We start from the raw sequence: 57439 nt of genomic DNA, 5'->3' as shown, positions 1-57439 counted from the left end.
GCGTCGTCTCGGTGCAGAGCGACCGGCCGCAGGCCTATGGGCCGCGCGAACTGCTGATATTCCGCACCATCTGCGCTTATGGTGCCATCGCCATGGCCAATGCCGAAGCCTATCAACAACTCGACCGCGCCGTTGGCGAAACGCGGGAGGCCCTGCAGCGCCTGGTGCAACAGGAAAAGATGGCCGCGCTCGGGCAATTGGTGGCCGGCGTCGCGCATGAGGTCAATACGCCGCTGGGTGTCACCCTGTCGGCCGTTTCCCAACTCAACGACAGCATCCGGCAATTGCACGGGCAGGTGGAGAAGGGGGTTCTGACCCGGTCTGTCCTGACCGACGCACTGGAAAACGGGCGGGAACTGGCGGCGCTGGCCCAGCGCAACGTGACCCGGGCCGCAGACATGATCCGCACCTTCAAGGGTGTGGCCGTCGACCATGGCAGCGACGAACGGCGCGTCTTTGAACTGGGCGAATATCTGGCGGAGATCATGTCGCTGATCCGGGCCCGGGTGGCCGGCAATGGCAACAGGATCGAGATCGATGTGGTGCCGATCCAGATGGACACCTATCCGGGTGCCCTGGCCCAGGTCATCACCAATCTGGTCTCCAACATCGCGGATCACGCCTATGCCCCGGATCGGCCGGGCCGTATCATCCTGCGCGGGCGGCTGCTGGATGCCTATACGGTGGAAATCGCGGTGGTCGACCAGGGGAACGGAATCCCGTCCGACATCCTGCCCAGGGTCTTCGACCCCTTCTTCACCACCCGGCGTGCCGCCGGCAGCATGGGTCTGGGCCTGCATGTGGTGTTCAATCAGGTGACCCAGCGTCTCAACGGTTCCATCACCATCGACAGTGTGCCGGGCCAGGGTACGGTGGCCGCTTTGCGCATCCCGCGCGAGGTGCCGGGGCACCTTTCGACCGCCTATCTTCCTATCTCCGTCTGATCCGGGCAGTACCGGCTGTCAGATCAGGGCGTTCAACAGGGCCGTCAGGAACGCGGCGACGGACAGGACCGTCACGGTTTCGATGACGCCGATACTGTCGCTGACGGTGCTGCGAAAGCCGGACAGGATTTCATCGGCGTCATGGGCGGCGGTGTGGATGAAAGCGGACATTCTATTCTCTCTATTTCTCAGGAATTCAGGGGGGGCGGGGATCAGAGCATCAGGTTCAGGCAGGCAGTCATCACGGCCGCGATGCTCAGCACCGCCGTGGCTTCGATCAGGTCGGCGGCCGTCGGAACGGAGGCCAGCAGCATGTCGATCAGGGAGCCTTCGGCTTCGATCTTGTTCGTCAGGTCAGTCATCTTTATCTCCGTCAGGTCGTTGTGTTTTGATGCCTGGATATCAGCAAAGGGCGTGCCAAGTGCCATTTCCAGTGATTCTGGAAAATATTCAGGCTCTTCTATGCCATTTTTGTCCATAAAATGATAAAAATGGCGAAACTCTGATGTTGGTGCGGCGACGTGTGAAGGGGCGCCGTTCATAATCGGACAGTATGGCTGGCCGTGCTGTTCGTCCGTGGACAATCCCGTCGCCGGCGGACCTCCGCTAACGCCCGTCACCCTTGGTCTGCGCGTCATCGCGGCCCAGCCATGCGCCAAAAGCAAAAACCCGCCGGAAGGGGCCGGCGGGCGCGGTTGCTTGATGTATTCGCGATATCGGCGCGTCGGCCCACGGGAAGGGGCGCGCAAAGCCGGTGGCGCATCATGGTCGGATCTGTTTGGGAATTGTGCGTCGTCATGGCGCTGCCGCCTGGGCGGACCTTGGTCCGCTGCCGCTGTCTGGCGGTGCGCGGGGCGATCGGCATCGCTGCGGTCGCCACCCCCAATCCCCCGTCACCGGGCGGCGTGGGGGAGAAGGGGGATCAGATCAGGGCGTTCAGCGTGGTGGCCAGGAAGGCGGCAACCGCCAGGACGGTAGCGGCCTCAACGGCGCTGACACTGTCCTTGATGGTGCTGCGGAACCCGGCCAGGACTTCATCGGCGTCATGGGCGGCATGGATCAGGGCGGACATGGTTTTCTCCTTTTGGGGCGGTCTGAGGGGGATCAGAACAGCATGTTCAGGCTGACGATCACGAAGCCGGCGACAATGGCCAGAATGGACGCTTCAACGACATCGGTGACGGCGGGCAGCGAGGTGCGGAAACCGGACAGGATGTCATGGGCGTCATTGGCGGCGGCATTGAAATAGGCGGACATTGTTTTCTCCATCATTCCAGTGGGTTGGTCGGGTCGGGCTCTGTTCAGAGCATCATGTGCAGGCTGAGCGTCAGCAGAGCGCCGACAGCCAGGGCCGTGGTGGCTTCGATCACGTCAGCAGCCGTGGGCAGGGAAGCGAGGAAGCTGCTCAGCAGGCCTTCGTTGGCTTCGTTGTGGTTCGTCAGATCGGTCATTTTCATCTCCATCAGGGGGTGTCGTCTTGATGACCCTGTATCAGCAAGCGCTGTGCCAAGTGGGTTCCTGGCGCATTCTGGAAAATACAGATGTCTTATTTGGTGGATTGTGACGACAAAGTGGTAATTCAGGCGATAAGTGGTTTGATTGGCGATCAACATGGGGCGGCGATTGTCCGAAATCGGACAGGTATCGGGGCCGGATGTTCGCTGGTGAACGATGTACGCTTCCTGAATGTCGGCATGCGTGATTTGCATCACATGGCGTAACAGCTATGCGTGGACAGCAAAAACCCCCGCCGGACAGGCCGGCGGGGGGCGGGACGATAAAAATGGCTTGATGAAAACCGGGAAGGGTGGTGCCCCTTCCAATCAATGCTTTTCGCTGATCACCTGCTGGCGCAGCACATCAATGGGGGCGAGCGCGCCGCCTTGCTGGAAGTGCCAGAAGGTCCAGCCATTGCAGGCCGGCAGGCCCTGCATGGCGGCCCCCACCTGATGGATGGAGCCCTTGTGTTCGCCCAGATGGTTCTGTGCGACCAGGGTGCCATCGGCGCGGACCTTGGCGATATGGCGGCGGCGATTGTCGAACAGCATGGTGCCGGGCTTCAGGAATCCGCGTTCGATCAGATTGCCGAACGGCACGCGCGGCTGGGTGCGCTTGGAGGTGACCTCCAGCAGCTCCGGCTCCGCCACCTCTTCCACCTGCGCAATGCGTTCATTGGCCAGACGGGCATATTCATGCTCGCGCTCGATCCCGATCCAGCGGCGGCGCAGGCGCTTGGCCACGGCCCCGGTGGTGCCCGTGCCGAAGAACGGGTCCAGCACGGTATCGCCCACCTTGGTGGAGGACATCAGCACCCGGAACAACAGGCTTTCCGGCTTTTGCGTCGGGTGCGCCTTCTGGCCTGTTTCATCGCGCAGCCGTTCACCGCCGGTGCAGAGCGGCAGGGTCCAATCGGACCGCATCTGAAGATCCTCGTTCAGCGACTTCATCGCCTCATAGGCAAAGTAATATTTGCTGTCCTTGGACTTGGATGCCCAGATCAGGGTTTCATGGGCATTGGCGAAACGGCGGCCCTTAAAATTGGGCATCGGGTTCGACTTGCGCCAGATGATGTCGTTCAGCACCCAATAGCCCAGGTCCTGCAGAATGGCGCCGACGCGGAAGATATTGTGATAGGAGCCGATCACCCACAAGGTGCCGTCATCCTTCAACGTATGGCGCGCCGCATCCAGCCAGTCGCGGGTGAAGCGGTCATAGCTTTGGAAATCCTGGAAACGGTCCCAGTCCTCGTCCACCCCGTCGACACGGGTATGGTTGGGGCGCATCAGGTCGCCGTTCAATTGCAGGTTATAGGGCGGGTCGGCGAAGACCACATCGACCGACCGGGCCGGCATGTCACGCATCAGTTGGACACAATCACCGACGAGAATCCGGTTTGTTGCAAGCTTGTCGCTCATGATTTTTTGCCGCCGACTCGGGAAAGGAATTTCGCCGACAATGATTCGGCCCCGAGTCGCCGTCAATAGAAAAATTTTGGAAGAGTCAAAAGAGTCAGAGAGTTAGGGAAAGTTGTTCGGAAACTGGTGCAAAAGAGCGCCGGTGATGCGGTGTGGGACCCAGGCTTTTGATGGCCGCCCGGTGGGTGGCGGTGCCATAGCCCTGATTGCGTTCCCAACCATATCCGGGGTACTGGACCGCCAATTGCCCCATGATCTTGTCCCGCGTGACCTTCGCGACGATGGAGGCGGCGGCGATGGACAGCGACAGCGCATCCCCCTCCACCAGTGTTTCCGTTCGGCAACTCAGCTTTGGCGGGCGGTTCCCGTCGATCAGCGCCAGCGAGGGCATCCGGCCGACCTTTCGGGCCAGTTCATCGACGGCGCGGGCCATGGCGAGGAACGTCGCCTGGAGGATGTTCACCGTGTCGATTTCCTCCACCGACGCGATCCCCACCCCATAGGGGGCGTTGGCGATGATGCGGGCGAACATGGCCTCGCGCTGGGCCTGTTTCACCTGCTTGCTGTCATTGATGCCGTCACACCAGCCGGGGATGACGTCATGGGGCAGCAGAACGGCGCCAGCCACCACCGGCCCCGCCAGGGGACCGCGGCCGGCCTCGTCCACGCCGCACACGTGGAAATCGGGCCCATGGCCCAGGCGAAGTTCATGCGAAAGATCGGGCATGGATGCGTGTTTGGCAAAAGCCGGCCTTTCATGCAAGGCCGGCATGCGGGCAGGTGTCACCGCATTTGCGATGGATCAAAGCCTCATCGGTGCGGCGGGCGCAATGTTCGCCACATCTGCGATCCGACCAAGCCCTTTGCGAGGCCCGTCATGCGTCCCGAACTTGTCGCCAAGTACCGTCACCAGCGCGTGCCCCGCTACACCTCCTATCCCGCCTCGCCACATTTCACCGACGCCGTCACGGCGGATACGTATCGCGACTGGCTGGCGGCGGCCGACCCGCGTTCCGCCTTGTCGCTCTACCTGCATTTGCCCTTCTGCAAATCCATGTGCTGGTACTGTGGATGCCACACCACCGTGGTGCGGCATGAGGATCCGATCTGGGCCTATCTGGCGGCCCTGTCCACCGAACTGCGCACCGTTGCCGGCCTGCTGCCGGAAGGGCCGGTCGTGCGGCATGTACATTTCGGCGGCGGTACCCCGACCCTGCTGCCCGTGGAAGGGTTCCGGGCCATGATGGCCGAGTTGCGCACCCGTTTTTGCATCGCGTCCGACGCGGAGATCGCGATCGAGATCGACCCCCGCACCCTGACCCCGGAGATGGTTGAGGCGCTGGGGGATGTCGGCATCACCCGTGCTTCCCTGGGAGTGCAGAGCTTCGATGCCGAGGTGCAGGCCGCCATCAACCGGATCCAGCCGTTCGAGATGACGCAGAATGCCGTCACCCAGCTTCGTGCCGCCGGCATCCAGGGCATCAATCTCGACCTGATCTATGGTCTGCCGCGTCAGACGGTGGCTTCCTGTGTGGAGACGGTGCGGCAGGCGGTCAGCCTGAAACCCGACCGCCTTTCCATCTTCGGCTACGCGCATATGCCGAATTTCAAGAACCACCAGGCCCGTATCGATACCGAAACATTGCCTGATGCCGATGAACGGGTGGCCCAATTGCGGGCGATGGAGATGGCGGTGCTGGCGTCCGGCTATGTCCGCATCGGCATGGACCATTTCGCCCGGCCCGATGACGACATCGCCATCGCGGCGGAAAAGGGCACGCTGCGGCGGAATTTCCAGGGTTACACCACGGATGCCGCCGACATGTTGCTGGCCTTTGGCGCCTCGGCCATTGGCAAGCTGCCGCAGGGCTATGTCGCCAACATCCTGGCGTTGCCGGCCTATCTGAAGGCCATCGAGGCGGATGGGCTGGCAACGGCACGCGGCTATCGCATGAGCCTGGATGACAAGCTGCGTGCCACGGTGATCGAAGCGCTGATGTGTCGTTTCGATGTCGATCTGGCCAAGGTGGCGGCTGCCTTTGACACCCCGCATGAGGCGATCATGCCCGATGCCCGCGCCATCGCCGATCTGGCCGGCGACGGGGTGGCGCATTTGTCTGGCACACGGCTGATCGTTCCGGATGCGGCACGACCTCTTGTGCGGTCCGTCGCCGCCCTGTTCGACCGCCATCTGGACCCCGAGGGCGGGCGGCATAGCAAGGCGATTTGATGTTGGCATGCTGGACAGCGGTTCGGTGGCACGGCATTGTCGGGCATCAATCGACCGTCATAAAAGTGCAATGAACATGCGATCCATACGCGTCCTGCTGCTGGCGGTATCATCCGTCGCCCTGTCCGCCTGTTCCGTCAATATCGCCGCCCGTGATGACAAGGCCCCGCCACCCGCCATTGCCGTGCCGCCGCCCCCGGCGCCGGTTGCGGCGAAGCCGGGGCCGGAGGATGACCCCCGCCTGCTGGCCACGCTCTACATGCAGCAGGCCGAAGAACTGCGCCGGCTGTCGAAGCAGGCCTATTCCCTTGCCGCCATCCGCCTGCCGGCGGCGTTGAAGCAGCCGGGATCGTCCGCCCTGGAACAGACCGATGGCGGCAAGGGCAAGCCGCCCGCCGCCATTTTCGACGTGGATGAAACGGTTCTGGACAACAGCCCGCATCAGGCCCGCGCCATCCTGTCGGGCACGCGCCATTTCGACCTTGGGCAATGGGATGAATGGGTCGGTGAGCGGGCGGCCACACCCATGCCGGGTGCCGTCGATTTCGTGAAGGAATTGCGCCGTAACAAGGTGCGCGTGGTCTATATCACCAACCGTGAATGCCGCCCGCGCGCCGCGAATCCCGGCGATCCCTGTCCCCAGCATGCTGACACGCTGGCCAACCTGGATGCCGTCGGTCTGGGTCCCGTCGATCCTGCCGATCTGATGCTGAAGGGCCAGAATGGCTGGCCCAGCGACAAGGCCCCGCGCCGGCTGGAGGTCATCAAGACCCACCGCATCGTCATGTCCTTTGGTGACCAGTTCAGCGATATGATGAGCGTGACGCGCAAGGATGACAGCGCCTCCCGCGCCCGCATCGCGGCGGCGCATGAGGATTTGTGGAACACCCGCTGGATCGTCATCCCCAACCCGACCTATGGCCAATGGGTCGATGTGTTGCCCGAACCGATCAGCGGTTCCCTGCGCACGAAATAGTTCCCAGCAGGGGGACGCCGTCGCGGTTGACGGCGTCCCCCTGTTTGGCCGATCCTGCGGTCAGTGCGCGCTGGGGCGCCTCCTGTCCGCGGCAAGGAAGCAAGCTTCCACCCATGTGAGAGTGGTTCGGAAAGTCGATCCGCTTCCTCCCGCCCTTTTCAGCGGACCAGGGCGCGATGGGAAGGAAGAACCATGTCCCGCACACTGAGCCCGGCCACCAATCTTGATCATCTGCGGCGGGAGGCCAAACGCTGGCTGAAGGCCATTCGCGCCGGCGACGCCACCGCCCGCACCCGCCTGATCACCATCACGCCCCAGGCCCCGTCCGATGTTGGCCTGCGCCATGTGCAATTGGCTCTGGCCCGCGAATATGGGCTGCCGGGCTGGGCCGACCTGAAACAGGCGGTGGCCGATCTGGAACTTGCCCGTCAATCTCAGGCTTCGCTGGTGGATACCATCCTGCGTGCCGCGTGGGATGGTGGCGACCGGGCCGCGGCGGCCCGTATCCTGGCGCGGTGGCCCGATGCCGGGGCGGGGGATTTCCTGCTGGACCTGCTGCGCGGGCGAACGGGGGCCGTGGCGCGGCGGCTGACCGCCGACCCGGACAGGGTGAAGCGCAAGGCCGGACCGCTGAATTGGGAGCCGTTGCTCTACCTTGCCTATGCAAGATTGCCGGGCGGGGCGGGCGTGGAAATGGCGCGGCTGCTGCTGGACCACGGGGCCGACCCGGATGCGCGGTTCGACGATGGCTGGGGCAATGCCTTTACCGTGCTGACCGGTGTAATCGGGCAGGGGGAGGGGGACCGTCCCCCGCATCCCGATGCCCATGCCCTGGCCACCCTGCTGGTCGAACGCGGTGCGGACCCGTTCGACGCACAGGCGCTCTACAACATTTCCATCTGCCGGGACGAGACGGATTGGCTGGATTTCATCTGGTGGGCTTGTGCCGCGCGGGGATTGACGCCGGCCTGGACGGAACGGCTGGAAAAGCCCCGGATCGGAGGCCGTTTTCCCTTGCCGGTGATCGATTACCTGCTGGGCAATGCCGTGGCCTATAACCACCTGCGCCGGGCCGAATGGCTGCTTCTCCATGGGGCGGATGCCGGCGGTGTGCATGCCTATTCGGGTCGCCCGCTGAGTGTGGAGGCGTTGGTCTATGGCCATCGCGCCATGGCCGATCTGCTGCGCCGCCATGGCGCGCCCGAACCCGATCTTTCGCCCCTGATGGCGTTTCAGGTGGCGGCGATGGCGCTGGACCGGGATCAGGCCCACACCCTGGCCCTGGCGCATCCCCAGGTCCTTCAGGACCCGGCGCCGTTGCACAACGCGGCGCAACAGGGGCGGGTGGATGTGGTTGAACTGCTGCTGGACCTGGGCATGCCTGTCGATCTGGGCGACACGGGCGAGCAGCGGGCGATCCAGTACGCCGTCATGGGCGGCCGGTTGGAGGTGGTGAAGCTGCTGGTGGCGCGGGGGGCGGATATCGACCGGCCGACGGCCACGGAATATGGCGGTGGCGCCATGGGGTTCGCTGCCCATTTCGCCCGACGCGACATTGCCGCCTTCCTGGCCCCGCTCAGCCGTGAAGTATCCGAGCTTGTCTATCTGGGCATGACGGACAGGCTGGCGGACCTGTTCACCCGAGAACCAGAACTGGTCAACGCTCCGCACCCCAAGTTTGGTGTGCTGCCCCTGTTTGCCCTGCCGGAAGGGGAGGAGGAAGCCGCCGCGATGGCCGAATTGCTTCTGTCCTGGGGTGCCGATCCCGGCGCCGTTGATCAGAATGGTGTCAGCGCCGAACAGGCCGCCCGGGGCCGGGGTCTGATCGACGCCGCCGACCTGATCCGGGAAGCGGCGGAAACGATCAATCCGGCACGAAATCCAGCGCCACGCCGTTGATGCAATAGCGCAGGAAGGTCGGCGGCGGCCCATCCTCGAAAACATGGCCGAGATGGGAGCCGCACTGGCTGCAATGCACCTCCGTGCGGACCATGCCGTGCGACCGGTCGACATGTGTGCCGACCGATCCCGGCACGGGGTCGTTGAAGCTGGGCCAGCCGGTGCCGCTCTCGAACTTCTCACCAGCCTTGAACAGCGCCTGACCACAGCCGGCACAGCAGAAGCTGCCCGGCCGCTTCTCCCGCAGCAATCCGCAGGAACCCGGCCGCTCGGTGCCATGGGCGCGCATCACCCGGTACTGATCGGGCGTCAGGATACGGCGCCATTCCTCGTCGCTGCGGGTGATGGGGAATGTCTCTGTCATCGCAATCTCCGTTTCACACCATTGCCATATGGATCAGCGGATAGGGTTTTCCAGCATGATCGACGGGCGATCGGCCAATCTCCAGGAAACCCAGGGCCGCGTAGAAGGCTATCGCCCCCGGATTCTGGATGTTCACATCGACCATCAGATGTCGGCTCAGGCCCAGCGCATGATGGATCAGGCGTTTTCCCACACCATGGCGGTGCCAGTCGGGATGTACGAACAGCGCCTCGATCTTCGGGCCCGCCAGCCCGATGAAACCCTGGATCGTGCCGTCGGGCGACAGGGCCAGCCATTGCGGCTTGCTGGGCAGATACAGCGTGATCAGCAGATGCTCATAAAGCGCCACATCCGCCGGTGCCACAAATCCATGCGTGGCATCCACCGACGCGCGCCAGACGCGGTGGATGGCCGGAACCTCATCGGATCTGGACAGGCGGATATCGGCAGGGGGCATGGCGGCGGGTCCGTGCGCAAAGAAAAGGGCCGGCCCCTGGACAAGGACCGGCCCCATGGTGACAGAGGAGAGGGGGCGGTTACCAGACCTTGCAGGCCTTTTCCCCGCGAACCATCTTGTCCGTCGGCTGGCAGTTAAAGGCCTTGGCGAATTCCGGCATGTTGGCGACCGTGCCGTTCACACGGTGGCGCGGGGCCGAATGCGGATCGGTCTGGGCGCGCAGCCGCTCATTCTCCGGCTTGGACGACGAACACCAGACGCTGGCCCAGCCATAGAACAGCTTCTGTTCGGCCGTCAGACCGTTGGCATCCTTCTGGGCCAGGGCCGCCTCGCCACCCTTGCGGTTCTTCAGCGCCATCAGCGCCAGACGCAGGCCGCCATTGTCGGCGGTATTCTCGCCCAGCGTCAGCTTGCCATTCTGGTTGGTGTCGCCGGCCACCTGATAGGAACCATACTGGTCTACCAGGCACTGGGCCTTGGCCTCGAACTTGTGGCCGTCCTCTTCCGTCCACCAATCCTTCAGATTGCCGATGGCGTCGAAGGCGCGGCCTTCATCATCGAACCCGTGGGTCATCTCATGGCCGATTACGGCCCCGATGGCGCCATAGTTCAAGCCGTCATCCGCCTTGAAGTCAAAAAACGGCGGCTGAAGGATGCCGGCGGGGAAGTTGATGTTGTTCTGGCTGGGATCGTAATAGGCGTTCACGGTCGGCGGGGTCATGAACCATTCGTTCTTGTCCACCTTCTTGCCGATCTTGGCGAACTGATAGGCGTTCTCGAACCTGGCGGAGCGGAACTGGTTGCCGATCAGGTCGTCCTTCTTGACCTCCAGCGCCGTATAATCGCGCCACTTTTCCGGATAGCCGATCTTCTGCGCCATGGCGGACAGCTTCTCCAGGGCCTTGACCTTGGTTTCCGCGCTCATCCAGTCCAGTTGCTTGATATCCTCGGCATAGGCCGTGCGCAGATCGTCCAGCATGACCAGCATGCGGGCCTTGTGTTCCGGCCCGAAGGCGGTTTCCACAAAATGCTTGCCCAGATCCTCGCCCAGGACGCCGTCGGCCGCCGTGGTGCAGCGCTTCCAGCGCGGGCGGTTCTCGGCGGTGCCCGACAGGGTCTTGCCATAGAAGCTGAAATTCTCGTCCACGAAGCCCTTGGACAGCCAGGGGGCCGTGGCGTGCAAGGCCTGCCAGGACAGGTAGGTCTTGATATCGTCCAGGCCGGTCTCGGCCAGTGCCTTGTCCAGGTTGGTGAAGAAGCCGGGATCATTGACGTTCATGTCGGTGAAGGCGGGCGCCCCCACCTCCTTCACGTAGCCCGCGAAATCCACACCCTTGGTGCTGCCCGTGAAGTCGGTGAAGCTGGTGGGATTGTTCAGCTTGGCCGTGTCGCGGCGGTCCACCTTGCTCATGGTGCCGGTGGCCAGCCGGGTCTCGAACGCCATGACGGACGCTGCCTTCTTGTCCGCCACGTCGGCGCTGTCGCCGGCCAGCACGAAGATGGCCGCCACATGCTTCACATAGGCGTCGCGCAGCTTGGTGGAGCGCTCGTCATCCTTGAAGTAATAGTCGCGGTCGGGCAGGCCCAGGCCGCCCTGGTCGAAGGCGGCGATGGTGTCTTCGGCCTTGGCGAAGCTTTGCTGCGGGCCGAAGCCGAACAGGGCATTGATGCCGGCATTGTGCAGCGTCGCGATCAGGGCGCCCAGGGCGGCCTTGTCCGTGACGGCGGCAATCTGGTCCAGCAGCGGCTTGACCGGGGCCACCCCGGCGGCATCGGCGGCGGCCTCGTCCATGCAGGCGGCATAGAAGGCGCCGATCTTGGCGGTGCCCGCCTCGTTGCCCTTGGCGGCCTTTTCCAGAATGTCGTGCAGCAGGTTCTGATTGCGCTGCTGCAATTCATCAAAGGTGCCCCAGCGTGACCGGTCGGCCGGGATGGGGTTGGCCTTGATCCACGGCCCGCAGGCGTGGAGGAAGAAGTCATCGCAGGGGCTGACCTCTGCATCAAGGACCAGTTTCATCTTCGCGGCTTCCGCCGCGTCCTTTTCCTGCTGCTTGGTCTTCAGCGTAAAATAGCTGCCGGCACCGATGGCCGCCACGGCCACCAGCGATACGGTCAACAACAAGCCTTTGCTTGCCATGTGGGGTCCCCCGTCTGATCGACGATATGTGTTGAGCCGCCGCCTTGCCAGGCGGTCTGTTTATGTCGGGGACCCTAGCACCGCGTCCGGGCCATCGCGAAGGTCGGCATGTAACGGGATTGTTACAGCCGCCAGAACGTCGCCGCCCGGCAACAGCGACAGGTTGGCCTGCAGCAGATCGGCCACAGCACCCCCCGTCCGGCGTGCCGCCGGCAGCGTTTGCAGCAGCGATTGCTGCACCTGCTCTGCCGCCAGTTCCGCCATCTTGACCTGATTGCGCAGCGACTCCGTCATGGCGTCCGGGGCGGGGAAGGGACCGGTTTTCAGCCGCCGCCGTACCGCCCGCAGCGGCCGCACGATCTCGTCCCGCCAGGGTGCGGTGGCCGCCCGCGCCGCGGCCAGTTCGTCGGGCCTCAGATCATGGCCCTGAACCGCCAGCCAGGCGGCCCAGAGCAGCAGATTGACATCGGCACCCTGCCGGTCCTGTGCCGTCAGGCAGGCTTCCGCCACGCCGGGTGCCGCATAGAGGGCAAGGGAGAAAGACCAGAGGTCGGGAACGCTCACCGCATGCTCGCGCAATTATACCGTGATGGCCGGCCGCCCCGGTATCCGGGGCCTTGATTACATCCCGGCGACCGTCATCCCGTCGATGCGCAGGGTCGGCGCGTCGATGCCGTAGCGCAGGCGCAGGTCGCTGGCGGGGGTCAGCCGGCGGTACATGTCCTTCAGGTTACCGGCGATGGTGATCTCGCTGACCGGATAGGCGATCTCGCCATTCTCGATCCAGAAGCCGGCCGCCCCGCGTGAATAATCACCCGTCACGCCGTTGACGCCCTGGCCCATCATCTCCGTCACATACAGGCCCTGCTGGATGTCGGCCATCAGTTCCTTCGGCGACAGGGTCCCGGCCTCCATATAGACATTGGTGGGGCTGGGGGCCGGCGGGCCGCTGGTGCCGCGCGTGGCATGGCCGGTGGGCGACAGGCCCAACTGGCGCGAGGATCGCAGATCCAGAATCCAGGTGGTCAGCACCCCATCCTCGATCAGGTTGCGCCGGTGGTTGGCCAGCCCCTCGGCATCGAACGGCTTCGACCGCATGCCCCGGCGGACATGCGGATCCTCCACAATGCGGATGCCGGTGCCGAACACCTGCTGGCCCAGCCGGTCCTTCAGGAAACTGGTGCCCCGCGCGATGGCGGCACCGGAAATGGCGCCGCACAGGGTGCCGACGAATCCACCCGACAGGCGCGGGTCGAAGATGATGGGAACGGCCTGGCTTTTCACCTTGCGGGGGTTCAGCTTGGCCACCGTCTTGCGGCCCGCCCGCGCGCCGATTTCTGCGGGGCTTTCCAGGTCGCTGGCATAGATGGCGGAATGGTAGTCATAGTCCCGCTCCATCCCGGTGCCTTCACCAGCCAGGACGGAGACGGAAAGCGACCGGCGCGACACGCCATAGCCGCCGGCAAAACCGTTGCTGGCCACCAGCGTCACGGCGCTGCGGCTCCAGCTTGCATCCGCCCCGTCCGAATTGGTGACGCCGGCCACGGCGCGGGCCGCATCCTCAGTCGCCTTGGCGGCGGCGATCAGTTCATCCGCCGTCGGCTCGGTGACATCCAGCAGGTCCAGGTCGATCCAGTCGCGGGCGATCTGGTCCGGATCGGCGATGCCACAGAACGGGTCCTCCGGCACGGCGCGCGCCATGGCCACGGCCCGTTCCGCCAGTTCGGTCAGCATGCGCGGGCTGCGATCGGTGCTGGACACCACGGCCATGCGCTTGCCGACAAAGACGCGCAGGCCCAGGTCACCCGCTTCCGAGCGTTCCAGCCCTTCCGGCTGACCCAGACGCGTGGACAGCGACAGGGACGCCGCATCGACCAGCAGCGCATCGGCCGTATCGGCACCGGCGCGGCGGGCGCGCTGGATCAGATCGTCCAGCAGATTGGCGGCGTCCTGGTCGAAACTGGGCTTGCTCATCACATTTCCCGTATCCACGGCCCTGGCAAGGGCGGTCATCAGACATCTAGCACCCGCCTTCCGGCCCGCAAAGGGCCAATGCACCCGCCGCGACGGTCGGCCCCTGTGCTGTGCGTGCAACAGGGGGAGGGCGTTACCGTGCCGAAACCCTCCAGAGACAATATAAACGTTTGCATGTTAAAGAGTCGCTTATATAGTGCGTTCATGGGTATCGGGGCGATGCCCGGGATCAACACCAAGCCTCAAGCGCGGGTCCGGGCTGACCGGAACCGCTTCGGCAGCGACTGCGCCGCCGGCGATTGAGGCTTACTGAAACAGAAGGAGGCCGTTATGCGTGAAGCGACAAATCTGAAGCAGCGTGCCGCCATGGTCCTGCAAGCCCTGGTCCTGTGCGGTCTGTTCGTGGTGGCGGCACTGTCCGCCGGTGAACAGACGGCCCATGCCGGCGACGCGGCCCTGGCCCATGACCAGGTGACCGTGGCAGCCCCGAAGGGCTGACCCCCGGCGGGGAAGGGTGACGGGTGGGGATGCGGGATGCTAATCTGGCGTCCAGTTCAATCCGTTGCCAGGAACCTTTCCCCGATGCCTTCTTTCGACATCGTCTCCAAGACCGAAATCGCCGAAGTGAACAACGCCGTGCAGGGTGTGGTGCGCGAAGTGCTGACGCGTTTCGATTTCAAAGGCTCCAAGTCCACCCTGGAGGTGAAGGAGAAGGAGAACGAAATCCACATCCATACCGAGGATGCAACCAAGCTGGCGCAGTTGCAGGAAATGCTGAAAGGCTATTTCGTGCGCCGCAAGCTGGACCCCGGTTGCCTGGACTGGGGCAAGGAAGAAAACGCCGCCGGCGGCACCCTGCGCCAGACCATCAAGGTGAAGCAGGGGCTTGATCAGACCCTGGCCAAGCAGATCACCAAGGCCATCAAGGACAGCAAGATGAAGGTCCAGGCCTCCATCCAGGGTGATGAGTTGCGCATCACCGGCAAGAAGATCGATGACCTGCAGGCCGCCATTGCCATGGTGAAGGGGCTGAAGATTGAACAGCCCCTGCAATATGTGAATTTCCGCGACTGATCTGGGCAACCATCCCCCCCAGCCATCGGCTGCTGCCGATGGCTGGGGGGTGGGTTTAGGCACCAGCCTATTTCTTTCCCAGCTTGGCCTTCAGCGCCAGTTTTGCGGCACGGTAGCGCGACGCCCAGCCGGCCTTTTCCTCCTGCGGGGCGCGGCTGATGGCCAGCGCGTCGGGCGACACGTCGCGGGTCACCACCGTGCCCGCCGCCGTATAGGCGCCGTCGCCCACACTTACGGGCGCCACCAGGGTGGAATGGGTGCCGATGAACACATTCTCCCCAATGCGGGTGCGGTGCTTCAACACGCCATCATAATTGCATGTGATGGTGCCAGCCCCGATATTGGACCCGCCGCCGACATCGGCATCACCCAGATAAGTCAGGTGGTTGGCCTTCGCGCCCTTGCCGAACTGCGTGTTTTTCAGCTCCACAAAATTGCCGATATGCGCCCCTTCGCCCACATCCGTGCCGGGGCGCAGGCGGGCATAGGGGCCGATGATGGCAGCCTTGCGCACGATCACGCCTTCCAGATGGCTGAAGGGCTTGATCTCGACCCCATCCTCCACCGTCACGCCCGGCCCGAACACCACATTCTGGCCCACGGTGACATCGCGGCCCAGTACCGTATCGGCCGCGAAATAGACGGTATCGGGGTCCAGCAGGGTGGCGCCATTGGCCATCGCGGCCTGACGCAGGCGGTTCTGGAAGATCTTTTCGATGCCGGCCAGTTCGGCCCGGCTGTTGATCCCGGCCGTATCGTCGGTCGGTCCCTCCACCACGGCGCAGGTCCAGCCCCTGGACCGCGCCACTGCCACGGCATCGGTCAGATAATATTCACCCTTGGCATTGGCATTGCCGATCCCGGCCAGCAGGTCGCCCATGCGCGCCCCGTCAAAGGCCATGAAACCGGCATTGCACAGGGTGACGGCGCGTTCTTCCGGGGTGGCGTCCAGAAATTCCACGATCCTTTCCAGACCACCCCCGGCACCCCGGATCAGGCGGCCATAGGCGCCGGGATCGGCGGGCCGCATGCCCAGCACCACCACGGCCGGGTTCTGTCCATCGTCGCGCGCCGCCACCATGGCCGACAGGGTCGCCGGCGTGATCAACGGCGAATCACCGTACAGCACCAGCACATCGCCCGTGAAACCGGCCAGTTCGCCCAGGGCCGCCTTCACCGCGTCGCCAGTGCCCAATTGCTGTTCCTGCACCACCGTCGGGTGGGGCGCCACGGCGGCAGCGACATTGTCCATGCCGGGGCCGACCACCACCACGATCCGTTCCGGCGACAGGCTTTGTGCGGCCCGGATCACATGGTTGACCATGGGCTGCCCGCCCAGCGGGTGCAGCACCTTGGGCAAGGCGGATTTCATGCGCGTGCCCTTGCCGGCGGCAAGGATGATGCAGGCGAGCGGACGTTGGGGCATGGTGGCGGGCCGGTCGGCTGTTTGTCGATCTGGCCCCCTGTATCATACAGACCCCTGTGAAAGCCAAGCGGAAGCGGCAGACGACATGAGCATCCTTGAACGGTTTCCCGCCCTGATCTTCGATTTCGATGGCACCCTGATCGACAGCGCGCCGGATATTGCCCTGGGCCTGAACCGGCTGTTGGCACAGGAAGGGCGTCGCGAACTGCCGCTGGCCGAGGTGCATGGCATGATCGGCGATGGGGCGGCCCGGCTGGTGGAGCAGGCTTTCGCCGCCACCGGCGATGCGCTGACCCCCGACAGGGTGGGGCCGATGACGGCACGTTACCTGGATATCTATGGCGCCCTGCCGGCCGACCCCGTCTGTCTTTATCCCGGTGTTGTGGATACCCTGGCGGCGTTGAAGGCGTCGGGCCATCGCCTGGGCCTGTGCACCAACAAGCCGGCGGGCATCAGCCACGACCTGCTGCGCGATCTGGGCCTTGCCCCCTTCTTCGACGCGGTCGCGGGCGGGGACACGGTGGCGCAGAAAAAGCCGCACCCCGCCCCCCTTCTGTGGGTGATGGACCGTCTGGGCGTGGATGCGGCGGGGGCGGTGATGGTGGGGGACAATGCCAATGACGTGGCCGCCGCGCGTGGGGCCGGTGTGCCCGTGGTCGCCGTCGCCTATGGTTATCCGCGTATGCCGCTGGAAGCGTTGGGCGCGGATATCATTATCGAAAGCTTCGCGGACCTGCCGGCGGCGTTGTTACGGCTGGGGTGAGATCAACCCGCCTTCACGGCGGCCAGATGCACCTTCACCGCGCCCAGCATGCTGTCCATTTCCAGCCGTACCGGCACGGGTGGGCCACCGGCCACAGCGGGCGCGATGAACAGCGTCACCGGCACATCCTTGCGCTTTGCCCCCTCCCGGTCACGATCGCGGGAACGGTTCTCCTTCCAGCGGCCGGCCAGCGGCTTGTACTGTACGCTGCATGCCGTGGCCGGGCCGGCATAAACCGACAGGGATGATGCCTCCAGCACCGTTTCCCCCTGGGTGGCGAAGACCAGATCGTAACGCTGCCGTCCGTCATAGACGGGGACGGTGATATTGCAATCGCCCTTCTTGGCCACCTGATCCAGCACGGCCACAATGGCCGATACCGGGTCCACGGTGCCCAGGCGCAGATCGGCGGGCACCGGCTCGCGGTCCTGTTCTGGTTCCGGATCGGCCAGGGTCAAGGTGGGCACCCCGTCCGGTGTATAATCCACCGTGGTCAGGCGTGGCTGGTCGCGCCAGCTTCCATGGGCGGTGAACTGGCGCGGGCGGGGCAGGGGGCCGGACAGGTGCCCCTGCGCCCGGACATCTGTCTTCCATTGCGCCACCCTACCCAGGAAGCCGTCCGTCTCCATCTTCAGGCCGGCGCGGTAGCCATCGGGCCCCAGCGCCATGTCGGCATCGGCATCCAGCACATGCATTCCGCCCACATGCACCGCATAGGTCAGGGACAGGCTGTCGGCCTTTTGCGCGATTGCCGGGGACGCGGCGGCGAGAAAGGTAAGTGGCAGGCAGAACAGGGCGCGCATAGGGTTCGGCCTCCCAACAATGATGGCGGCATGCATATCAGCAATGTGGGTGGGAAAGCCGCAGGCGGCAAGGCTTTGCCAATTCCGGTGGGAAAAATTCAGCCACCTGTTGTTTTTTCCCTTTGACAGGTTGCCGCCAACCCCTTAAAAGCCCGCTCCACCGACGACGGATGGGCGCGTAGCTCAGCGGGAGAGCATCGCCTTCACACGGCGGGGGTCGCAGGTTCAATCCCTGCCGCGCCCACCATCCTCCGGTCCCAAAAAGCCGCTGGCGTAAGCCGGCGGTTTTTTTGCTTTCCGGACTTGGGCCTGTGCCAAGGGCCTACGGCGCCCCCGCTTTCTTGGGTTTGCGCATTTCGTCCAGTTTCTGTTCCGTCTGTCGCGACCGCCACAGCCAGGGTGGCTCGACCCGCCCGCCCCACAGGCCGCGGCGGAAGGAAATGGCCCGTGCCTCGATGGAGACATAGTCGAAGCTCAAGGGCCGATAGGCCAGGGCCATGCCGCGTTCCACCATGGCATAGGCCAGGTCGTCGCCATTTTCCGCCCGGCAGATGGCCAGTGTCGGCCCCGCCGCAGGAGACTCGCCGCGCGGCGTGCATTCGATATTCATGTTGTTGATCAACAGCTCAAGGATGCGCGTGGCCAGGGCGAAACAATCATATTCCTGCCCGCGGACATTGACGCAGGTCTGGCCCTTGTCCGGCGCGTCGATGCCGAACAGGCGGAATTCCTGCCCCTTGACGGTGACGAGGTCTCCCTCCTTGGCGGCCCCGATGCCCTTGACGGGGGCCTTGTCGGCGGCGTTCTGGGCCGGGGCCGGCGAACAGAAGGCGAGCAGCCCCACCAACAACAGGCCAGCGCGCCTCACAGCAGGCTCCCCCCCGCAGGGGCCGGGGCGGCCGCTGCGGGATCATAGGGGGCCAGCAGTTCTGGCCCGTCATTCCGCACGGCATTGACCAGCGGGGTGACGGGCCGCAGCCGCAGCGTTCCCGGCACCGGTGCCCGCATCATGCCATGGCGCGCAATCTCCGGCGTGTCGGGTGACAGCCAGCGGTTGACCGCGTCTGCATCCATCAGCATCACGGGTGTGCGCTCATGGATGCGGGCCATCTCGTCATTGGCGGGCGCCGTCAGGATGCAGCAGGTGAACAGGGGCCCGTCCTCCCCCCCGCGCCACACTTCCCACAGGGCGGCGAAACCCATGGGCCGGCCATCGGCGCGGGCCACGAACCAGGGCTGCTTGCGGTCGCCCTTCTGCGGCCATTCATAGAAGCCGTCGGCGGGGATCACGGCCCGGCGCTTTTGCCAGGCGTCGCGGAAGCTGGGCTTGTCGGCGGCGCTCTCGCTGCGGGCATTGATCATGCGGGCGGCCCCGCCGGCATCCTCGGCCCAGGACGGGACAAGGCCCCAGCGCATGGCCGTCACCGACCGCAGTCCGGCACGGTCAAGCCCGATGACGCCGATTTCCGCCGTGGGCGCGATATTGAAGCGCGGGTCCAGCATGCGCGGCGGCAGGTCCGACCGCAAACGCGCGTCGAACGCGTCGGCCATATCCTTCAGATCCTTCTGCACAAACCGCCCGCACATGCCGGCACTCACCCATTCCGTTGCCGGGGCAGCTTACAGCCGGTTGGACCCGCCCGGAAGCGGGGTTAACACGAATGGCCCCTTGTCCGCGCGACAGGAGTTTCCAATATGAACCGTAAAGGAAAGGTCACCGTGAAGTCACAGGGGGGACGCGGAACCTTCCATTACCTTTTCCGTTGGGGCGACAGGGGCATGAACAGGCTGGCCATAGGGCCGGCGGGAGGACGCACATGTCATTTCCAAGCGGAATGCTGATCACGCCGGCCGAACGGGCGGCCTTGCTGGGCCTGGATCGGCCCGAACCCGTGACCACCTCCACTGTCTGGCAGGTGCGGCGCCCGCGCGGCGTGGAACGGCGGGAGGTGACATTGCGGCTGGATGGCGATCTGATCGAGTGGTTCCGCCGTCATGGGGGTGGGGACCGCGCCATGCAGGCCCGCATCAACGCCGCCCTGCGCGCCTATATGGCCGACCATGACGATGGGGAGTGACCGGGAAGGTTGCTCCCGCCGCGCCATCCCCTATGATCGGGCGATCCTTCGGCCAGGAGCGTTCGCCCATGACCAAGTTCGGTATCGGACAACCCGTCCCACGCAGTGAAGATACCCGCCTGCTTCGCGGCGCCGGGCGCTACACGGACGATGTTCGCGTCCCCGGCCAGAAGGTCGGCTATGTCCTGCGCAGCCCGCATGCCTATGCTGCCATCCGGGGCATCGATACCGCCGATGCCGCCACCATGCCGGGTATCCACGCTATCTTTACCGCGCAGGACCTGAAACAGGCGGGCATCAAAGACATTCCCTGCGTCATCCCCCTGCGCGTGCGGGCGGGCACCACCCTGCATATGAAACACCGTCCCGTCCTTGCCGACGGATTCGTGAGCTATGGAGGGGAGCCTGTCGCCTTCATCGTGGCCGACAGCCTGTATGAGGCGATGGACGCCGCCGATGCGGTGATGGTCGATTATGATGCGCTGGATGCTGTTGTCGATACGGCTGCCGCCCTGTCGCACGCGGTCACGGTGCATGATGATGTGCCGGGCAACCTTGTCTATGACTGGGAAAAGGGAAACCAGGCCGCCACTGATGCAGCCTTTGCCAAGGCGGCCCGCATCGTCCGCCTGGACCTGATCAATAACCGCCTGTCCGCCAATCCGCTGGAGGGCCGCGCATGCGTGGCTGAATATGATGCGGCGGCCGATGTCACCCGCCTGACGGTGGGTAGCCAGGGCGTGCATGACATGCGCGACATGCTGGCCGGCATCTTCGGGGAGGATGCGGCCCGGTTCCACGTCCTGACGCATGAGGTGGGCGGCGGATTCGGGATGAAGCTGTTCTGTTATCCCGAATATGTGCTGGCCTGCTTCGCGGCCCGCCGTGTCGGCGCGGCTGTGGCCTGGACCAGCAGCCGGGCGGAGGCGTTCCTGTCCGATGATCATGGCCGCGACAATGTCAGCGTGGCCGAACTGGCGCTGGACCCCGATGGCCGTATCCTGGCCCTGCGTGCCGACATCATTGCCAATATGGGCGCGTATCTGTCGAACTACGCCACCTATATCCAGACTGACGGCCAGACCAAGATGCTGTCGGGCGTCTATGCGATCCCGGCCATCTACGCCCGTGTGCGGGGCGTCTACACCCATACACAACCGGTGGACGCCTATCGCGGGGCGGGACGGCCGGAAGCGGCCTATCTGGTGGAACGGCTGATCGACAAGGCGGCGCGGGAGATCGGGCAGGACCCCGCCGATTTCCGCCGCCTGAACATGATCCCGCCCTCAGCCATGCCCTATCGCACCCCCATGGGCCACATCTATGACAGCGGCGATTTTGCCGGCACCCTGGATGCCGCGCTGGACCGCGCCGACCGGGACGGGTTCCCGGCACGGCGTGCCAGGGCGCTGGCGCAGGGCCGCCTGCTGGGCCTGGGCATCGCCACCTATATCGAGGCCTGTTCCGGTGGTGCGCCGGAGGCGGCTGAACTGCTGGTGAAGCCGGACGGGTCCGTGCTGCTGCTGATCGGCACACAATCCAACGGCCAGGGCCATGAAACCGCCTACAAGCAGGTGATCGCAGAGGTTCTGGGCATTGCGCCCGACGCCATCGTCATGGTGCAGGGCGACAGCCAGCGTGTGAAGAGCGGCGGCGGCACCGGCGGTTCCCGCTCCATCCCCACGGGTGGGGTCGCCGTGCGGGCGGGGGCGGCGGATGTGATCACCCAGGCCCGGCCCGTCGCCGCCAGGCTGCTGGAGGCGGATGAGGATAGCGTGCGGTTTGAGGTGACGGGGGAGGGCGGGGGCTTTGCCGTTGCCGGTTCCAACCGCTTCGTGCCCTTCGCCGATGTCGCCGCTGCGGCCACACCGGACGCGGATGGCCATGTCTTCCGGGGCAAGGGCACGTACAGCCCGCCGTCCAACACCTTCCCCAACGGCACGCATGTGGTTGAAATCTCTGTGGAGATCGATACGGGTGTGCCGCGCATCGAACGCTATACCGTGGTTGATGATTTCGGCACCGTCCTGAACCCGCTGCTGCTGGAAGGCCAGGTGCATGGCGGTATCGCGCAGGGTATGGGCCAGGCGCTCCTGGAACTGATCCGCTTTGACAGGGATTCGGGCCAGTTGCTGACCGGTTCCTTCATGGATTACGCCATGCCGCGCGCCGACCATCTGCCCATGATCGATTTCTCCCTGCGCCCGGTTCCCTGCACCACCAACCCGCTGGGCCTGAAGGGTGCGGGGGAGGCGGGTGCCATCGGTGCCTGTCCCGCCATCATCAATGCCCTGGTCGACGCGCTGGCGGGCCATGGCGTCACCCATGTCGAGATGCCTGCCACGGCACCTGTCCTGTGGCGTCTGATCCATTCCGTGAAGGCCGCGACCGCGGCGTGATGAGAGTTTTGCGAATGTTGTCACTCGAAGAACTGGCCGGCCTGCTGCCCGCCATCCGTGCCGCTGCCGAACAGGCGTCCGCTGCCATCCTGCGCCATTACGAGGCTGGAACGCAGGTGACGGAAAAGGCCGATGGCAGCCCCGTCACCGCCGCCGATGAAGATGCCGACGCCATCATCCTGGCGGCCCTGCGCGACCTCACGCCCACCATCCCCGTGGTGACGGAGGAGGAGGTGGCCGCCGGCCGCATCCCCGACATCTCCGCCGGCACCTTCTGGCTGGTCGATCCGCTGGACGGGACCAAGGAATTCATCAAGCGCAATGGCGAATTCACGGTGAACATCGCCCTGATCCAGGGGGGAGAGCCGGCCCTGGGGGTTGTCATGCTGCCGGTTGGCGGCACGATCTACGCGGCGGCCGGCCCCGGTACCGCCGTGCGCGGGCGGCCCGGTGCCGCCGATGAACCGATCCAGGTCCGCGCCGTCCCGGCGGCCGGCCTGACGGTCCTGACCTCACGCAGCCATGCCGACAATGCGGCGGTGGACGAGTTCCTGACCGGCCGGCGCGTGGCGGCCCGCGTGGCGGCCGGCAGTTCGCTGAAATTCTGCCGTGTGGCGGAAGGGGTGGGGGATGTCTATCCCCGCCTGGGGCCGACCTGTGAATGGGATATTGCGGCGGGCCATGCCGTCCTGATCGGTGCAGGCGGTTGCCTGAGCCTGCTGGACGGTGAGCCCTTCCCCTATGGCAAGGCCCCGACCTTCCTGAACCCGCATTTTGTGGCCTGGGGCGGCGCGTGACAGGGCTGCGACAGCCGTCACATCCCTGATGTCACAACGCGCCTACATATGATCCAACCCCTTCTCACGCAGGAAACGACCCATGTCCCAGTATGATTTCGACCTGTTCACCATCGGCGCCGGTTCCGGCGGGGTGCGGGCATCGCGCATCGCGGCGGGGCATGGGGCGCGGGTGGCCGTGGCGGAAGAACGCTATTTCGGCGGGACCTGCGTCAATGTCGGCTGCGTGCCGAAAAAGCTGCTGGTCTATGGCGCAGAATATGGCCAGGCCTTCGCCGATGCCGCCGGTTTCGGCTGGACCGCCGACAATGTCCGCCATGACTGGAGCGCCCTGATCGCCGCCAAGGATACGGAGATCAACCGGCTGAACGGCATCTATCGCCGCCTGCTGGAAGGAGCGGGCGTCACCATCTTCGAAGCCCGCGCCACCATCGTCGACGCCCATACGGTGGAGGTGGATGGCAAGCGTGTGACGGCGGAGCGCATCCTGATCGCCACCGGCGGCTGGCCGGAACTGCCGTCCGAACCGGGTGCCAAGGAATATGGCATCACCTCGAACGAAGTCTTCTACCTGAAGGAATTTCCGCGCCGTGTCGTGGTGGCGGGCGGCGGCTATATCGCCCTGGAATTTGCCAGCCTGTTCAACGGTCTGGGTGCACAGGTGACCCAGCTTTACCGGGGTGCCCAGATCCTGCGCGGGTTCGACAAGGATGTGCGCGACTTCGTGGCGGATGAGGTGCGCAAGGCCGGCATCGACCTGAAGTTGAACACCATCATCAGCCGCATCGAAAAGGTCGAGGGTGGTCTGCTGGGGCATCTGTCGGACGGCAGCGTGCTGGAATGCGACGCCGTGGTCTATGCCATCGGCCGTAAGCCCATGTCCTATGGCATGGGTCTGGAAAAGGTGGGGGTGGAGACGGACAAGGCCGGCGCCATCAAGGTCAATGACCAGTACCAGACGTCGGTCCCCTCCATCTATGCCCTGGGTGACGTCACCAACCGGGTGAACCTGACGCCGGTGGCGTTGGCCGAGGGGCATGTGCTGGCCGACCGGCTCTATGGAAACCGGCCGCGCGACGTGAATTACGACAATATCCCCACCGCCGTCTTCTCCATCCCGCCCGTCGCCACGGTGGGCATGAGCGAGGAGCAGGCCCGCGCCGCGCTGCCCGGCGGCGTGGACACCTACCGGACCAATTTCAAGCCCATGCGCCACCAGCTTTCGGGACGTGATCAGCGCACCTTCATGAAGCTGGTGGTGGACCGCGTGACGCAGAAGGTGGTGGGCTGCCACATGGTGGGCACCGACACGCCGGAAATGATCCAGGGTATCGCCGTGGCCATGAATGCCGGCGCCACCAAGCAGGTGTTCGACAATACCATCGGCCTTCACCCCACGGCGGCGGAGGAGTTTGTGACGATGCGCACAAAATCCCCCGACCCGGTCTGAGCGTGGCTTTGGCGCGTTCATGGTTCAGATGCGGTGGGGCGGTGCCTGTTGTCCCTTGAACCGCAGGGTCAGGACCATGAGCGCGCCGATGACATAAAGTGCGACTACGGACAGCCAGACGGCGCCGGGCCATTGGGGTCGCGTCATGAGATAAAGGCTGGAAAAGCCGAGGGGGGCCACGATGGAGGCCAGGCTGACCACCGACGCCAGCACGCCTTGCAACTGCCCCTGTTCGGTTTCATCGACAAGCCGGGTGGCCAGGGATTGCAGGGCCGGCATGCCAATCCCGCCGAGGGCGAATACCGGCATGATGGCAAAGACCATCCAGCCAGTTGTGACGAAGGCCATGATCGTCAGCGCTGCGCACACGCTGGCCACACCCGTCAGGATGGCGGCGCGTTCGCCCAGCACTCTTACAGCCGGGCCAGGCAGAAGCGCCTGGGCGAGGGTTTGACAAACGCCAAAGGCACCCAGTGAAAGCCCGATCCACAGACCATTCCAGTGAAAGGCATCTTCACCCCAAAGGGCCCAGCAGACGCCATAGGACTCGCCAGTGGCGCTGAAAATGAAAAACACCGAGATGATCGGTAGCAGGTGTTTCATGGAAAGGACGCGGTACAACGGCCGCAGCGGATTCATATCCGTCAGATGAATCGCGGCCCCCGTCGGCACACGGGATTCCGGCAAGGCCAGCAAGGCCAGCAACAGGTTGAAACCGGTCAGCAGTGCGGCCGCGATGAAGGGCAGCCGCAGCCCATATTCACTCAACGCGCCGCCGAGGACGGGGCCGATGATGAACCCCATGCCGAACATAGCGTTCAGCAGGCCGAAGCGGCGCGCCCGGTCTTCCTCGGGCGTGATATCCGTGATGCAGGCGGTCGCCACCGACACATTGGCACTGGTCGTGCCGGCAATGGCGCGGCCGGCAAGCAGCATCCAGAGATTGGTTGCGGAGGCCAGAAGCAGATAATTGGCCGTGGCCCCCGCCAGTGAGATCAATAGCACCGGCCGCCGTCCAATCCGGTCGCTGACGGCGCCCAGGACCGGAGAGAAGATGAATTGCATGATCGCATACAGGGCGATCATCACGCCGATATAGGGGCTGACATCGGGAACATGAATCACATCCTGCAAGAGATTGGGCAGGATCGGGAAAATCAACCCGATGCCGGCGGCATCCAGGATGATGGCGGTGTAGATGACAATCAAAGACCTGTTCATGCTGCGGTGCTCCGGTCAATGCACGCGCAACGACCCCGCCGGGGCCGATGGCTGGCGATTGAACCTGACGTCAGTCAGGTTTGGTTCTGGGGAGCGCTGGCCCACCCAGGCGTTGATCGTCATGGGTGGCGTATGCTTGACCGCCTGGACGTCAATTCGTCCTGTTTGCGCCGCCTGACGGCGGATCAAGGAAAGCGGTCGCTTTTCGCGACGTCTGCAAAATACGCGGGTCGGCGGCGGGCCGCAAGACACATCATCGTCCGAATTTCCCTCATAACCGTGCCGACTGCGGGGTATGAGGATGTGCCTTCAGTGAACAGCCATTGGTCCGGGTGAGGGCGGTCGTCTGTGTCCTGGCCTGAGACCAGGTCCCGGCTTGTCGCCGAAAGACGGCGAAGGGTAACCCCCAAGCGCAAAAAGCGCCGCCAGGATGCCCCGGCGGCGCTTTTCGTTTGCCTTACGGCCAAGCAGCTTACTTCAGGCCGAAGCTCTGGAAGCGCTTGTTGAACTTGGCGATCTGGCCGCCGGTATCCAGCAGCTTCTGCACGCCCGTCCACGCCGGATGCGACTTCGGATCAATGTCCAGACGCAGCGTATCGCCGGCCTTGCCCATGGTGGTGCGGGTCTTGAAAGAGGTACCGTCGGTCATGACAACGGTGATCTCGTGGTAGTCGGGGTGGATATCAGGCTTCATGGTCGGCAGTCCCTAAATCGAAGCCGCGCTTATATACAAAGCCTGGGGTTAAGGCAACCCCATCCAACCCTGCATGGATGCAAGGCTGGGCTGATCACATTCGGCGCGGCAGCTATGTCAACGGGGCGTTGTTATTGCCCTGACGCGGCCATGCGGTTACCACGGGATGGCGTCGATTTCCACCCGCTTTCTCATTCGCGGAGCAACTTCCTTGGTCTTTCGTGACAGCAGTGCCGAACGTACCACCCCCGAGGGCCGCCAGCGCCGCGATTTGAAGCCTTTACGCATGCTTTGGCCGTTTCTGAAGCCATATCGGCTGCGCATGGCGGGGGCCACGGCGGCCCTTGTTGTGGCGGCGGGCACGGTTTTGGGCCTGGGGCAGGGGTTGAAGGCGCTGGTGGATCATGGATTCGCGGCCGGCAATGCCGATCTGCTGAACCAGGCGCTGCTGGTACTGCTGGTCGTCATCGTGCTTCTGGGTGTTTCCACCTTCGCCCGATTCTACTTCGTCTCCTGGATCGGGGAGCGGGTGGTGGCCGATATCAGGCGCAAGGTCTTCGACCATCTGGTCACCATGTCCCCCGCCTTTTTCGAAACGACCAAGACGGGCGAGATCCTGTCGCGCCTGACCACCGACACCACCCTGCTGCAACAGGTGATCGGCACCAGCGTATCGATCGCGCTGCGCAATGCGCTGATGCTGGTGGGCGGTCTGGTGCTGCTGATGCTGACCAGCCCGAAACTGACGGGTCTGGTGCTGTTGGTTGTGCCGCTGGTGGTGGCCCCCATCGTGGTGTTCGGGCGCAAGGTGCGCAGCCTGTCGCGCGCCAGCCAGGACGCGGTGGCCAATATCGGGACGCGGGTGGATGAGGTGCTTGGCGGTATCCGCACCGTCCAGGCGTTCGGGCGGGAACCGCTGGAGATCACGCGCTTTGCCGACAGTGTGGAGGATACGGTCAAGGTCTCCCTGCGCCGCATCCGGGCGCGGTCCTGGCTGACCATGCTGGTCATCATGCTGGTGTTCGGCGCCATCGGCACCGTGCTGTGGATCGGCGGGCATGATGTCATCGCGGGCCGGATCAGCGGCGGACAGTTGTCGGCCTTCATCTTCTACGCCGTCATGGTGGCGGGTGCCGTGGGGGCGCTGTCGGAGGTGGCCAGCGACCTGGCCAATGCCGCTGGTGCCACGGAGCGCCTGTTCGACCTGCTGTCCAAGGTGCCGGACATCCGGGCGCCGGCCCACCCGCTGCCCCTGCCTTCGCCGACGCGGGGGGAGGTGCGGTTCGACAGCGTGCGTTTCAACTACCCCTCCCGGCCCAAGGACAGCGCACTGGACGGCCTGACCCTGACCATCAATCCCGGCGAGCGTGTGGCCCTGGTCGGCCCGTCCGGGGCCGGCAAGACCACCATCTTCCAACTGTTGCTGCGTTTTTATGATCCGCAGCTTGGGTCCGTGCGTCTGGACGGGGTGGACATCGCCCAGGCCGACCCGGCGGACCTGCGGTCCCGCATCGGCATCGTGCAGCAGGACAGTGTGATCTTCTCGGCCAGTGCCATGGAGAATATCCGCTATGGCCGCCCGGACGCGTCAGACGCGGAGGTGCGGGCCGCCGCCGCGGCCGCCCACGCGCTGGATTTCATCGAGGCCATGCCCGAAGGATTCGACACGTTCCTGGGCGAAAAAGGTGTGCGTCTGTCGGGTGGGCAGCGCCAGCGCATCGCGATTGCCCGCGCCATCCTGCGCGACGCCCCTGTCCTGCTGCTGGATGAGGCGACATCGGCCCTGGATGCCGAAAGCGAGCGGCTTGTACAGGCGGCCCTGGAAACCCTGATGAAGGACCGCACCACTCTGATCATCGCCCACCGTCTGGCCACCATCGTCAATGCCGACCGCATCGTGGTGCTGGAAGGGGGCCATGTGGTGGAAGAAGGAACGCATGAGGAATTGCTGCGCCGCGAGGGGCTTTATGCCCGGTTGGCGGCACTTCAGTTCGCGTGAACGAAATGTCGGCGCCCGCCTGCGACAGGATCCAAATGAGCATGCAACAACCCGACTGGTCGATCATGCCCGCCGTGCGTGTCGATGGCTTGGAGGCCGGGCGCATCGTGCTGGAGATTGCGGCGGGCCGGCCCGTGCGGCTGGTCTCCGACCGGGGGATCAGCGGGCTGGCCGGGGCCGGTTGGTGGGCCGACCTGCAGGCGGCATGGGAGGCCGAGGCGACGGGGCCTGTCATGGCGCTGCTGGACTGCGCCGATCTGCCGGGTCTGGTTCTGTCGGCGCTGCGCGCGGGGTGTCGCGACATCGCGTTTACGGCCGGGCCGGCGACTCCGGAAGGCGTCTGCACGCGTCTGACATCGTTGGCAGAGGCACACGGGAGCCGCCTGCACCCCGCACCCACCGGCGTGACAGAGGTGTGCTGGCGGCGCAACCGTGGTGCCACCCTACGGCAATACCTGCATCAACATATTGATTTCAAACAAATGTAACGGAATTTCAGGCATTACATCGCATTGTGGTCACGTTGCTTTACATGCCGGCCTGGGATATCAAACCCGCACCCACATGAGGGCCCGAACGGCCCGCCGAACTGGCAGGAAAACGAAGATGAAGCTGACCCGCCGCGTTAAGGAAATCCTTTCCTGGTATGAGAGCGACAATCCCGGCACCAAGGCCAATCTCGCCCGCATCCTGATGGAAGGCCGCCTGGGCGGCACCGGCAAGCTGGTGATCCTGCCCGTCGACCAGGGTTTCGAACATGGCCCGGCCCGCAGCTTTGCGATGAACCCGGCCGCCTATGACCCGCACTACCATTACCAGCTTGCCATCGATGCCGGGCTGTCGGCCTATGCCGCGCCGCTGGGCCCGCTGGAAGCCGGTGCCAGCACCTTTGCCGGTTCCATTCCGCTGATCTTGAAGATGAACAGCGCCAACAGCCTGTCGCGCTTCAAGGAAGGGGCCGATCAGGCCGTGACCGCCAGCGTCGATGACGCCCTGCGCATCGGCGCTTCCGCCATCGGCTTCACCATCTATCCCGGTTCCGACGCACAGTTCGGCCAGATGGAAGAAATCCGCGAGCTGTCGCGTGAAGCCAAGTCCAAGGGCATCGCCACCGTCATCTGGTCCTATCCGCGCGGCGGGGACATTTCCAAGAAGGGTGAGTTGGCCCTGGACGTGGACGCGTATGCGGCCCACATGGCGGCCCTGCTGGGCGCCCACATCATCAAGGTCAAGCTGCCCACGGCCGACCTGGAGCAGGATGAGGCGCGCAAGGTCTATGAAAAGAACAACATCCCGCGCGAGACGATGGCCGACCGCGTGAAGCATATCACGCAGGCCTGCTTCAACGGCCGCCGCATCGTCGTCTTCTCCGGCGGCGCGACCAAGGGCGAGGATGCGGTGTACGAGGATGCCCGTGCCATCCGTGACGGCGGCGGCAACGGCTCCATCATCGGCCGCAACGCCTTCCAGCGCAGCCGCGAGGACGCGCTGGCCCTGCTGGACAAGCTGGTGCGCATCTACCAGAACAAGGAATAAGCGGTTACCGCTTGACCCTTGGCCCGGATGGTGCCCTTAAAAGGGCCCGGCGCGGTTCCTCCGCGCCGGGCCTTTTTCATTCCCGACTCTTCCCGGAACCATCATGTCCGACTGCCGCCTTTACCTGATCACGCCGCCCAAGATCGATCTGGCCACCTTCCCGACGCTGCTGGCTGCGGCGCTGGATGCCGGTGATGTGGCCTGTGTGCAGTTGCGGTTGAAGGATGTGGGCGATGATGTCATCCGCCGGGCCATTGAGACGCTGCGTCCCGTGGTGCAGAGCCGGGATGTCGCCTTTATCCTGAACGACCGCCCCGATCTGGCGGCGGCGGGTGGCTGTGACGGGGTACATGTCGGGCAGGAAGACACGCCCTATGCCCAGGCCCGCAAAATCATGGGCCGCGACGCCATCGTCGGCGTCACCTGTCATGACAGCCGGCATCTGGCCATGGTCGCGGGGGAGGACGGGGCCGACTATGTCGCCTTCGGCGCCTTCTTCGACACCCAGACCAAGGACCCCAAGGCACGGGCCGAGCCGGAAATCCTGTCCTGGTGGCAGGAGATGATGGAAGTGCCCTGCGTGGCCATCGGCGGCATTACCGTGGAGAATTGCGCCGTTCTGGTGGAGGCCGGGGCCGATTTCCTGGCCGTCAGCGGTGGTGTCTGGAACCACCCCGATGGGCCGGCGGCAGCCGTTAAGGCCTTCAACAAGGTGATTGCGGGGGCTTGATCGCCCCCCCACCCTTATTCATGCCCCCGTCTCTTCGTTCCAGCGGCGCTGCATCTCTTCCGGGCTGACCTGTTCGATGGTCTGGGACAGCATCCAGCGATGGCCGAACGGGTCCATGATCATGGCGCTGCGTTCCCCGAAGCTCTGGTTGGCGGCCGCGCGGATGATCATCGCCCCCGCTTCCGCCGCCCGCGCCAGATCCTCATCCACCGCCTTGGTCGCCAGGAACAGCGTCACCGGCGTGCCGCCGATCGTATCGGGGCTCAGCGCGCCGAAATCCGGATATTCGTCCGACAGCATCACCATGCTGTCCCCCAGGCGCAGCTCCGCGTGACCGATCCGGCCATCCATCGGGTCCGTCATCCGGAAAATCTCCACCGCGCCGAACGCGCGGCGATAGAAATCGATGGCGGCATCGGCATTCTTCACCGTGAAATAGGGCACGACCCCCGTGATGCTGGACATTTTCCACCTGCTGTCGTTTAATTTTAATTACGATACGTTTCGTTTCGAAATGAGTCAATGATGAATGATGTGAAGCCGCGCGGCCGTCCCCCCAGCCCCGCCGCCCGGGAAAAGGCCCTGGCGGCGGCGCATGCCATCCTGATGGAGGAAGGATTTGGCCGGCTGACGGTGGAGGCGGTGGCGGCCCGGTCTGGTGTGGGCAAGGCCACGCTCTATCGCAACTGGACCAATGCCTGCGAACTGGCCATGGCGGCCCTGATCGATGGTGCGCCGACGGAAGCCGGGCCGACGGAAAACGGCCTGAAGGTGGCCTTGACGGCGCAGATGCGCGCCCTGGTGAAGGCGTTCGCCACCACGCGCGGGCGGCAGATCGCCATGACGCTGGCCGCCGCCGACCCGGAAAGCGAGATGACGCGCGCCTTCCGGAACCGCGTGATCCTGTCCAGCCGGGAGGCGGGCCGGCAATTGATAACCGAGGCCGTGCGACGGGGGGAAATCCCGCCGCCGGTGGAGATCGAAACCCTGCTGGACATGGTGTACGGCCCCGTTTTCTACCGCATCCTGGCGGGGCACCAGCCCTTGAACGCCGCCTTTGCCGACGGGCTGGCGGACAATGCAGTCACCATCCTGACAGTGCCGCGTCCTTGACCCCCTGCCGCCATGGCCACATGCCCCCCCGTGCCGGCAAGGGGCAGCCATGGCACCCCGGCACTTCCACCGGAAGGCCGCCGGCCCTATAGTCCCGCGCTTTACCAGCGCTGACCGTTCGAGAAGACAAAGCCATGACCCCCGCCGCCCGTTTGGCCACCGCCACCGACCTGCTTGCCGAGGTGATGGACACCCCGCGTCCGGCCGATGCGGTCACCAGCGCCTTTTTCCGTGCCCGCCGCTATATCGGCGCCAAGGACCGGGGGGAGATCGCGGCACTGGTCTATGGCGTCATGCGGCACTGGGCGCGGCTGCACTGGTGGCTGGAACGGCTGAACCACATGCCCGATCCGCGCGCCCTGGTCATCGCCGACTGCATCCTGGCCGGGGGCCGCACCGCCGATGCCGTGGCCGGCCTGTTCAATGGCGCCAAGTTCGCGCCCGCCCCCCTGTCGGATCGGGAACGCAAGCTGATCCGCGCGCTGGACACCCGCACCCTGAACCATCCCGACCAGCCGGAAGCCGTACAGGCCGAGGTGCCGGAATGGGCCGAGGCATCGATGCGCGCCACCTTCGGCGACCGGTTCCTGGCCGAGGCGTCAGGCATGCTGGGCGAGGCGCCGCTGGACCTGCGCGTGAACCCGGTGAAGGGCACGCGGGAGGAGGCGGTGAAGGCCCTGGCCGATGCCGGGATCAAGGCGACGCCCACCGACCTGTCGCCCGTGGGGCTGCGTCTGGCCGGCCGCGCGCCCGTCATGGCGCTGGACGCGTACAAGTCCGGCATGATCGAGATTCAGGACGAAGGCTCGCAGCTTGTCGCCTTCATGGCCGATGCGCGGCCGGGCATGCAGGTGGTGGATTTCTGCGCCGGCGCCGGCGGCAAGACGCTGGCCATCGCCGCCATGATGGAAAACAAGGGCCGCGTGGTGGCGACCGACGTGCTGGAAGGCCGTCTGACCCGCGCCAAGGAGCGGTTCCGCCGCGCCGGCCTGCACAATATCGAAACCCGCGCCATCAAGACCGAACGCGACCCCTGGGTGAAGCGCCATAAGGGCAAGTTCGACCGCGTCGTGGTGGACGCGCCCTGTTCGGGCACCGGCACCTGGCGCCGCAATCCCGACAGCCGCTGGCGTCCGCTTGGCCCTGGCCTGACCGAACTGGTGCCGTTGCAGGCCAGCATCCTGGACAGTGCGGCCCGGCTGGTCCGTCCCGGCGGCCGCGTCGTCTATGCCACCTGCTCCGTCCTGCGGGAGGAGAATGAGGGCCAGGTGGAGGCGTTCCTGGCCAGCCATCCCGACTTCACCCTGGTGCCGGTTCCCGCCGCCTGGCCCGCCGCCTGGGGTAAGCCGCCGGTCGGCACCGAGATGCTGCGCCTGACGCCCTTGCGCCACGACACGGACGGTTTCTTCGCCGCCGTGCTGGAACGCCGTGCCGATGTGGTGGAGGAAGCGGCGGAGGAAGCCGTGACCGAAGAGGCGGCAGTGGAAGAGCCGGCTTCCGCGTGAATTGGCCCCACCCCCTGGTTGTCGGGTGGTGATTGACCGCAACGGGGCCGGCGGGCATGGTGTCGGCGGCCTTTGGTTCTCAGGGAGTATGGGTCTTGCGCGCAGTTGTTAAGGAATGGGCGGGCCTGATCGGTTTTGTCGCCGGCTTCTACCTCGTCATCAACACGCTGCTGTTTGCGGGTTTCCATGTCCCATCGGAAAGCATGCTGCCCACCCTGAAGGTGGGGGACCAGTTCTATGCGGCCAAATACGCCTATGGCTACAGCCGATTCTCGACCAGCTTCGTGCCGCTGCCCTTCGGGTCCGGCCGCTTCCCCGACATTACGCCCGAACGCGGCGACATCGTGGTTTTCCGCCTGCCGACGACGGAAGAGGATTATGTGAAGCGGGTCATCGGCCTGCCGGGCGACACGATCCAGGTGACGGGCGGCCGCCTCTATATCAACGGTACCGAAGTGCCGCGCGAAAAGAACCGCGAATACGCCTATCGCGACAATGGCGGCATGGTGGTGCAGGTGACGGAATATACCGAAACCCTGCCCAATGGCCGCAAGCACCTGATCATCGAACAGCGCGATGACGGCTTTGCCGACAACACGCCCGAATATAAGGTGCCGGAAGGCCACCTGTTCATGATGGGCGACAACCGCGACAATTCGCAGGACAGCCGCTATCTGCGTCAGGTCGGCTATATCCCCGTTGAACGTGTGCTGGGTCGCGTCTCCATGGTCGCCTTCGCGCGCAAATCCTGCACGGAAGAAGACGGGCTCGTCTGCCCCGGCGGCGGCTGGTCCGACCGTCTGTTTCGCTGGGTCGCGGCGGACTGATCCCCGATGGCGGCGGCGCGGTCGAAGGTTCGCGAATGGGCCGGCAGCATCGCCTTTTTCGGCGGCGCCTACCTGCTGGTGAATACCTTCCTCTATCAGGGTTTCTACGTCCCGTCAGAAAGCATGCTGCCCACCCTGACCGTGGGTGACCAGTTCTATGCGGCCAAATACGCCTATGGTTACAGCCGCTTTTCCACGCCTTTTGTCCCCTTGCCCGTCGGGTCCGGCCGGGTGGCGGGCAATCTGCCGGCGCGTGGCGATATCGTGGTCTTCCGCAAGGCGCGCGACGAAACCGATCTGGTCAAGCGGGTGGTCGGCCTGCCCGGCGACCGGCTGCAATGGGTTGATGGGCGGCTTTACATCAATGGCGTGCTGGTGGCGCGGGAGAAGACCCGCGACATCACCTACCGCGCCCATTCCGGTGCCGTGACCCACGCCACCGAATATCTGGAAACCCTGCCCGGCGGTCGCACGCATCTGATCCTGGAGCAGACCGACAGCGGCATGGCCGACAATACCCCGGAATATGTCGTGCCGGACGGTCACCTGTTCATGGCCGGCGACAACCGCGATAATTCCGGTGACAGCCGTTTCCTGAACGATGTCGGCTATGTCCCGCTGGAACGCGTGTTGGGACGCGTCGGCACGGTGGCCTTCACCCGAAACGGCTGCTCGGCCGAAGAAGGCTTGACCTGTCCCGGCGGCGGTTGGTGGGATCGGTTCTTCCGCTCGGTGGCGGGGACATAAAAAGGGGCGGCCCCATCGGGACCGCCCCTTTTTATGCCGATCACGCGGCGTTTATTCTGCCGCCGCCGGTGCCTCTTCCTGCTTGGGCATGGGCAGGCCGTTGATGGTCGCCACGGCCAGGGCCGCGATATAGGGCAGGGACTGGACCACCAGCATGGCCGACCAGATATAGGCGTCGCGATTGTCGCCGCCTTCTTTCCAGCCGACGGCAAAGGCGGTGACCCACAGTGCCAGCATCAGCATGACCTCTTCCTTGGCATGCAGGAAGCCCTGGATCAACGCCGGCTGGTCCTCGCACTTGGGCGTGCGCACGAAGGGGCGGCCTTCGGTGAACAGGCCTGTCCAGACAGCGCGGCCCACCGTATGGGTCAGCGCCATGCCGGCCACGGCGGCATTCACCTTGTCCAGGAAGCCGCACTTCACCCGCGCCGCATAGAGCCACAGGCCGCACGCCACCTTGAAGAAGAACACACCCAGCGTGGGCATGATGAAGACGGTGGGCGGGAACTCGAAATAGCGCGGGGCGAACAGCAGGCCCAGCGACCAGAAGATACCGCCGACCACGAACAGCATATGGGCCGCATCGGCGAACCAGGGCAGCCAGCCGGTGACGAAATGATATTTCTGGCCGAAGGTCAGGGTCTTGCCGCTGGGCAGGAATTCCCGCCAATGCCGCTTGATGATCTGCACCGCGCCATAGGCCCAGCGGAAACGCTGCGTCTTGTACCCGGCGAAGCTGTCGGGCACGAGACCCTTGCCGAAGCTGTCGGGCATATAGACGCTTTCCAGACCTTCCTCGAACAGGCGCAGGCCCAGTTCCGCATCCTCGCAGATGCACCATTCGGCCCACCAGCCCACCCGTTTCAGGATGGAGGTGCGGATCAGGGTCATGGTGCCATGCTGGATGATGGCGTTCCGCTCATTCCGCTGCACCATGCCGATATGGAAAAAGCCCTGATATTCCCAGTTGATCATCCGGTGGAACGGGTGGATGTGCCAGTCCCGGTAATCCTGGGGGCTCTGGACAAAGGCGACCTTCGGGCTTTCGAAATAGGGGATGGTGGAGGACAGCCAGTCGGGCGTGACCTGATAGTCGCTGTCGATGACGCCCACGACCTCGGCATCCGGCGCCGTCACGGCCAGCCCGAAATTCAAGGCGCCGGCCTTGTATCCCGGCCATTTGGCCAGATGGAAGAAGCGGAAATGCGGGCCCAGCTTGGCGCAATGCGCCTCCAGCGGCTTCCAGACTTCCTCATCCTTGGTGTTGTTGTCGATCACCAGCACTTCGAAGTTGGGATAATCCATCTTCGCCAGCGCGTTCAGCGTCTCGATCACCATATGCGCCGGCTCGTTATAGCAGGGCACATGGATGGAAACCTTGGGGTAATAGCCGGTCGTATTGACCTTCACGGGCGTGAATTTCCGCTTCCAGCGGTCGGTCCACACCACCTCCGTCAATTCCAGCCCGTCGATTAGCACGACAATCAGCAGCAGGATCTGCGCACAGATCAGGATCAGGAAGGCCACAAAGGACATGGTGTTCATGCCCGTCGTCATCGCCTCCGTCGCGGTCCAGACCAGACCGGACGCGATGCCCTGGATCAGGGCGCCATAGAAGAGCTGTCCCGCCGGCTTCAGATCGTCGCGCGCCAGCACGAACCAGAACATGGGGATGAAGGCCAGAAGCGTGGCGATGGCGCAGAGCACGGGCCATCCCGGCACCTCGAACACGCCGCCTTCCATGGGGAACTTCATCTGGCGATGGGTGTCCCAGATGCCCCAGTTGGCCTCCGCCTCGCCGCCGATCTCCCGCTTCCAGGGCTGGTCGAAGCCTTCCATGATGTAATAGTCCCAGCGGTTTTCACCGGCCAGGTTCAGGAAGTTGCGGATGAACTGCGCCTGGTTGACCAAGCTGGCCTGCGCGCCGCCGCGATAGGGGCCGTCGGACGGCCAGCCGGCCTCACCGATCAGGATATGCTTGTCCGGATATTTGGCGCGCACTTCGTCATAACCACGGCGCACCTGCTCCATGGCCTGTTCGATCGGCACCTTTTCCCAATAGGGCAGCAGGTGGATGGTGATGTAATCGACGGCCTGCGCCAGTTCGGGATATTTGATCCAGACATAGGGCGGTTCGGCGGTGGAGACGGGGACATCCATCTGCCGCTTCACGCGCTGGATATAGTCGATCAGCGCCTCGACCTCCAGGTCGCCGCGATACATCACCTCGTTGCCGACCATGACGCGCGTCACGTTCTTGTTGGCGCGGGTCAGGCGGACAAGGCTGTTGATCTCCTGCTCATTCTTGCCCAGGTCACCGGAAATCCAGGCGCCGGCCGTCACGTCCAGATCGTATTTGGCCGCGATTTCCGGCGTCACCTCCAGCCCGTCGGTGGCCGTATAGGTGCGGATGGAGCGGACAAAGGGAGCGACGACGGCCACGTCACGCTCGATATCGGCGCGGCTCGGGTGACGGCCATCCTGCGGATTCTGGTGTTCCTGATAGGGGCTGAAGGCGACGCCGGATATGGTGCCCGACCACAGCTTCTCCGGCGTGGTCGGCCGGTTGGACAGGGCCCAGGCCCCGATATTGCCCAACACCAGCAGCACCAGCACAGCCCAGGCCGATGCCCGCATTTTCAAAATCTTGCCCATCGTTCCTGTCTTGCCCCTGGAACACCGGCCGCCAGGAATGGCGGCGGGTCTACTTCTGGCAGCCGTTTCTGTTATTTTTGTGAAAAGCGCAATGACGATCCATCGTACCGGACAGGAGCATAGCGCAGGCCGCCCCTCTTGGTATAGATCGGGCAGGAAGGCAGGGCAGGGGGAGCGGATGGAAAACGGCTTCGATCTTGATGCGCGTCTGGCGGCGGACACGCTGGCCCTGGGCGACTGGCCCCTGTCGCGTGTGCTGCTGATGCGCAACCGTTTGTTCCCCTGGCTGATTCTGGTGCCGCGCCGCGCGGGGGCAGTGGAAATCCACCGCCTGACCCCCGCCGATCAGGTTCTGCTGACACGGGAGACGTCGGCCGCGGCCCGTGTGCTGGAAAGGCTGTTCCAGCCGGACAAGATCAATACCGGCGCGTTGGGCAATGTCGTGTCGCAGCTTCACATGCATGTGGTCGCGCGGCGGCGGGACGATCCGGCCTGGCCCGGTCCCGTCTGGGGGCGCGGTCTGTCCACGCCTTATGGCGGGGATGAACTGGTGGTGCTGGCGGACCGTATCCGCACGGCACTGCGCGAAGAAATAACCGCGATCCAGGAAATACGATGAACAAGCTGCTGAAGACCCTGCTGCTGGCGGCCTGCCTGCTGGCCCCGTCTCCGGTTGTTGCGGGCGATATACCGGGGCTGGGCGCCAGCGAGCCGATCCAGTTCGGCACCAGTTACATGCTGGAATCGAAGGTTCTGGATGAGCGCCGCCGTCTCAACGTGTTGCTTCCCGCCTCCTATGCCGAGGGGGATCGCCGCTATCCGGTGCTCTATCTGATCGATGGCGGCGTAAAGGAGGACTGGTTCCACATTGCCGGTCTGGTGCAACTGGGCGAACTGAACGGCGTGACCCAGGAAGTGATCCTGGTCGGTATCGAGGGCACGGATCGCAAGCGCGACCTCACCTCTCCCTCGCAGGACCCGCTGGACGTCAAGGAATTGCCGACCCATGGCGGTGCCGACAAATTCCGCCATTTCCTGGCCGATGAACTGAAGCCCTATATCGACAAGAATTTCCGCACCGCGCCCGAGACCGGCGTGATCGGTGAAAGCCTGGCCGGCCTGTTCATTCTGGAAACTTTCCTGCGACAGCCGGACCTGTTCACCCATTATATCGCGATCAGCCCGTCCCTCTGGTGGAACAAGGAGGCCCTGTCCTATCAGGCGGCGGACCTGCTGAAGGCGCAGAAGCCGGGTACGCGCAGCCTGCATCTGGCCATCGGCAATGAAGGCGGCGGCATGCGTGGCGGATTGGATCGGGTGATGGCGGCGCTGAAGGCCAATCCACCGGCGGGCCTGACCTGGGATTTCCAGGATATGGCGGGGGAGCGGCATCATTCGATCTACCATCCCGCCGCCCTGCCGGCCCTGCGCGCGGCCTTTCCCGGACCCAACCCGATCAAGTGACCGGGTTTATGCCCGGCAGCGATGGCAGGGCCAGCAGCTTCTCCGCCGCGTCTGCCGGTATGGGGCGGGAGAAGTAATAACCTTGCCCGTACCGGCATTCCAGGCCGCGCAGGAAGGCCACTTCCGACGGGCTTTCGATCCCTTCCGCCACCACATCCAGGTCCAGGCTTTTGGCCAGAAGCAGGATGATGCGGGGGATTTCCTCCCGCCGGTCGCCATTGCCGGCGCCGCTGATGAAGGCGCGGTCGATCTTCAGTGAATTGACCGGGTAGCGGTGAAGATAGGACAGTGATGAATAGCCGGTGCCGAAATCGTCCAGCGACAGGTGGACGCCCAGGCTGCGGATCTGCTGCATCATGGCGACGGCCCGGCCGGGATCATCCATCAGCAGGCTTTCCGTGATCTCCAGCTTCAGCGTGTCCGGTGCGACGCCCGTATCGGCCAGGACATGGCGCACGCAATCCACCATGTCATCGTCCAGCATCTGCCGGCCCGACACATTGACGCTCATGAACAGGCCGCTGTCATGGTTCTTCTGCCAGCGGGCAAGCTGTTCGGCCGCCTCCTGCATGGCCCAGCGGCCGATCTGCAGGATCAGGCCTGTATCCTCGGCCAGCGGCACAAAATCGGCCGGCGAGATCATGCCGCGTTCGGGATGCATCCAGCGGATCAGCGCCTCGAACCCGGCGATGGACTGGTCCGACAGGCGCACGATGGGTTGATAGAACAGGGTCAGTTGGTGACGGTCGGCGGCCAGCCGCAGATCGGCTTCGGTACGCAGGCGCGACATGGCGCGGGCGCGCAGGGCGTCGTCGAACACTTCCACCCGGTTGCGGCCCGCCCCCTTGGCCCGGAACATGGCCAGGCTGGCATCGCGCAGCATGTCGGGGGCCTGACCATAGCCGGTGTGCGACATGGCGATGCCGCCCGATGCCGTCAGCACCAGTTCCTCGCGCATGCCGGGCAGGCGGATTGGCTCCGCGATGGCGCTGGAAAGGCGCAGGGCCGCCGTCATCGCGGCCTTCACATCCACCACGCCATCCATCAGCACGCCGAATTCGTCCGCCGATACCCGCGCGATGGTGTCGCCGGCCCGCCGCTGGTCTTCCAGGCGCTTGGCCAGGATACGCAGCACCTCATCCCCGACATTGGGGCCCAGGCTGTCATTGACCGTCTTGAAATGGTCCAGGTCGAACAGGATGACGGCGCAGGGCGGATCGTCGGGCCGGCGGCGGCGATCAATGGTCTGGCCGATACGGTCCATCAGCAGCGACCGGTTGGGCAGGCCCGTCAGACCGTCATGGAAAGCATCGAACAGGATCTGCTGTTCGGCGCGCTTGCGGGCCGTGATGTCCGTCATGGACCCGGCCATGCGGATGGCGTCGCCCAGCGCGTCACGGATGGCCACGCCGCGGATCAGCACCCACAGTTCAGCACCACTGTCATGGCGGATGCGAACCTCATGCTCCAGATGATCCAGTCCGCCCGACAAATGCAGTTCGAACGCGGCGCGCAGGCCGGGCAGGTCGCTGGCATGGACCAGGGCGAACCAATCCTCCATCGTGCCGACCCATTCGCCACCGGGCAGGCCCAGCATGTCGGACCAGCGCGGGGAGTAATAGACCTCCCCCTCCTGCACGCGCCAGTCCCACAGCCCGTCATTGGCCCCCTGCGACGCCAGCGCATAGCGTTCCTCGCTCATGCGCAACTGTTCCTCGGCCACCTTGCGGTCGGTGATGTCGGATTGTGACCCGACAAGGCGCACCGGTTCCCCGCTGGCATCCATGACCGCGATGCCCCGGCACAGCATCCAGCGCCAGCCGCCGCGCCCATGCTGGATGCGGTATTCGATCTGGAACGGCTTGCCGCCGGCCGACATCTGCGCGTCCAGCGTGGCCTGCAGCCAGATCAAATCCTCCGGATGCACACGGTTCAGCCACTCCTCCGGTCCATCCGCCTCTTCCTCCGGCAACAGGCCGATCAGGGCCCACCAGCGTGGTGCGTAATAGATGCGGTCGGTGCGCAGGTCCCAGTCGTAAAGCCCATCATTGGTGGCCGCTGCCGCCAGCGCCAGTCGTTCCTCGCTGACGCGCAGCTTTTCTTCGGCTTCCTTGCGTTCGGTGATATCGGCGGCGGTGCCGATGACGCGGGTGACCTTGCCGTCCGGTCCCGCGATGGCCGATCCGCGCACCAGCAGCCAGGTCCAGTCGCCGCGCCCGTTCCTTACCCGGTGTTCGATGATGAAACGCCGCCCGCCCTCATCATGCCGGGGACGCAACGTGGCTTCCAGCCATTGCAGGTCATCGGGGTGGACGCGGCCGAACCAGTCGCGCGGGCAAACAGCGCCGCCGGAGGCAGGCAGCCCCAGATGCTCGCGGAAACCCGGCGACAGGAACAACGTGTCCGCGCCCAGGTCCCAGTCCCAGACGGCTTCACCGCTGGAAAGTCCCGCCAGCATGTAGCGCTGGGCCAGTTGGTCGTCGGGCGTGGTCTGGGGCAAGGTCGGCCGGTCGGCAATGGAAAGGTGTGAGGGGGAAACTCTATACCACTTTCATCCAGGGGGGCCATGCCCCTTAGCGATCCGCCGTTATTTATACTAGACTTGGACCCATGGACTGGAATGACCAAGCGATCCTGTTATCCGCACGCCCGTATGGGGAAACGGCGGCTTTGGCCCTTGTGCTGACCCGGGAACACGGGCGGCATGCGGGTTTGCTGCATGGTGGACAGTCGGCACGGCACAGGGCGCTGCTGGAACCGGGAAACCTGCTGGCCGCCGGTTGGCGGGCCCGGCTGGCGGATCAGTTGGGCACATGGTCGCTGGAGATGGAAAGGGCCTATGCGGCGCCATTTCTGGATGATCCATTGCGACTCGCGTGCCTGGCTTCGGCCTGTGCGCTGCTGGACGGGCTGCTGGCCGATCGGGAACCGCATCCCGGGTTATTCGACGCCACCCTGGCCCTGTTCGATGCCCTGCCGACAGAGGTCTGGGCAGAGATTTATGTACGCTGGGAGGTTGGGCTGCTGGAGGAGGTGGGCTTCGGCCTGGACCTTGCGCGCTGTGCCGTCAGCGGTCGCCTGGCGGCCGACCTGTTCGCCGGCAATGACGGCCTGTCGCATGTCAGCCCGCGTACCGGCCGCGCCGTCTCGGCATCGGCCGCCGAGCCGTACAGGGATAAGCTGCTGTCCCTGCCGCCTTTCCTGCTGGGCCTGTCCGATGGCGGACCGGTGGAGGTGATGCAGGGATTGACGCTGACCGGCCATTTCCTGGAACGCAGCGCCTTCGCCCAGCGCCATGCCGAGGTGCCGGCGGCCCGCGCCCGGTTCGTGGAGCGTTATGCCCGCACCCATGGTCTGGCCGTTGCCGGGGTGGAGTGACGGGGCCGGGTTGGTGAGCGGTATGAGCGGGAGCTACTCAGACGCAACGTATCCCCAATGGCCAGTATAGAAGCCAGTACCCATCTCCCTACCGCATCTGGTATGGATAGGGCATGACCGACGCCGCTTATGAAATCCTGGACAAGCGCCTCGCCGAAGCTCTCGGCGAACGTTATCTGTCCTATGCGCTCTCCACCATCGTCTCCCGTTCGCTGCCCGATGTGCGCGACGGGTTGAAGCCGGTGCATCGGCGCATCCTGTTCGCCATGAGCCAGTTGAAGCTGGACCCCAACACCATGCCGAAGAAGTCGGCCCGTGTGGTCGGCGACGTGATCGGTAAGTTCCACCCCCATGGCGACCAGTCGGTCTATGACGCGCTGGTGCGTCTGGCGCAGGATTTCGCCAGCCGCTATCCGCTGGTCGAAGGGCAGGGCAATTTCGGCAATATCGACGGCGATAACGCCGCCGCCATGCGATATACCGAGGCCAAGCTGACGGAGGTCGCCAAGGCCCTGATGCAGGGTCTGGATGAGGATGCCACCGATTTCCGCCCCACCTATGATGGTGACGGGAGTGAGCCGGTGGTGCTGCCGGCGGCCTTTCCCAACCTGCTGGCCAACGGGTCGGCCGGCATCGCGGTCGGCATGGCGACCAGCATCCCGCCGCATAATGTCGGCGAAATCTGCGGCGCCCTGAACCTGATCATCGAACGCGAGCTGCTGCCCGCCCCGGACAAGCGTCGGCCGGTGACGGTGGATGAGTTGGTCAGTTGGGTGCGCGGCCCCGATTTCCCCACCGGCGGTCTGCTGGTGGAGCCGCGCGCCAACATCATCGAAGCCTATCGTACCGGCCGTGGCGCCTTCCGCCTGCGCGCCCGCTGGACGAAGGAGGCCCTGGGCCAGGGCACCTGGCAGGTGGTGGTCACCGAAATCCCCTATCAGGTGCAGAAATCGCGTCTGGTGGAAAAGATCGCGGAACTGCTGGCCGAACGCAAACTGCCGCTGCTGGATGATGTGCGGGACGAGTCGGCGGAAGATATCCGTCTGATCCTGATCCCCAAGAGCCGGAATGTCGATCCGGCCGTGCTGATGGAACAGTTGTTCCGCAACACTGACCTGGAAATCCGCTTCAGCCTGAACATGAACGTGCTGGATGGCGGCACCATCCCGCGCGTCATGAACCTGCATGAGGTGCTGAACGCCTTCCTGGCCCACCGTCAGGATGTGCTGATCCGCCGTTCCCGCTTCCGGCTGGCCGAGATCGAGCATCGGCTGGAGGTGTTAGGCGGCTACCTGATCGCGTATCTGAACCTGGACGAGGTGATCCGCATCATCCGTGAAGAGGATGAGCCGAAGAAGGACTTGATGCGCACCTTCTCGCTGTCGGATGTGCAGGCCGAGGCGATCTTGAACATGCGGTTGCGCAGCTTGCGCCGCCTGGAAGAGTTCGAGATCAAGAAGGAACATGATGCGCTGTCGGCCGAGAAGGCCAAGCTGACCGACTTGCTGCTGGATGAGGGCAAGCGCTGGAAATCCATCCGCAGTGAAGTGCAGCAGATGGACAAGAAGTTCGGCCGTTCCACCGCCCTGGGGGAGCGCCGGACGGAAGTGGGCGACGCGCCGGTCGACATCGTGGTTCCGGTTGAGGCGATGATCGAGCGCGAGCCGCTGACCGTCTTCCTGTCGGAAAAGGGCTGGATCCGCGCCGTATCGCGCCATCTGACCCCGGCAGAGGTGGCGGACGCCAAGTACAAGGATGGCGACCAGGAACGCTTCGTGCTGCGCGTGCAGACCACGGACAAGCTGCTGGTCTTCGCGTCGAATGGCAAGTTCTATACGCTGGGCGCCGACAAGCTGCCGCGCGGTCGCGGCTTCGGCGAGCCGGTGCGCCTGATGGCCGATTTCGGCGACGCGGAGATCGTGGCCCTGTTCGCGCATGTACCGGGGCAGAAGCTGATCGTGGCCAGCAGCGATGGCAGGGGCTTCCAGGTGGAGGCGGACGAGGTCGTGGCCCAGACACGTGCCGGCCGCCAGGTGCTGAACCCGTCCGACGGCGGGGTCGCGTCGCTGGTCATTCCGGTGGAGGGTGACGCGATCGCCGTGATCGGCAATAACCGCAAGCTGCTGGTCTTCAAGCTGGAAGAACTGCCACTGATGGCGCGCGGCAAGGGCGTGGCGCTGCAGAAATACAAGGATGCCAGCCTGTCCGACGTGAAAAGCTTCAATCTGGCCGATGGCCTGTCATGGAAGCTGGGCGGGGCGGAAGGCCGCATCCGCACCGTCGCCATGCCGGAACTGGCCGGCTGGATCGCCTTCCGTGGCACCCAGGGCAAGATGCCGCCCACCGGCTTCCCCCGGAATAACAAGTTCACGGATTGACGCTGCATGCGTCTCCTGTCGCTGCTGTGCCTGCTGATCCTCTCCGCCCTGCCGGTGGGGCGGGTTGCGGAAGGATATGGAGGCGCAATTACGGGACCAGGGGTGTCTGGGCTCTAGTCTCCCCGTCTTTGTGGGCCTGATCGCGCGGCTGCGGCGGTTGTCCGTGCATTGATCCATGGGCAAATCTTCCGGATAGATATCCATCGTCCCGGTGGGGCCCTACACTTTCCTTGAAGGCCGGCCTATAGACCGGTGGATAGGGAGTGAACATGCGCCTTGTCGCGATGACGGGGCGCCTGCTGACGGTGGCTGTGTTCCTGATCGGCCCCGCCGCGCAGACGCGCGCCGCCGATGTCATGCGGTTTTTGACCAATATCGCCCCGCCTTATCAGGAGATGGTGGGCGGCACTCTTGACGGCACCTCCACGCGGGCCCTTCACTGTGTCATGGGCCGGATGAACCACCGGTATGAGGTGGGGCTGGCCCCCTGGCTGCGGGCGCGTGAGCAGGTACGGCTGGGGCTGGCGGATGGTGTCTTCTCCATCGCCCCGGACATTGATGGCAAGGTTCAGGACGGCATGTTCTCGCTGCCCCTGGCCCTGGAGCGCTGGGTCTGGGTGACCTCGGCGGGTGGTGGCACCATGGCGGCGACGGTACGTCCGAACCTGCCTGTTGCGGCTGTCCTGGGGTCCAATCAGCTTAAATGGCTGCTGGCGCAAAGCGCCAATGCCGACGGTGTCGCCCGCTCCGCCACCCAGTTGCTGCGCATGCTGGTCGGTGGCAGGGTGGCGGCGGTGTTGATGGATGAGGCAGAACTGCGTTTCGCTTGGCAGGAGGCGGGGATCGACCCGGCCTCCCTGAACATCACCTTTCAGCGCTACATGCCGCTGGGGGTCTATTTCTCCAATGCCTTCCTGGCCGCGCATCCCGGTTTTCTCGAACGGTTCAATGCACAGGTGCCGAACTGTGCTGCCGCCAATATGTCCCTGTCCCCGGCTGAACGGCGCACGGCCCTGTCCGTGGCCCGCCATGTGCGCGACCAGCTTCTGGCCGATCCTGACCTGCTGCCCGCCCTGCGCGCGTCGTGGCGGGTCAACGGGGCCAAGCCCGTGCAGCAGATCATGGCCGAGGATCGGCGCTTCCATGAAAACCGCAAGCGGCGTGATGAACCGCTGGTGGCGGCGGTGCGTGACCATCCCCTGTCGGCCGCGCTCTCGAAGCTGCGCCAAGCCGGCGGCGACATGGTTTCCGAAATCCTGCTGTTTGATGCCGCGGGTGTGGCGACGGCCTCTGACCCGCTGTCCAGCGACCTGTGGCAGGCCGACGAGCGGAAATTCTCCATGACCGTGCCCAATGGGCCGGACACGGTCTTTATCGATACGATCACATTCGATCAGTCGACCAGCCAGTTCAGCGTGCAGGTGAGCTTTACGATCGGTGGGGGAGAGGACGGGGCCGCCCTGGGCGGTTTGACTGTGGGGCTGAATATCGAAAAGACCCTGAACGGCTTCTGATCGGCTCAGCGCTCCATCAGGTCGGGCCGCTGGTCATCATCCATCTGCATGGGCCGGCGCTCGCCCCGGCGCTTGACCTCCATGTCGCTGCCGGACACGGCCAGCGACATGGCAAAGCCCGTATCGGGGCAGGGGCTGGGGGCATAGCCACGGGCCAGCGCCTTGTCATCCTTGCCGTAATCCAGCCGCGCGCCACCATAGGTGCCGCTGACCCCGCCCATGGCCACGCCGGCTTCCACCGTCTTGCGGACCCGGCACTTGGCCTCCTTCTCGGCCTGCTGCGCTTCCGCAACCGGCACGCCCTGGCTGTAATCGGGCACGCCGCGCGTGGTGGGGCCACCGCCCACGGGCTGGGGTTCCGGCTTCTTTTCCAGCAGGGTGAAGGTATTGGCGGGTGCCGACGCCGCCTGCTCCTCCGCCGTGGCAGACAGGGCGATGATCGACAGGACCAGACCGGTCAGGAACAGGGCGCGCATCGGGGCCTCCAGGGTACGATTACCCTTTATACGCATGAACATGGTTCACCCTGTTCCTGTTTGCAAGCTCAGGCCTTGGCTTTTTTCACCGCCGGCTTTTTGGCGACGGTCCCTGTCTTGGTTGCGGTGGTCTTCGCGGCCGTCTTCGGTGCGGCGGCCTTCTTGGCCGGCGCCTTCTTCGGCTTCTCCTCGGCTTCCGCCGTCTCCGGTGCCGCACCCTTCTTGGCGGTGTCCTTCGCGGCCTTGGCGGCCAGGATTTCAACGGCCTGATCGAGCGTCAGCGTGTCGGCATTGTAGGCCTTGGTGATGCTGGCGAACATCTTGTTATGCTTCACATAAGGCCCGAAGCGGCCGGACCCGATGGAGATGGGCTTGCCATCCTTGGGATGGTTGCCCAGTTCCCGGCCCGCCACCGCCTTCTTCACCGGCCCATCACCCAGCAGGACGACGGCCCGGTTCAACCCGATGGTCAGCACGTCGTCATCCGGCGGGATGTTCTTGTACGCGTCGCCATGCTTCAGATAGGGACCGAACCGGCCAATGCCGGCCTGAATCTCCTGGCCCGATGACGGATGCGTACCCAGAGAGCGCGGCAGGGAGAGCAGTGCCAGCGCAATGGTCAGGTCCACATCCTGCGGGTTCATGCCACGCGGCAGGGACACACGTTTGGGCTTCTCCCCCTTGGCCGCCGCTTCGCCTAACTGGACATAGACGCCATAGGGCCCGCGCTTCATGACCACATTCTGGTTTGTCTCGGGATCGACGCCCAGATCGCGGTCGGCATCCGCCTCCGCTTCTTCCCCCGCCACGGCCAGCGGGCGGGTGTAACGGCATTCCGGATAGTTGGAACAGCCGATGAAGGCGCCCGTCTTGCCCAGCTTCAGCGACAGCCGCCCGGCCCCGCAGGTGGGGCAGACGCGTACGTCGATCTTGTGCCCCTCGGCATCGAACCGATCGGGGAAGAAGTGCGGTCCCAGCGCATCATCCAGGGCATTCAGCACCTGGGTGATGGTCAGGTCCTTGGTCTCGTCGATGGCCGCGTGGAAATGTTTCCAGAACTCGCGCAGCACATCCTTCCAGAAGATGCGTCCGCCGGAAATATCGTCCAGCTTCTCTTCCAGCGCCGCCGTGAAATCATACTGGACGTAGCGGTTGAAGAAATTCTCCAGGAAGCTGGTGACCAGCCGCCCGCGATCCTCCGGCTCGAACCGCCGCTTCTCCAGCCGCACATAATTGCGCTCCTGCAGCACCTGCAGGGTGGAGGCATAGGTGGAGGGACGGCCAATGCCAAGCTCCTCCATTTTCTTCACCAGGCTGGCCTCGGTATAGCGCGGCGGCGGCTGGGTGAAATGCTGGTCGGATTTGAGCGCCCCGCGCGTCAGGTCGTCGCCATCCTTCATGGGCGGCAGACGGCGGTTCTCCTCATCCTCGCCATCATCATCCTTATCTTCCTGATAGACCTTCAGGAAGCCGTCGAAGCGGACGATGGAGCCGGTGGCGCGGAACACGGCCTCGGCCCCCTTTGACATGATGTCGACGGTGACCTGATCCATAATGGCGCTGGCCATCTGGCTGGCCACCGTGCGCTTCCAGATCAGCTCGTACAGCCGCAGCTCGTCCTTATCCAGATAGCGCGACAACTGGTCCGGCCGCTTGAACAGGTCGGTCGGGCGGATGGCCTCGTGCGCTTCCTGGGCGTTCTTGGCGGCGGTCTTGTAGATGCGGGGCTTTTCCGGGACATAGGCATCGCCCCAGGTCTGATCGATCAGGCGACGCGACCCCTCGATGGCCTCCTGGCTCAACGACACGCCATCGGTACGCATATAGGTGATGAGACCGACCGTCTCCCCGCCGATATCGACACCTTCATACAGCTTCTGGGCGGTGCGCATGGTCTTGACGGCGCCAAAGCCCAGCTTGCGGCTGGCTTCCTGCTGCAAGGTGGAGGTGGTGAAGGGCGCATAGGGGTTGCGCTTCACCTCCTTGCGCTCCACCCGGCCGACCTTGAACAGCATGGGGCGGATACGGGCCAGGGCGGCTTCCGCTGCCCCCTTGTCGCCCAGACTGAATTTCTCCAGGCGCTTGCCGTCCAACTGCGTCAGGCGGGCGGTGAAGGTGGCGCCGTCGTGGGTTTTGAACTCCGCCTCGATGGTCCAATATTCCTGCGGCTTGAACGCCTCGATCTCGCCCTCGCGCTCACAGATCAGACGCAGGGCCACCGACTGCACACGCCCCGCCGACTTCGACCCCGGCAGCTTGCGCCACAGGACCGGCGACAGGTTGAAGCCCACCAGATAATCCAGGGCGCGGCGGGCCAGATAGGCCTGCACCAGTTCCTGATCCACATCGCGCGGCTTGCCGATGGCTTCAAGCACCGCGCTCTTGGTGATTTCGTTGAAGGTGATGCGGCGGATCTCCGCCTTGCCGGCCAGCCGCTTTTCCTTCAGCAGCTCATGCACGTGCCAGGCGATGGCTTCCCCTTCGCGATCCGGGTCGGTTGCCAGGAAGACGCGGCTCGCACCCTTTACGGCGCGGGCGATTTCATCGACATGGCGCTTGGACCGGTCACCCAGCTCCCAATCCATCTCGAAATCTTCTTCGGGGCGCACCGACCCATCCTTGGGCGGAAGATCGCGCACATGCCCGAAGCTGGCCAGGACGGTGAAATCCTGCCCCAGATATTTGTTGATGGTCTTGGCCTTGGCCGGGGATTCGACGATGACGACACTGCCAGCCACTGAAGGACCCGCCTTTTTAATCAATAGGGACACCGGATGGCGGGACAGGATCAGATCAGGCTGACCTGCCCACCGGGATGACGCTGCAGCCGGCCCGCCAGTTCCATTTCCAGCAGAACGGTCATCACCACCCCGGCAGACAATTGGCAGCCGCGGACCACTTCGTCAATGAGAACCGGGGAGGGGGACAGGCACTCTCCCACCAAACGGCGTGCTTTTGCCAGTTCGACCTCATCTTCCGTAAGGGGATGGGTGGAGCGATATTGCCCTCCCGCCGGCTCGGCCATCGGTCCGCGCAGGCTGCCTTGCAGGTGGGTGATGACATCATCGGCATTTTCCACCAGCCCCGCGCCCTCCTTGATCAGGCGGTTGCAGCCCTGGGCGCGCGGGTCCAGCGGTGACCCGGGCACGGCAAACACCTCACGCCCCTGTTCGGCGGCAAAGCGGGCCGTGATCAGCGACCCCGACTTCACCGCCGCCTCCACCACCACCACGCCCAGTGACAGGCCGGAAATCAGGCGGTTGCGCCGGGGGAAATGGCGTGCCTGTGGTTCCGTGCCCAGGGGTGATTCGGCCAGAACGGCTCCCCGCTGCGCGATATCGCGGTACAGATCGGCATTTTCCGGTGGATAGATGATGTCGACACCGCCCGCGACCACGGCCACCGTCCCGCCGCCATTCATGCCCCCGGCCAGCGCCCCCTGATGCGCCGCCGTATCGATGCCGCGCGCCAGGCCGGACACAACCGTAAACCCCGCCTCAGCCAGATCGCGCCCCAGCTTCTCCGCCATCTTGCGACCCACAATGCTGGCATTGCGCGCACCGACGATGCCCACACAGGGCCGCAACAGCAGCGCCGGGAAGCCCAGCAGGCTCAACACCGGTGGCGCATCATCCAGAACGGCCAGCGGTCCCGGATACTCCGCCTCGCCGCGGAACAGCCAGCGCCCGCCCATCCGATCCAGCGCCGCTGCCTCCCGCTCCACCTCCGCCTTGCCCGGAACCCGCAAGGGTGCGGTCCGCCCCCCGCGCTTGGCCAGTTCCGGCAGTGCCGCCAGTGCCGCCGTCGCCGTCCCGAACCGCTCCATCAATCGCATGAATGTCACCGGCCCGACATTCTCCGCCCGGATCAGACGGACGCGGTCGATACGCTCTGCATGGGAAAGGGGGGTGATCGAGGATTGCATGCAGCCATGGTTCTGCAATTACATGCAAGTGTCAACGACGATGGTTGGGAGAGTGATGGCGCACAGATCGGGATTGGTGTGACTAACCTCCGGTGCCCACCCCTGGAGCACGGGTGGAGGTTGAGCGTTCCTTCACTGCCTGTGGGTCCGGATGGTGGAACTGCGAATCCCCAAGCTGCGTACCGGCAGCAGCTACTTCCCAACATTCCTGTAGCCGCCCGCATGGCGAAGAAGGCGCTGACGGCGGGCCAATATCCAGGGCATCACCACCCGCTCTGCGCGTAAGCAGTTACGGCGGCGTCTACAACACCGTAGACGCCGCCGCAACAGCAGCAGTTCATCAGGCTGGACAACCGGAGTTACGGTCGCCGCTGTTCGGTCACCGTCATTGCCCCGACGGATCCATAAACCAAGTAGCAACGTCACCAAATTTGCCAATAATCGTCAGGCTGTTGCCGCCGCCCAGATCAAGAATGGTGCTGCCGTCGACGAAACGAGCCGAGGCAATTACCGCCGCCAGAGACAGTTGGCCATCATAGATCGCCAGACGGTCCACTCCGATTTCAAAATCGGCGATGATCGCGCCACCGGACTTGGCACCAAACGCGAAGGTGTCGTGTCCGTCGCCACCCCACAGGGTGTCCGCCCCACCATCGGCAAACAGGAGATCGTTACCGGCGCCGCCATTAATGACGTCGGAGCCGTCGCCGCCAGCCAGGGTATCGTCGCCATCCTCACCGAACAGCGTGTCGTTACCGAGACCACCGTCGCCCACATCATTGCCGATACCAAGCCCGATCAGGTCGTTGCCGTCACCACCAAGGCCGGTGTCGTTGCCCGCTCCGCCGACCAGCGTATCGTTGCCGATGTCTCCGGAAAGCTGGTCATTACCATCCTCGCCAAACAAAAGATCATCGCCGCTGCCGCCGTCGATCGTGTCGTCGCCATCATTGCCGGTCAGCGTGTCTGTGCCGGCTTCGCCGAACAGAATGTCGTTTCCGGAGCCGCCGAAGCCCCGATCGTCGCCTTCACCGCCGCCGACAAGATCATCGTCCGCCCCACCGATGACCCAGTCATCGCCGACGCCGCCATGAACGACGTCATTGCCATCGTCTCCGGACAAGGTGTCATTGCCGAAGGTCGAGGCAACCGTATCGTTACCACCACCGCCGGACAGGATGTCATCTCCCGGACCCAGAATCATGGTCTGGCTGTTGGTGTCGCCAAACACCGTCTGGTTGCCATCGCCGCCGGTGACTGTGGCGCTGCCGATGACAGCGGCGAATTCGACATTATCCAGCGCAATATTCACCTGCCCCTGGACACCGGTCGTATTCAAGACCAGGGCCGTTGGCAGCGTGGTTGAATTCAGCGTGCTGCCGGTGACGCGGGTCGTGTTGCCCTCATTGCTGCTGCCCGTGAAGTCGATGCTGCGGACCAGCAGTTCCGATTGCGACGACAACTGCCCAAGGAAGCCCGTTCCGCCGTTGGTCAAATCCCCTTGGGACTGAGATCCGCTCTGCGTCCGCGCCTGAATCTCACGGATCAGGTCGTCCAGCGATTGGGTCGGATCCGTGCGGGTGGAAGTGCCGGATGCGGTCACCGATACGCCGACAGGCACACTGACCGTCAGGGTGGTGACGGTGCTGACCTGTCCCGTCGTCGCATCAACCACCTGTTCGCGTACAACGGGTACGTCGGCCAGATTGGCATTGGCCGTGGAGGGATCCTCCTCACGGCTTTCCGTGGGCGCGACGATGACCACGGTGCTGGTGCGGCTGCCGTCGGGCTGAGTGGTGGTAGTGCCCGTGACTGTGGCCCCGTCGACATTGACCACGGGCGGCGGGGTGACCGGGACCGGCTTTTCCACCGTGGCGGTGACTTTGCTGGCACTGGCCGTGAAGGGCTGTGAGACATTGCCGGCCGGGTCGGCCAGCGTCACGGACAGGCTGAGCGTACCGTTCCCCAGGCTGGACAGGTCAAGCCCGGTGACATTGGCGGTCGTCGCCGACATGACGCCCGTACCGGACAGGGAACCACCCCCGGATGAAGTGACGGTCCAGCTATATTGCGCGCCGATCTCTCCATCGCTGATGGTGAAGGCGACGTTGGACTGTTCGCCGGAATCGATGGTCGTATCGTTAAACTGTACCGTGGCACCGGTTGGCGCGACATTGTCCAGCAGCAAGACCTGGCTGCCCGGTGCCGAGACATTGCCGGTGGCATCCGTCGCCGTTGCAGTTATCGTGTTGCTGCCGTTGGCATTGAGGTTGAGCGTGCCGGAAGCCGGCGTGGCACTGGCAAGATCGATGCTCCAACTGCCACCCGTCGCTACGGTTGTATAGGTGGCGCCACCCACCGACACGGTCACCGTGGCACCGGCCTCCGCCGTGCCGGAGATGGTTGGTGTCGTGCTGTTGTTTGCAATTGCGGCGATCGACGGCGCGTCTGGCGCGGTGGCGTCGATGACCAATGACTGCGTACCCGGCGCCGACACATTCCCGGCGAGATCCTTTGCCGTGACGGACACGGCATTGGTTCCGTTGGTGTTCGGAGTGAAACTGCCACTGGTCGGCGTGGCGGTGCCGGTATCGATCGTCCAGCTGCCCCCGGTGGCGGTCGTCGTGTAGGTCGCCCCACCCACCGTGACAGTGACCAGAGCACCAGCCTCTGCCGTCCCCCCGATGACGGGCGTCGCGTCGCCGGTCGATGCGGGCGTCGTGATGGCAGGTGCACTCGGCGCGGTTGTGTCAATGACCAACGATGCCGTCGCGGCCTGCGATATATTGGTCAGGGCATCGGACGCGGTAGCCGTGATCGTGTTGGTGCCATTGAGGTCAAGGGTCAGTGACCCGCTGGTCGGTGTGGCGGTGCCCAGGTCAAGGGTCCAGTTACCCCCGGTGGCGACGGTGGTGTAGGTCGCGCCACCGACATTGACGGTAACCCTGGCCCCTGCCTCTGCCGTTCCGGTGATGACGGGCGTTGCGCTCTGGCTCAGACCGGCAACGATTGTCGGAACGGCGGGGGCGACGCTGTCGATGAGCAAACCATCCGTCTTGGCCTGGGATACGTTGCCGTAGGCATCGGTCGCCGTGGCCGATAGCGCATTGTTTCCGTTCTTATCCAGGCTCAGCGTGCCGCTGGTCGGTGTGGCGGTGGAGAGGTCGATGCTCCAGTTGCCGCCCGTTGCCGTCGTCGTATAGGTCGCCCCACCGATCGTCAGCCTGACCGTGCTGCCGGCTTCCGCCGTGCCACCCACGACTGGCGCGATGCTGGCGGTCAAAAGACTGCTGGTGATGACCGGTGCATTTGGCGCGGTCGTGTCGATGGTCAGCGTCTGGGTGCCGGGGGCAGACGTATTGCCCGCCGCATCCGTCGCCGTTACAGAGACGGCATTGTCATCATTTGTATTTGGGTTGAACGTGCCGCTGGTCGGCGTGGCGGTGCCGGTATCAATGCTCCAGTTGCCACCCGTGGCCGTCGTTGTATAGGTGGCGCCGCCGATGGTCAGTGTCACCGTGGAACCGGCTTCCGCCGTGCCGCCGATCACCGGCGTACCGTCGTTGGTTGACGCCGCACTGGTGATGCTGGGGGCATTGGGCGTTGTCGTGTCAAGGGTCAGCGTCTGGGTGCCGGCTGTGGATGTATTGCCGGCCGGATCGGTGGCCGTGGCGGAGACGGCATTGGTGCCATTGGCATTCAGGCTTAAGCTGCCGCTGGTCGGCGTGGCCGTGCCGGTATCGATGGACCAGGTGCCGCCCGTTGCCGTCGTCGTATAGGTGGCACCGCCGATGGTCAGCGTCACCGTGGCCCCGGCTTCCGCCGTACCGCTGATCACGGGTGTGCTGTCATTGGTCAGCGTCGCGCTGGTGATGCTGGGGGCGTTCGGCGCGGTCGTATCGATGGTCAGCGTCTGGGTGCCGGCCGTGGAAACATTGCCCAATGTATCCGTTGCCGTGGCGGAGACCGCGTTTGTGCCGTTGGCATTTGGGCTGAACGTGCCACTGGTCGGTGTGGCGGTGCCGGTATCGATGCTCCAGTTGCCACCCGTTGCCGTCGTCGTATAGGTGGCGCCACCGATGGTCAGTGTCACCGTGGAGCCGGCTTCCGCTGTGCCGCTGATCACCGGTGTCGTGTCGTTCGTCGCAGCCGTGCTGGCGATGATCGGCGCATCCGGCGCCGTTGTGTCCATGGTCAGCGTCTGGGTGCCGGCGGTGGATATATTGCCGGCTGCATCGGTGGCCGTGGCGGAGACGGCATTGGTGCCATTGGCATTGGGGCTGTAGGTGCCGCTGGTCGGCGTGGCGGTGCCGGTATCGATGCTCCAGTTGCCGCCCGTGGCCGTCGTCGTATAGGTGGCGCCGCCGATGGTCAGCGTCACCGTGGCCCCGGCTTCCGCCGTGCCGCTGATCACGGGCGTGCCGTCGCTGGTCGACGCGGCACTGGTGATGCTGGGGGCGGTCGGCGCGGTCGTGTCGATGGTCAGCGTCTGGGTGCCGGCCGTGGATGTATTGCCGGCCGGATCGGTTGCCGTGGCGGAGACGGCATTGGTGCCGTTGGTGTTGGGGCTGAAGCTGCCGCTGGTCGGCGTGGCCGAACCGGTGTCGATGCTCCAGTTGCCGCCCGTGGCCACGGTAGTATAGGTGGCGCCGCCCACCGTCACGGTCACGGTGGCACCGGCCTCCGCCGTGCCGCTGATCACGGGTGTGGTGTCATTGGTCAGCGTCGCGCTGGTGACGCTGGGCGCGCTGGGTGCCGTTGTGTCAATGGTCAGCGTCTGCGTGCCCGCCGTGGAGACGTTGCCCACCGCGTCCGTTGCCGTGGCGGAGACGGCATTGGTGCCGTTGGCGTTGGGGCTGAAGCTGCCGCTGGTCGGCGTGGCCGAACCGGTATCGATGCTCCAGTTGCCGCCCGTGGCCGTCGTTGTATAGGTGGCGCCGCCCACCGTCACGGTCACGGTGGCCCCGGCTTCCGCCGTGCCGCTGATCACCGGTGTCGTGTCGTTGGTTGCCGCGGCACTGGTGATGCTGGGGGCGGTCGGCGCCGTCGTGTCGATGGTCAGATTCTGCGTACCGGCGGTGGATATATTGCCGGCTGCATCGGTGGCCGTGGCGGAGACGGCATTGGTGCCATTGGCATTGGGGCTGTAGGTGCCGCTGGTCGGCGTGGCGGTGCCGGTATCAATGCTCCAGTTGCCGCCCGTTGCCGTCGTCGTATAGGTGGCGCCACCGATGGTCAGTGTCACCGTGGTCCCGGCTTCTGCCGTGCCACTGATCACCGGCGAGCCGTCGTTGGTCGCCGCGGCACTGGTGATGCTGGGGGCGGTCGGCGCCGTCGTGTCCATGGTCAGCGTCTGGGTGCCGGCCGTGGATGTATTGCCGGCCGGATCGGTGGCCGTGGCGGAGACGGCATTGGTGCCGTTGGCGTTGGGGCTGAAGCTGCCGCTGGTCGGCGTGGCCGAACCGGTATCGATGCTCCAGTTACCGCCCGTGGCGACGGTGGTATAGGTGGCGCCGCCGATGGTCAGCGTCACCGTGGCCCCGGCTTCCGCCGTGCCGCTGATCACGGGCGTGCTGTCATTGGTCAGTTCAGCGCTGGTGATGATGGGGGCGTTCGGCGCCGTCGTATCGATGACGATGCTTTGCGTACCCGCCGTGGAGATATTGCCCAACGTGTCCGTTGCCGTGGCGGAGGCAGCATTGCCGGTTCCGCTGGTCAAGGGCGTGAACGAGCCGCTGGTGGGTGTGGCGCTGGAGAGGTCGACGCTCCAGTTGCCGCCCGTGGCCGTCGTCGTATAGGTGGCACCGCCGATGGTCAGGATCACCGTGGCCCCGGCCTCCGCCGTGCCGCTGACGACCGGGGAAGTGGTATTGGCCGCCGTGGTGGAGATGACAGGCGCGTTCGGAGGCGTATTGTCAACGGTCAGCGTCTGCGTGCCGGCCGTGGATGTATTGCCGGCCGCATCGGTGGCCGTCGCTGAAACAGCGTTGGTGCCATTGGTGTTCAGGCTCAACGTGCCGCTGGTCGGTGTGTCCGTACCGGTATCGATGCTCCAGTTGCCGCCCGTGGCCGTCGTCGTATAGGTGGCGCCACCCACGGTCACGGTCACCGTGGCCCCGGCCTCCGCCGTGCCGCTGATCACCGGCGTGGTGTCGGTGGTCGCCGCAGTGCTGGTGATGCTGGGTGCGCCGGGCGCCGTGGTGTCGATGGTCAGCGTCTGGGTGCCGGCCGTCGAGGTATTGTTCGCTGCGTCCTTGGCCGTGGCAGAAACGGCATTGGTACCGTTGGTATTCGGGCTGAAGCTGCCGCTGGTCGGTGTGGCAGAACCGGTATCGATGCTCCAGTTTCCGCCCGTGGCAACGGTGGTATAGGTGGCGCCGCCGATGGTCAGCGTCACCGTTGATCCGGCTTCGGCCGTTCCCGTGATGGTCGGGGTCCCATCATTGGAGAGCGCCGCGCTGGTGATCACGGGAGCGCCGGGCGCAATCGTATCGATGGTCAGTGTCTGCGTGCCGGCCGTGGAGACATTGCCCACCGCGTCCGCTGCCGTGGCGGAGACGGCATTGGTGCCGTTGGTGTTGGGGCTGAAGC

Annotated in this window: 50 protein-coding genes and 1 tRNA gene (1 of these 51 cut by a window edge); 26 read left to right on the top strand and 25 right to left on the bottom strand. The window is 64.8% G+C overall.

What is annotated here, in order from left to right:
* Positions 1–944: the final stretch of an ATP-binding protein gene (locus KBA48_RS12365; RefSeq protein ID WP_292906704.1), read on the top strand. The gene continues 1915 nt to the left of window position 1, outside the view; 944 of the gene's 2859 nt are visible here — the last part of the coding sequence; its start codon lies off the left edge, out of view; it ends in the stop codon at positions 942–944.
* 18 nt (positions 945–962) lie between these two features.
* On the opposite strand, the gene KBA48_RS12360 is transcribed toward KBA48_RS12365, so the two are convergent.
* From KBA48_RS12360 to KBA48_RS12340, 5 genes are all read right to left on the bottom strand, one after another.
* Positions 963–1115 carry a hypothetical protein gene (locus KBA48_RS12360; RefSeq protein WP_292906702.1) on the bottom strand — a complete coding sequence of 51 codons (153 nt, stop codon included), beginning with the start codon at positions 1113–1115 and terminating at the stop codon, positions 963–965.
* A 41-nt stretch (positions 1116–1156) separates the two neighbouring features.
* On the bottom strand, positions 1157–1528 hold the full coding sequence (locus KBA48_RS12355) for a hypothetical protein (RefSeq protein ID WP_292906700.1): 372 nt from the start codon (positions 1526–1528) through the stop codon (positions 1157–1159).
* 338 nt (positions 1529–1866) lie between these two features.
* The gene (locus tag KBA48_RS12350) at positions 1867–2016 is read right to left on the bottom strand and encodes a hypothetical protein (protein WP_292906698.1); all 150 of its coding nucleotides are present in this window, start codon (positions 2014–2016) and stop codon (positions 1867–1869) included.
* Between the two features lie 32 nt (positions 2017–2048).
* A complete protein-coding gene (locus tag KBA48_RS12345) occupies positions 2049–2201 on the bottom strand; it encodes a hypothetical protein (protein WP_292906696.1) in 153 nt (50 codons plus the stop codon).
* 44 nt (positions 2202–2245) lie between these two features.
* Positions 2246–2395: a hypothetical protein gene (locus KBA48_RS12340; protein WP_292906694.1), complete on the bottom strand. Its 150-nt coding sequence runs from the start codon at positions 2393–2395 to the stop codon at positions 2246–2248.
* A gap of 90 nt (positions 2396–2485) precedes the next feature.
* Here KBA48_RS12340 and KBA48_RS12335 point away from each other — a divergent pair, with 90 nt between their 5' ends.
* Positions 2486–2665, top strand: a complete 180-nt coding sequence (locus KBA48_RS12335; protein ID WP_292906692.1) for a hypothetical protein — start codon at positions 2486–2488, stop codon at positions 2663–2665.
* Positions 2666–2767: 102 nt separating this feature from the next.
* Here KBA48_RS12335 and KBA48_RS12330 read toward each other — a convergent pair whose 3' ends face one another.
* A complete protein-coding gene (locus KBA48_RS12330; protein ID WP_292906690.1) occupies positions 2768–3859 on the bottom strand; it encodes a site-specific DNA-methyltransferase in 1092 nt (363 codons plus the stop codon).
* Positions 3860–3953: 94 nt separating this feature from the next.
* On the bottom strand, positions 3954–4586 hold the full coding sequence (locus KBA48_RS12325) for a ribonuclease HII (protein ID WP_292906689.1): 633 nt from the start codon (positions 4584–4586) through the stop codon (positions 3954–3956).
* Positions 4587–4736: 150 nt separating this feature from the next.
* On the opposite strand from KBA48_RS12325, the gene hemN reads away from it, so the two are divergent.
* The 3 genes from hemN to KBA48_RS12310 all read left to right on the top strand — a co-directional run bounded on the left by hemN (position 4737) and on the right by KBA48_RS12310 (position 8964).
* Positions 4737–6089 (top strand): oxygen-independent coproporphyrinogen III oxidase, encoded by a 1353-nt coding sequence (hemN, locus tag KBA48_RS12320; RefSeq protein ID WP_292906688.1) that lies wholly within the window; start codon positions 4737–4739, stop codon positions 6087–6089.
* A gap of 76 nt (positions 6090–6165) precedes the next feature.
* Complete coding sequence (locus tag KBA48_RS12315) at positions 6166–7065, top strand: 5'-nucleotidase, lipoprotein e(P4) family (RefSeq protein WP_292906686.1); 900 nt, start codon at positions 6166–6168, stop codon at positions 7063–7065.
* 192 nt (positions 7066–7257) lie between these two features.
* Positions 7258–8964 (top strand): ankyrin repeat domain-containing protein, encoded by a 1707-nt coding sequence (locus KBA48_RS12310; protein ID WP_292906684.1) that lies wholly within the window; start codon positions 7258–7260, stop codon positions 8962–8964.
* Here KBA48_RS12310 and msrB read toward each other — a convergent pair.
* The 5 genes from msrB to KBA48_RS12285 form a co-directional block, all read right to left on the bottom strand.
* Entirely contained in the window at positions 8930–9328 is a 399-nt protein-coding gene (msrB, locus tag KBA48_RS12305; RefSeq protein ID WP_292906682.1) for a peptide-methionine (R)-S-oxide reductase MsrB, read from the bottom strand. The two genes, KBA48_RS12310 and msrB, sit on opposite strands and share 35 nt — an antisense overlap.
* Before the next feature lie 13 nt (positions 9329–9341).
* Positions 9342–9785 carry an acetyltransferase gene (locus tag KBA48_RS12300; protein ID WP_292906680.1) on the bottom strand — a complete coding sequence of 148 codons (444 nt, stop codon included), beginning with the start codon at positions 9783–9785 and terminating at the stop codon, positions 9342–9344.
* A gap of 79 nt (positions 9786–9864) precedes the next feature.
* The gene (locus KBA48_RS12295) at positions 9865–11922 is read right to left on the bottom strand and encodes a M13 family metallopeptidase (RefSeq protein ID WP_292906678.1); all 2058 of its coding nucleotides are present in this window, start codon (positions 11920–11922) and stop codon (positions 9865–9867) included.
* Positions 11923–11982: 60 nt separating this feature from the next.
* Positions 11983–12486: a TIGR02444 family protein gene (locus KBA48_RS12290; RefSeq protein ID WP_292906676.1), complete on the bottom strand. Its 504-nt coding sequence runs from the start codon at positions 12484–12486 to the stop codon at positions 11983–11985.
* 57 nt (positions 12487–12543) lie between these two features.
* Positions 12544–13896 carry a metallopeptidase TldD-related protein gene (locus tag KBA48_RS12285; RefSeq protein ID WP_292906674.1) on the bottom strand — a complete coding sequence of 451 codons (1353 nt, stop codon included), beginning with the start codon at positions 13894–13896 and terminating at the stop codon, positions 12544–12546.
* Between the two features lie 330 nt (positions 13897–14226).
* On the opposite strand from KBA48_RS12285, the gene KBA48_RS12280 reads away from it, so the two are divergent.
* Positions 14227–14394, top strand: a complete 168-nt coding sequence (locus tag KBA48_RS12280; protein ID WP_292906672.1) for a hypothetical protein — start codon at positions 14227–14229, stop codon at positions 14392–14394.
* 84 nt (positions 14395–14478) lie between these two features.
* Positions 14479–14970: a YajQ family cyclic di-GMP-binding protein gene (locus KBA48_RS12275; RefSeq protein ID WP_292906670.1), complete on the top strand. Its 492-nt coding sequence runs from the start codon at positions 14479–14481 to the stop codon at positions 14968–14970.
* Positions 14971–15037: 67 nt separating this feature from the next.
* On the opposite strand, the gene glmU is transcribed toward KBA48_RS12275, so the two are convergent.
* Positions 15038–16396: a bifunctional UDP-N-acetylglucosamine diphosphorylase/glucosamine-1-phosphate N-acetyltransferase GlmU gene (glmU, locus tag KBA48_RS12270; protein WP_292906668.1), complete on the bottom strand. Its 1359-nt coding sequence runs from the start codon at positions 16394–16396 to the stop codon at positions 15038–15040.
* A gap of 85 nt (positions 16397–16481) precedes the next feature.
* Here glmU and gph point away from each other — a divergent pair, with 85 nt between their 5' ends.
* Entirely contained in the window at positions 16482–17159 is a 678-nt protein-coding gene (gene gph, locus KBA48_RS12265) for a phosphoglycolate phosphatase (RefSeq protein ID WP_292906666.1), read from the top strand.
* A 2-nt stretch (positions 17160–17161) separates the two neighbouring features.
* Here gph and KBA48_RS12260 read toward each other — a convergent pair whose 3' ends face one another.
* Complete coding sequence (locus KBA48_RS12260; protein WP_292906664.1) at positions 17162–17962, bottom strand: DUF3108 domain-containing protein; 801 nt, start codon at positions 17960–17962, stop codon at positions 17162–17164.
* A 172-nt stretch (positions 17963–18134) separates the two neighbouring features.
* On the opposite strand from KBA48_RS12260, the gene KBA48_RS12255 reads away from it, so the two are divergent.
* Positions 18135–18209: transfer RNA gene (locus tag KBA48_RS12255), tRNA-Val, on the top strand.
* A gap of 75 nt (positions 18210–18284) precedes the next feature.
* Here the strand turns inward: KBA48_RS12255 and KBA48_RS12250 are convergent.
* Together KBA48_RS12250 and KBA48_RS12245 are read right to left on the bottom strand one after the other, a co-directional pair.
* The gene (locus tag KBA48_RS12250) at positions 18285–18830 is read right to left on the bottom strand and encodes a thermonuclease family protein (RefSeq protein ID WP_292906662.1); all 546 of its coding nucleotides are present in this window, start codon (positions 18828–18830) and stop codon (positions 18285–18287) included.
* A complete protein-coding gene (locus KBA48_RS12245; protein WP_292906660.1) occupies positions 18827–19549 on the bottom strand; it encodes an SOS response-associated peptidase in 723 nt (240 codons plus the stop codon). The genes KBA48_RS12250 and KBA48_RS12245 overlap by 4 nt, the downstream gene beginning before the upstream one ends.
* A gap of 230 nt (positions 19550–19779) precedes the next feature.
* On the opposite strand from KBA48_RS12245, the gene KBA48_RS12240 reads away from it, so the two are divergent.
* The 4 genes from KBA48_RS12240 to gor all read left to right on the top strand — a co-directional run bounded on the left by KBA48_RS12240 (position 19780) and on the right by gor (position 24686).
* Positions 19780–20040 (top strand): BrnA antitoxin family protein, encoded by a 261-nt coding sequence (locus KBA48_RS12240; RefSeq protein ID WP_292906658.1) that lies wholly within the window; start codon positions 19780–19782, stop codon positions 20038–20040.
* 68 nt (positions 20041–20108) lie between these two features.
* Positions 20109–22439, top strand: a complete 2331-nt coding sequence (locus KBA48_RS12235) for a xanthine dehydrogenase family protein molybdopterin-binding subunit (RefSeq protein WP_292906656.1) — start codon at positions 20109–20111, stop codon at positions 22437–22439.
* Positions 22440–22453: 14 nt separating this feature from the next.
* Positions 22454–23236 (top strand): 3'(2'),5'-bisphosphate nucleotidase CysQ, encoded by a 783-nt coding sequence (cysQ, locus tag KBA48_RS12230; protein ID WP_292906654.1) that lies wholly within the window; start codon positions 22454–22456, stop codon positions 23234–23236.
* 82 nt (positions 23237–23318) lie between these two features.
* Positions 23319–24686, top strand: a complete 1368-nt coding sequence (gor, locus tag KBA48_RS12225; RefSeq protein ID WP_292906652.1) for a glutathione-disulfide reductase — start codon at positions 23319–23321, stop codon at positions 24684–24686.
* Positions 24687–24710: 24 nt separating this feature from the next.
* Here the strand turns inward: gor and KBA48_RS12220 are convergent, their stop codons facing one another.
* On the bottom strand, positions 24711–25907 hold the full coding sequence (locus tag KBA48_RS12220; RefSeq protein WP_292906650.1) for a TCR/Tet family MFS transporter: 1197 nt from the start codon (positions 25905–25907) through the stop codon (positions 24711–24713).
* A gap of 472 nt (positions 25908–26379) precedes the next feature.
* On the bottom strand, positions 26380–26601 hold the full coding sequence (gene rpmE / locus KBA48_RS12215) for a 50S ribosomal protein L31 (protein WP_102110875.1): 222 nt from the start codon (positions 26599–26601) through the stop codon (positions 26380–26382).
* A gap of 211 nt (positions 26602–26812) precedes the next feature.
* Here rpmE and KBA48_RS12210 point away from each other — a divergent pair, with 211 nt between their 5' ends.
* The 4 genes from KBA48_RS12210 (at position 26813) to thiE (ending at position 30866) form a co-directional block, all read left to right on the top strand.
* Complete coding sequence (locus KBA48_RS12210; RefSeq protein ID WP_292906645.1) at positions 26813–28600, top strand: ABC transporter transmembrane domain-containing protein; 1788 nt, start codon at positions 26813–26815, stop codon at positions 28598–28600.
* Positions 28601–28635: 35 nt separating this feature from the next.
* On the top strand, positions 28636–29088 hold the full coding sequence (locus tag KBA48_RS12205) for a hypothetical protein (RefSeq protein ID WP_292906643.1): 453 nt from the start codon (positions 28636–28638) through the stop codon (positions 29086–29088).
* A gap of 118 nt (positions 29089–29206) precedes the next feature.
* The gene (locus tag KBA48_RS12200) at positions 29207–30136 is read left to right on the top strand and encodes a class I fructose-bisphosphate aldolase (protein ID WP_292906641.1); all 930 of its coding nucleotides are present in this window, start codon (positions 29207–29209) and stop codon (positions 30134–30136) included.
* 103 nt (positions 30137–30239) lie between these two features.
* A complete protein-coding gene (thiE, locus tag KBA48_RS12195; protein WP_292906639.1) occupies positions 30240–30866 on the top strand; it encodes a thiamine phosphate synthase in 627 nt (208 codons plus the stop codon).
* 18 nt (positions 30867–30884) lie between these two features.
* Here thiE and KBA48_RS12190 read toward each other — a convergent pair whose 3' ends face one another.
* Positions 30885–31331: a VOC family protein gene (locus KBA48_RS12190; RefSeq protein WP_292906637.1), complete on the bottom strand. Its 447-nt coding sequence runs from the start codon at positions 31329–31331 to the stop codon at positions 30885–30887.
* Between the two features lie 57 nt (positions 31332–31388).
* Here KBA48_RS12190 and KBA48_RS12185 point away from each other — a divergent pair, with 57 nt between their 5' ends.
* From KBA48_RS12185 to lepB (KBA48_RS12170), 4 genes are all read left to right on the top strand, one after another.
* Positions 31389–31979, top strand: coding sequence for a TetR/AcrR family transcriptional regulator (locus KBA48_RS12185; protein ID WP_292906635.1), 591 nt, complete (start codon positions 31389–31391; stop codon positions 31977–31979).
* A gap of 134 nt (positions 31980–32113) precedes the next feature.
* A complete protein-coding gene (locus tag KBA48_RS12180; protein ID WP_292906633.1) occupies positions 32114–33484 on the top strand; it encodes an RsmB/NOP family class I SAM-dependent RNA methyltransferase in 1371 nt (456 codons plus the stop codon).
* Between the two features lie 95 nt (positions 33485–33579).
* Positions 33580–34311 carry a signal peptidase I gene (gene lepB / locus KBA48_RS12175; protein WP_292906631.1) on the top strand — a complete coding sequence of 244 codons (732 nt, stop codon included), beginning with the start codon at positions 33580–33582 and terminating at the stop codon, positions 34309–34311.
* Positions 34312–34317: 6 nt separating this feature from the next.
* Positions 34318–35058 (top strand): signal peptidase I, encoded by a 741-nt coding sequence (gene lepB / locus KBA48_RS12170; protein WP_292906629.1) that lies wholly within the window; start codon positions 34318–34320, stop codon positions 35056–35058.
* Positions 35059–35109: 51 nt separating this feature from the next.
* Here the strand turns inward: lepB (KBA48_RS12170) and KBA48_RS12165 are convergent, their stop codons facing one another.
* Positions 35110–37713, bottom strand: a complete 2604-nt coding sequence (locus tag KBA48_RS12165) for a glycosyltransferase (RefSeq protein ID WP_292906627.1) — start codon at positions 37711–37713, stop codon at positions 35110–35112.
* Between the two features lie 178 nt (positions 37714–37891).
* On the opposite strand from KBA48_RS12165, the gene KBA48_RS12160 reads away from it, so the two are divergent.
* Positions 37892–38332, top strand: a complete 441-nt coding sequence (locus KBA48_RS12160; protein ID WP_292906625.1) for an HIT domain-containing protein — start codon at positions 37892–37894, stop codon at positions 38330–38332.
* On the top strand, positions 38329–39177 hold the full coding sequence (locus KBA48_RS12155) for an alpha/beta hydrolase-fold protein (RefSeq protein ID WP_292906623.1): 849 nt from the start codon (positions 38329–38331) through the stop codon (positions 39175–39177). The genes KBA48_RS12160 and KBA48_RS12155 overlap by 4 nt, the downstream gene beginning before the upstream one ends.
* Here KBA48_RS12155 and KBA48_RS12150 read toward each other — a convergent pair.
* A complete protein-coding gene (locus tag KBA48_RS12150) occupies positions 39170–41677 on the bottom strand; it encodes an EAL domain-containing protein (protein ID WP_292906621.1) in 2508 nt (835 codons plus the stop codon). The genes KBA48_RS12155 and KBA48_RS12150 overlap by 8 nt on opposite strands.
* Positions 41678–41787: 110 nt before the next feature.
* Here KBA48_RS12150 and recO point away from each other — a divergent pair, with 110 nt between their 5' ends.
* The 3 genes from recO (at position 41788) to KBA48_RS12135 (ending at position 46447) form a co-directional block, all read left to right on the top strand.
* Positions 41788–42555, top strand: a complete 768-nt coding sequence (gene recO / locus KBA48_RS12145; RefSeq protein ID WP_292906619.1) for a DNA repair protein RecO — start codon at positions 41788–41790, stop codon at positions 42553–42555.
* A 113-nt stretch (positions 42556–42668) separates the two neighbouring features.
* Positions 42669–44933, top strand: a complete 2265-nt coding sequence (parC, locus tag KBA48_RS12140; RefSeq protein ID WP_292906617.1) for a DNA topoisomerase IV subunit A — start codon at positions 42669–42671, stop codon at positions 44931–44933.
* Positions 44934–45202: 269 nt separating this feature from the next.
* Positions 45203–46447, top strand: a complete 1245-nt coding sequence (locus KBA48_RS12135) for a hypothetical protein (RefSeq protein ID WP_292906615.1) — start codon at positions 45203–45205, stop codon at positions 46445–46447.
* A 5-nt stretch (positions 46448–46452) separates the two neighbouring features.
* Here KBA48_RS12135 and KBA48_RS12130 read toward each other — a convergent pair whose 3' ends face one another.
* From KBA48_RS12130 to KBA48_RS12115, 4 genes are all read right to left on the bottom strand, one after another.
* Positions 46453–46965, bottom strand: coding sequence for a hypothetical protein (locus KBA48_RS12130; RefSeq protein ID WP_292906614.1), 513 nt, complete (start codon positions 46963–46965; stop codon positions 46453–46455).
* 26 nt (positions 46966–46991) lie between these two features.
* Positions 46992–49661, bottom strand: a complete 2670-nt coding sequence (gene topA, locus KBA48_RS12125; protein WP_292906613.1) for a type I DNA topoisomerase — start codon at positions 49659–49661, stop codon at positions 46992–46994.
* 50 nt (positions 49662–49711) lie between these two features.
* Positions 49712–50848 (bottom strand): DNA-processing protein DprA, encoded by a 1137-nt coding sequence (gene dprA / locus KBA48_RS12120; protein WP_292906611.1) that lies wholly within the window; start codon positions 50846–50848, stop codon positions 49712–49714.
* Between the two features lie 385 nt (positions 50849–51233).
* The coding region (locus tag KBA48_RS12115) for an Ig-like domain-containing protein (protein ID WP_292906609.1) at positions 51234–57439 on the bottom strand (6206 nt) is incomplete at its 5' end.

Origin of the sequence: Niveispirillum sp. (genome assembly GCF_017996735.1) — a bacterium.
GTDB lineage: Bacteria > Pseudomonadota > Alphaproteobacteria > Azospirillales > Azospirillaceae > Niveispirillum.
This window is presented reverse-complemented; position numbering and strand designations above follow the sequence as displayed.

Bases quoted from the DNA above. Each gene is read 5' to 3' on its own strand.
- KBA48_RS12185 (WP_292906635.1), top strand. From the start codon at position 31,389: ATGATGAATGATGTGAAGCCGCGCGGCCGTCCCCCCAGCCCCGCCGCC.
- KBA48_RS12340 (WP_292906694.1), bottom strand. From the start codon at position 2,395: ATGACCGATCTGACGAACCACAACGAAGCCAACGAAGGCCTGCTGAGC.
- KBA48_RS12315 (WP_292906686.1), top strand. From the start codon at position 6,166: ATGCGATCCATACGCGTCCTGCTGCTGGCGGTATCATCCGTCGCCCTG.
- KBA48_RS12130 (WP_292906614.1), bottom strand. From the start codon at position 46,965: ATGTTCATGCGTATAAAGGGTAATCGTACCCTGGAGGCCCCGATGCGC.
- KBA48_RS12295 (WP_292906678.1), bottom strand. From the start codon at position 11,922: ATGGCAAGCAAAGGCTTGTTGTTGACCGTATCGCTGGTGGCCGTGGCG.
- gor (WP_292906652.1), top strand. From the start codon at position 23,319: ATGTCCCAGTATGATTTCGACCTGTTCACCATCGGCGCCGGTTCCGGC.
- KBA48_RS12190 (WP_292906637.1), bottom strand. From the start codon at position 31,331: ATGTCCAGCATCACGGGGGTCGTGCCCTATTTCACGGTGAAGAATGCC.
- KBA48_RS12245 (WP_292906660.1), bottom strand. From the start codon at position 19,549: ATGTGCGGGCGGTTTGTGCAGAAGGATCTGAAGGATATGGCCGACGCG.
- msrB (WP_292906682.1), bottom strand. From the start codon at position 9,328: ATGACAGAGACATTCCCCATCACCCGCAGCGACGAGGAATGGCGCCGT.
- KBA48_RS12360 (WP_292906702.1), bottom strand. From the start codon at position 1,115: ATGTCCGCTTTCATCCACACCGCCGCCCATGACGCCGATGAAATCCTG.
- KBA48_RS12220 (WP_292906650.1), bottom strand. From the start codon at position 25,907: ATGAACAGGTCTTTGATTGTCATCTACACCGCCATCATCCTGGATGCC.
- thiE (WP_292906639.1), top strand. From the start codon at position 30,240: ATGTCCGACTGCCGCCTTTACCTGATCACGCCGCCCAAGATCGATCTG.
- KBA48_RS12280 (WP_292906672.1), top strand. From the start codon at position 14,227: ATGCGTGAAGCGACAAATCTGAAGCAGCGTGCCGCCATGGTCCTGCAA.
- KBA48_RS12345 (WP_292906696.1), bottom strand. From the start codon at position 2,201: ATGTCCGCCTATTTCAATGCCGCCGCCAATGACGCCCATGACATCCTG.
- parC (WP_292906617.1), top strand. From the start codon at position 42,669: ATGACCGACGCCGCTTATGAAATCCTGGACAAGCGCCTCGCCGAAGCT.
- lepB (WP_292906629.1), top strand. From the start codon at position 34,318: ATGGCGGCGGCGCGGTCGAAGGTTCGCGAATGGGCCGGCAGCATCGCC.
- dprA (WP_292906611.1), bottom strand. From the start codon at position 50,848: ATGCAATCCTCGATCACCCCCCTTTCCCATGCAGAGCGTATCGACCGC.
- KBA48_RS12350 (WP_292906698.1), bottom strand. From the start codon at position 2,016: ATGTCCGCCCTGATCCATGCCGCCCATGACGCCGATGAAGTCCTGGCC.
- KBA48_RS12155 (WP_292906623.1), top strand. From the start codon at position 38,329: ATGAACAAGCTGCTGAAGACCCTGCTGCTGGCGGCCTGCCTGCTGGCC.
- recO (WP_292906619.1), top strand. From the start codon at position 41,788: ATGGACTGGAATGACCAAGCGATCCTGTTATCCGCACGCCCGTATGGG.
- KBA48_RS12330 (WP_292906690.1), bottom strand. From the start codon at position 3,859: ATGAGCGACAAGCTTGCAACAAACCGGATTCTCGTCGGTGATTGTGTC.
- KBA48_RS12200 (WP_292906641.1), top strand. From the start codon at position 29,207: ATGAAGCTGACCCGCCGCGTTAAGGAAATCCTTTCCTGGTATGAGAGC.
- KBA48_RS12325 (WP_292906689.1), bottom strand. From the start codon at position 4,586: ATGCCCGATCTTTCGCATGAACTTCGCCTGGGCCATGGGCCCGATTTC.
- KBA48_RS12235 (WP_292906656.1), top strand. From the start codon at position 20,109: ATGACCAAGTTCGGTATCGGACAACCCGTCCCACGCAGTGAAGATACC.
- KBA48_RS12205 (WP_292906643.1), top strand. From the start codon at position 28,636: ATGAGCATGCAACAACCCGACTGGTCGATCATGCCCGCCGTGCGTGTC.
- KBA48_RS12240 (WP_292906658.1), top strand. From the start codon at position 19,780: ATGTCATTTCCAAGCGGAATGCTGATCACGCCGGCCGAACGGGCGGCC.
- hemN (WP_292906688.1), top strand. From the start codon at position 4,737: ATGCGTCCCGAACTTGTCGCCAAGTACCGTCACCAGCGCGTGCCCCGC.
- KBA48_RS12160 (WP_292906625.1), top strand. From the start codon at position 37,892: ATGGAAAACGGCTTCGATCTTGATGCGCGTCTGGCGGCGGACACGCTG.
- gph (WP_292906666.1), top strand. From the start codon at position 16,482: ATGAGCATCCTTGAACGGTTTCCCGCCCTGATCTTCGATTTCGATGGC.
- KBA48_RS12275 (WP_292906670.1), top strand. From the start codon at position 14,479: ATGCCTTCTTTCGACATCGTCTCCAAGACCGAAATCGCCGAAGTGAAC.
- KBA48_RS12285 (WP_292906674.1), bottom strand. From the start codon at position 13,896: ATGAGCAAGCCCAGTTTCGACCAGGACGCCGCCAATCTGCTGGACGAT.
- KBA48_RS12300 (WP_292906680.1), bottom strand. From the start codon at position 9,785: ATGCCCCCTGCCGATATCCGCCTGTCCAGATCCGATGAGGTTCCGGCC.
- glmU (WP_292906668.1), bottom strand. From the start codon at position 16,396: ATGCCCCAACGTCCGCTCGCCTGCATCATCCTTGCCGCCGGCAAGGGC.
- KBA48_RS12335 (WP_292906692.1), top strand. From the start codon at position 2,486: ATGTCTTATTTGGTGGATTGTGACGACAAAGTGGTAATTCAGGCGATA.
- cysQ (WP_292906654.1), top strand. From the start codon at position 22,454: ATGTTGTCACTCGAAGAACTGGCCGGCCTGCTGCCCGCCATCCGTGCC.
- KBA48_RS12260 (WP_292906664.1), bottom strand. From the start codon at position 17,962: ATGCGCGCCCTGTTCTGCCTGCCACTTACCTTTCTCGCCGCCGCGTCC.
- KBA48_RS12135 (WP_292906615.1), top strand. From the start codon at position 45,203: ATGCGCCTTGTCGCGATGACGGGGCGCCTGCTGACGGTGGCTGTGTTC.
- rpmE (WP_102110875.1), bottom strand. From the start codon at position 26,601: ATGAAGCCTGATATCCACCCCGACTACCACGAGATCACCGTTGTCATG.
- KBA48_RS12165 (WP_292906627.1), bottom strand. From the start codon at position 37,713: ATGGGCAAGATTTTGAAAATGCGGGCATCGGCCTGGGCTGTGCTGGTG.
- KBA48_RS12180 (WP_292906633.1), top strand. From the start codon at position 32,114: ATGACCCCCGCCGCCCGTTTGGCCACCGCCACCGACCTGCTTGCCGAG.
- KBA48_RS12310 (WP_292906684.1), top strand. From the start codon at position 7,258: ATGTCCCGCACACTGAGCCCGGCCACCAATCTTGATCATCTGCGGCGG.